This window comes from Rhizobium aouanii (genome assembly GCF_037002925.1).
GTDB lineage: Bacteria > Pseudomonadota > Alphaproteobacteria > Rhizobiales > Rhizobiaceae > Rhizobium > Rhizobium aouanii.
In genome coordinates this window covers 1-57671 of sequence record NZ_JBAMYD010000027.1, presented here as the reverse complement: position 1 = coordinate 57671, position 57671 = coordinate 1, and the positions used below count along the sequence as shown (strand labels likewise).

The following is a 57671-nucleotide window of genomic DNA, read 5'->3' as shown; positions in this document are numbered from 1 at the left end:
TCCAAAGCGCACCGGCGTTTCGGCAAAATCATCGCCGTCAAGCGGCGGGTTGTCGATCGCCGCCGATGAATGGGCGGCGGATGTCTCTGTCGTCGTTGCCTCCAGCCACGTCGTCAGCAGTGCCACGACAGCCATCGGCGTCTTGGCAAACAGCGGGTTGGTGGCGAGTTCGTCATAGCCTTCGAAAGCCTTCTGCTCGACATCGGCGCCAAGCGCCTTCAGCGCATCGGCAAAACCGGTATCCTCGGCCTTGGCAGGACGTTCGAGGATCAGATAGCGGGGGGCTGCAAGCCCCTGCGGCGAGGCGATGCTGAGCTTGCCGAGCTCGGCAGCGATCTCTTCGGGCATGACGAGCCCGGCAATCTGCACCTTGGCGGTCTGGACATGCTCCTTGCCGAGGCCGAGATCGGCATCGATGATCTTGGACCACATGTTGAGTTCGCGCAGATAGGCCCGGCCGCTCAGCACCGGCGCCAGCATGACGAGGCTGTCGACGCCTTCGATCGAGGAACCGACGCGATGGGCAAGTGTCGCACCAAGGCCTTGTGCGATGAGGATGATGCGGTCGCAGCCGCTCAGCGACTTCAGCTTGTCGGCGGCCGCACGGATTGAATCTTCCCAGGTTTCCAGCCTCGCCGGCAGTGCGTCGAAATTGAGCGCATCGCCGGTGCCACGATAGTCGAAGCGCAGGCTCGGCACGCCGATATCCGAGAAATGCTCGGCCGCGACGCGGAAGAATTTACGGCTGCACATCTCCTCGAAACCCCAGGGGCTGACGAAGAGCACCGCGGCCGAACGTTTCTTGGCGAGAGGATTCTCAGGCATGAACAGCCCGATCGTGCCGTCGAAGACGACAGGCAGGGCAGCATTGCGTCCTGCACCCTCGGCTGGTTCGAGTGAGAATTCGCCAGGCGCGACCTTGGCGCGATCGGGATCGCCTGGAAGCCGCGGCGCGATGAAATTGATCGCGTGGCGGACCGGCCGGCGCAGCAGGGACGGCATCTTCTCGAGAATGGAGCGCATGACTTCGACATCCTCGCCCGGCACGGCGCGCAGCACCCGCAGTGCTGCGAAATAGCAGAATGCGCCGGCAATGATCGCGCCGACCAATCCGGCCGGACCCTGGACGAATTCCAGCACGGAAGTCGCTCCGCAAGCGCAGAGGACGGAGGCGAGCGTCACCTTCGTCAGGCTTGCGTAGAGACCCGAAAGCTGGGATCCGAATCCTGTCTGTCTGATCATCATCACCGACATCGCAACGAATACGAGGATGCGCACGAGTGCGGCACCCTCGGCGGCAAGCCTAGGTACGATCAGTAAACAACCCGCTACCATCAGAAGGCCACCTATCACACTGATGTTCAGGCGGGAGCGGGCCCTGTCCATAGACAGCAGGTAGAGGCTGAGGATCTGCATGAAGGTATAGGCGGGAGCAACAAGCGCAAGCAGCGCCACCACCGTCCCGCTGCGGCGGAATGCTTCACCGAACACCACGAGCACCAGTTCGCTGGAGATCGCGGCAAGCCCGAGGCTCATCGGCAGCACGATATAGGCCATGCTGCGGGTGACGGCGGTAAAGACCTCAACCGGCAGTGTCGAATCGTCGCTGCTGTGCCTCCGCTCGGAATAATAGGGCAGCAAGCTGCCGGTCATCTGGATCGGCAGTTGCAGCGCGATATTCGCGATCGACAGGCCGACGGCATAATAGCCGACCATCTCCACCGACCAGAACTGCTGCAGGAAGAGAAGCTCGAGCCGGTTGAGGAAAATGGAATCGATGATGAACTGGATCGACAGGATGACTGAGGAGGAGGCGAGATATTTCAGCGAGACCCCGCACCAGTCGCGCTTCGCAAGCAGGATCGGCAGCGTAGCGAAAAACAGCACGAGCTGGCCGAGGGCATAGCCGACGAGAACGCCCTCGACGCCGTAGAAAACGGCGCCGACGGCAACACCGGCAAGCTGCACGATCGAGACGGCGACCGTCAGCTTAAAGAAGGCGCCCAGCTTCTTTTCGCCGATCAGGTAGAATTTGACGAAGGATCCGATCGCCTGGATGAAGAACAGCACGCCCGTGACCAGAGCGACGGATGGCGCGGTGTCGGCCCAGTGCATCTTTTCGGAGGTCAGGAAGAACAGCGCGTAGAGCGCCAGCAGCACGACGGTCGAGAACATCATGAAGCTGACGAGGATGGCGGCGAAACCGCGCCGGCGGCGCGCGTCGAAGCCGTCCGCCGAAAGTTGCGGCAAGGTCTTCAGCAGCGTGATGCTGGAGCCGAGCTCGGCGATCGAGGCGCCGGTCACCACCAGCCAGAGCGAAAAGGCGACGATGCCGTTGGCTTCCGGCCCGAGCAGCCGCGCGGTTATGATCGAGGAAACGAAGCCCGTCAGAAGCAGCAGCATGCCTGCCGCGCCATTCATCACCGAGTTTGCGATAATACCCTTCGACATCTGTCCATCCGTCAGGATCGGCCTAAAGCGCGTCGCGATCTTCAGATCGCTCCCCGCATTTTAGGTTTTGTTTTTACGCATGTCGTTATCGCAAAACCGCTGCACACTTTTGCGCGACATGCTCTAAAGCCGCATACCCGCCATCTCTAATGCGAAAATGTTAAAATAAAGCGGAGTGGCACCTTAGCTGGCCTGCATCGCCGCCAGCGTCTGGAGCGCCTTCTCGTAGCTGTTTTCCGCGAGGTAACGCAGCAGGAACTCCCGCGCCTTCTCGGCCTTCTCTCGTGCACGCTCGGGTGTGCGGAAGATGTCCCGCAGGTGCGCGGCCGCCGCCTCGGGTGAGGGATCGGCCCAGACCGCGCCTTCGAGCCCGGCAAATTCGGGATGGGCATCGACCACCGGAATGAGGGGAGAGGCAACCAGCCAGCTATTGTCGGGATCGCAGAAATCCACCGTGCCCGACCAGGCCGTGGAAATGACGGGCGTACGCTGCATGATCGCCTCGGCCACCGTCAGCCCGAAACCCTCGGAACGATGCAGCGAAAGATAGGCGTCTGAACAGCGGATGAGGCCGTTGATATCGGAGTCCGACATCCTGTCGGTGACGATCCTGATCCGGGTATTGCCCGCGACCGAGCTTATCAGTTCGCGCAGGCCCTCATCCTTGTTGATATCGCCGCTGGCCTTCATCAACAGGAAGGCGCTGGGGCATTCGGCGGCAAATATCCTGAAGGCCTCGATGATGGCCTGCGGATTCTTCCGGTTGATCGAGGAGCCGGCGCTGAAGATGAAGCTGACGAGAAAGGCGTCCTCCTCGATGCCGAATTTCTGGCGCATGCCTTCCGTCGCCGGCTTCTCTGTGACGGGATGCGGAACGACGATGACCGGTGCCGCAGTGAGGGGCGCAATCGCCCGCCTGGTGAATTCCGACGGCACGAAGACGGCATTCATGTAATGCATCGCATTGCGCCACTCGGCCGGCACGACTTCGAGCTCCCAGGCGAAATAGCCGATGTTGAACGCGCGGGTGAAATTGGCAACGCCCTTCTTCAGGATGGCGCGCGGCAGCATCGGCGGATTGAGATGCCAGATCCGGCTCCCCGCGGCTTCGGTGGAGAGATGCGACGGCATCCATCCGGCAAAGGAATTCTCGTCAGGATGCGTGCTGACGTCGGAGAGTGAAATCGCCCGCCCAGCCTCCGATAAAGCGCCGGCGCAGAGCCTTGCCGATTCGCCGACGCCGACCGCCATCGACAGATAGCCGACGATTTCCACCGGTCTGCGCGGATTGAAGGCAAGACGCGACCGCGGGATAAGCCGCTGCAGGACATGGGCGCGCAGAAAGCGGTATATCGTTCTCAAATCACGGTCTTTCCTAATGGATCGGCATCATCCTTCGCAGGGGGCGTCAGCCCTCGATGGCGACGCGATGCGAACTGCCTAGACTTCTGATCTCGCCCGCAGGCGGAATATCGCTTTCCGCGCCGGACAGCGCGTGGAGCTTCACGCGCCGCATCGCGCCGGGGGCAAGGTGGAACCAGTCGTCGTCGGCCCGATAGCTTTCGACGCCGATATGCACAGATTGCGCCAGCCGGTCGGTCCTGAGGTCAACAAACCAGTCGTCGCCGTCTCTGGTGAATGATGCTTCGATCCTTGCATCATGCAGCGCCTTCCCCCGTCCGCACGGGAAGTGGAAGCTCTCGGCGAGAATGGCGCCGTCCGCCAGCGAGCGCAGGCGCGCCACACTGGCATCATGCGCCGGCGGTCCGAAACGGAAGGCATAGGTCGTATCGAAGAAGGCGCCGAACAGCGCTGTGCAGGAAAGGCGCTCCGTGTCCCTTGCCGCCAGCTTGAAGGCCCTGCTGCCGCTGACGACCTGCTGTTTTCCATCGCGCAGACAGACGACATCGAGCTCGACATCGAGCGCTGCATCCGTCTCGTTGATGACATGCACGTCGAGACCGTTCGTTCCCTCGTCGGTGAAGACCACTTGCACCGGCCGGAATGCACGGCGCATCGCATACCAGACCGGCTTCGGCTCTCGGGTCGAATCGATCACCCCCCAGCCGGGGCCGGGCAGCAGGTCCTGCAGCGTCCAGACGAGCGCGCCATTGCAGGCGGAGCCCTTGCGCCGCCATTCGGCAAAAGTCTCCTCGATCACCTCGCCGGTAACGGCGCGGGAGAGATCGAGATAGCGTTCCGGATCTTCGCGGCGCAGCTCAGCCGGATCGAAACCGTAGAGAAGCTGCAGGTAGAAATCGCGAACATCCTCGAAATCCCACGATGCGCTGCGGTCGCGGGGCACGCGGGCCTTCCATAACGGGCTGTGGACGGCGGGCACATCGAGATGACGCTGCAGCGTCCTTTGCTGGGGGACATGCGCGAAGGCGAGGCTTTCGGAAGCAAAACGCACATCGGCGCGGCGTGCATCGGCAATCGGCCGCATATAGGCACCGACGCCGTAATAATGCGCGATACCGGCATTGGGCGAAAAGGGCATCGCTCCGCCATAGGGCGAGTTCGGCACGTAGGGCACGTCGGGGCGCATGCGGGCGACGACCGCCGGGATGATTTCATCGGTGACCGGCCCGCTCCAGAATTCCGCCGGCAGGCCGAGCATTGCCGCCTGCTGGTGGACTTCGCTGCCGCCGCAGAGCACCGCGAGGGAAGGCGACGCCTGCACGCCGTGGAGAAATTCCTCGACCTCCGCATGCACGTGGCCAAGAAAAGCCTTGTCGTTGCGCGGATAATCAAAATTGGCGAACATGAAATCCTGCCAGACGAGCAGACCGAGTTCGTCGCAGAGCGCGAAGAAATCAGGCGTTTCGTAGGCCATGGTGCCGCCGATGCGGATCATGTTCATGCCGGCTGCAGCGGCAAGCCGCAGGAACGGCTCATAATCCGCCCGCCCGCCCGGCAATCGCGCGATATCTGCTGTCGTCCACACCGCGCCGCGGCAGAAGATGCGTTCGCCGTTGACGAGGAGCGCGAAGTCGTCGCCATCGGCACCGCGGTCGACATCGATCCGCCGGAAGCCGGTCCTGCCGAGCGGAAATTCCACGCCATCCGACACCAGCGTCAGCTCGTGGAGACGCGGAGCGCCATGCGTATGCGGCCACCAGGCCTCGATCTCGGAAAGCTTGAGGATAGCCGAGTAATGACTGTCGCCGACCTTCTCGAAGGGCTGCTCCATCCCGCCGCAGCGCAGCAGCATTGCCGGATCCTCGGCATTGCTATGCAGGGAAACGCTGAGGCGGCCGACACCACTCTCCTCCAATACGGCGCGGATGGAGACATTGTCGATCGAGACGGGATGACGCCGCACCATCGAAATCGGCCGCCATGGCCCGACGGCATGGATATCGGGGCACCAGCCCGGCATATGGCCGAGCAGCGTCGTGCGGAAATTCTTCAAGCCCGCCGGCGTGATCATCTGCGGCCGCCAGCGCGCGCGCGGGCCTGGCTCCGACAGGCGGGGGCCTAGCGCCCGGAAGCACAGTGCCAATTCGTCGCCGCCCGAAAGCGTCACCGGAATCTCATGCGCCGTGAACATGCTCTCGGAAAACAGGATTTCCTGGCCGTTCAGGAAGACGTGGCAGAGCGTCGCCAGCCCTGCGAAAAGCAGGATCGCGTCGCCGGGCTCGGCATCGAAAAGCCGGCAGAGATACCAGGCATCCCGCGTGTTCAGCGGCTCGGGATTTTCCCGGTCGAAGAGCCCGGCTTTTTCGAGCGCGGCGGCGACGGTGCCGGGAACGGGTGCTGGAATGAATTGTGCGGACAGCGGGATGTCGTGCGGCACGGCGCAGGCGCCCGGCTCCGTCAGGATCAGGTTCCAGCCTTCGGAAAGTAGACTTTCCTCGGCACCGATGCTCGCCAAACGCCCCCGCATGGTCAGATCTCCGGCCTCAGATTCGCCCCGCAAGCGACGCCATCATGGAATCCCATGCATCGGCGGCCGGATCAAGTGCTGCCTGCAACGGCTCGAACTTCCTGCGGGTGACGGCGCGGGCAAGCTGGAACTGCACCGATTTCGCCAAATCCGAAATACGCCCGGCATGCTCGGCGGCAGCCGCGAATTCACCAGGGGAAAGCCAGGCGAGGTAATCGGCCGCCAGCTCGAAATTGGCGCCCACCTGGCGAAGCGTGTTGAAGGCGTATTTATGGAAGAAGCCGAACGGCCGTTCCGCCACCGCTTCGACCTGTTGCGGAAAGACGCTTGCAAAGGCGCGGATCGGGTTTTCGCGGGGACGCCGAGCGAAGTGAAAGCCGGCAAGCCGCCGCGCGGTCGCGCGCAGATGCGCTTCGTCTGCCGGCCTTTCCGGGAATCGTGCAAATTCCGTATAGGGCAGGAACGGCGGGTCGTTTTCCGTCAGATGCAGCTGGAACAGCCCGTCGAAATCCTCGCCTTCGAGACGGAAATAACCGGCATTGTGGAAATAATCGACGCGCTTGGCCGCAACGTCCAGCCGGTTGATCGCAACCGTCGTCTTGCCGTGCTCCTGCCGGTAGGCGGTACCGCCCGTATCCGGCATGTAGAAGGAATCCATTTCGATCAGGCAGAGACGGGCCCGCGCAATCTGAACCTCGACATGGCGTTCGACACGGTCGTAGATGGCAAGCTCGGTCGCACGAATGTCGTAGAGCGCTTCGAGATCCTCGAGCGGCACCTTGAAGAAGGTGAACTGGTCGCCCTCGAAATCCTGCGTCAGGGTAAAACCCAGCATCGCCTCCGGCGCAACGCCTGATGTTGCCAGAACCTCGATCCAGAGATCGACATAACAATTGGTCTCCGGCCAGGCGCGCTCGCCGGAATGCAGCGCATGCGGCCGGTAGGTTTCCGGGTCGATTCCCGAAAATACCCCCGAAAATACCGGCGTCATCGATTTGCTCAGCCCCACAGCGCTTTCCGGACGCTGGCCGGCCATTGCTTCACATCGAGTCCGTGATGATGGAAGAGGGCAAGGGCGATGCGTTCCAGTCCGAAGCCGACGCAGGCGGTGTGCGCGACACTGCCGTCCTCGAGATTGAGACCCCATTTCGTGCCGAAGGCATCCTGATGGTAGTTGAAGCTCATGCAGGCGGTCGGATTGGCAGCCGAGGTGATCGGGATCAGCAGCTCGAACTTCAGGTTCTGGTCGCGCTGATTATTGGCGAGCATCTTGCCGGCGCGGCCGAAGAACGGATCATTGGCGACATCGATCGTCACCTCGAGGCCGACGGCCTTCATCATCTCGACGCCGCGATCCATCCAGCGCTGGCGGAAATCGGTGACGTGCAGCTCTGTGCCCATGCAGACATATTCACGCATGCGGAACAGCTGCTGGCGGGCCGGATCTTTCGACGGCTCATGGCGGAAGCAATAGGATTGCAGGTCGAAGAGGCCGCCCGTCGCCGGCAGGTTGCCGCGCTTGGCGATCGTCGGATAGAGCGGATAGCAGGCCGCCGGCGTCAGCACGATATCGGTCGCCTCCTGCCCCTTGGTCCAGTCTTCGCCGACTTCCATGCATTGCAGCAGGCTGACATGATCGAGCTCGCTGCCGCAGAAGCTGTGGACCGTGCCGGCGAGCTGCGGAAAGCTCTTCATGTAGCCGCTCTTTTCGAAGAAGGCGCGGTTCATGCCGGGCGGAAAGCGCATGGCTTCGGCACCATCGGCGCCGCCGAACGTGTCGATCAGGCGCTCGAAGGCAGCGATCACGTCTTCGAACTGGCCGCTGCGGCCGTAGAGCCCGTCGATGCCGGTATCGATCAGCAGACCGGATTCGAAAAGCCGGTCCAGAAACGAGGTCTGCATATCCATGACTGTCACCCCAGTAGGCTAGTGTCCTGCTTATGGACAAGAAGCATGCTCGACGTGTTGCCGAGGATGCGGTCATTCGAAATCATGAGCTGTGCGGAATGCGCGTCGCGCAGATGGCGTCCGAGGCTGAAGGGCGTGCCATTCTTGTAGCCCATGATGCCGCAGATCAGCATGGCATGGTTGACGATCTCCAGGATCGTCTCGGACGAAGCGATCTTGACGTTGTTCATCGCCACCGCAAATCCCATCGAAGACAGCCTGTCGGCATCGGCCTTGGCATCTTCATAGGCCTTGAGGCCGGCAACCACGTTCGATTTCACCATCTGCAGCAGGTTCGAAACCTCGGCGAGGCGCAGCGCGCCCGGCGGCTGGGCATCCGGCGCCTTACGGGCTGCGGCGCGCACGAAAGCCTGGGCGCGCACAACGGCGTCGACGGCGATGCCGTACCAGACGCCACTCCACAAGAGGTGCGAGGAGGCAAGCATGGACTGCGCCGCGATCTCCGCGAAAGGCTTCGGCAGGATCTGGCAAGCCGGCGCTTCGCCCTTGAACAGGAAACCGTCGGAACAGGTGCCGCGCATGCCGAGCGTATTCCAGACATGCGTTTTCTCGAGCGTGTACTGGTCCTTGAGGAAGGCCGTCAGCACCTGATCGGAGGAAGCCGCCTGCGCGTGGGCACGCGAGGTGATGAGAATGGCGTCGGCGTGCGAGCCGTAGGAAATGACGGTCGCATCCTTTTCGAGGCGGCACGTGTCGCCATCGACCTCGACGGCACAGATGCTGTTGCGCAGATTTCCGCCGATACCACCTTCCGTGGTCGCGGATGCGATCAGCAACTGTGCGGCGGCGATGCGGCGCATGAAGCTGCGATGCCATTCGCTGTCGGCGCCGTGTTCAACGAGGCTCGACAGCTTGATGTGGTGCATGGCGAAAACCATGGCGCTTGCGGCGCAGGCCTGGCCGAGCATCGAGCACAATTCGGCGATCTCGGTGATCGAGGCGGATTCGCCGCCGAGATGGCGCGGCACCTGGATGCCGAGCAGCCTTTCGGCCTTCATCGCATCGACGGCTTCCCGGGGGAAGCGGGCCTCGGCATCAACGGTATCCGCGTGTTTCGCCGCGATTTCGGCGACACGGGCCACCCTTGTGACAAGACCGTCCTGCATGATCTTGACGGGGAAATTCATCAGGCGACCTTCCGGCTGTCCCGGATGAGATCGACGGTCCTGGCGATGGCCGAGATGCTCGCGAAGGATTTGCGGTTCAGGAGATTGTCGGGAAATTCGATGTCGAAGGCCTCTTCGAGGCCAAGCATCAACTGCACGGAAGCAAAGGACGTCAAACCTGCCGCATAAAGATCGGCGTCGTCGGCGACCTGGTCGATAGACCCAGGAAGCTTGCCGAATTTGGCTACGAGGTCGCGGATTGCCTTATTCATCCCATCACTCCAAGATTCTCATGATCCCGAACCGGCGTTCATCGCCTTGTCATGAGCGTTCTTTTAGTGCGGAAAACAGAACATTCCGCTAATTTATTGAGTTAAATATGACTGAGGCTCACAGTTAGGATTTTAGCGATCATTCCCGCACCGTCGTCAACAACCAGCTTCTATCAATGACTTAAGGTAATTTCGATACTGCGACACACTCTGGTTTCCGGCGTGGAAAGTACAGAAATGACACGCAAACGCCGCGTTTTGTCTCAATCGGCGGGCGGATAGGAATGCTCGTTGCCGCGATAATCGGTAACGGAATAACATCCGTCGCCTGTCGCCCGGATCGCGCTTCCGCTGACGACGGCCTTGCCGTGACCGCCTGGGATATCGAGGATGTAAGCCGGCTGGCAGAGACCGGAAATCCGCCCGCGCAACGCCGCGACGATCTCCTGCCCCTCCTCGATCGTCACTCTGAAATGACTGGTGCCGGGCGCCAGATCCGGATGATGGAGGTAATAGGGTTTGACGCGAATTTCGACGAAGGCCTTCATCAGCTTCGCGAGCACGTCGGGATCGTCGTTGACACCCTTGAGCAGCACCGACTGACTGACCATGGCGATGCCGGTATCGACGAGGCGGCCGCAGGCGGCCCGCGCTTCCGGCGTCAGTTCGCGCGGATGATTGGCGTGCAGCGCCACATAGACCGTCTTGCCGCTCGCCTTCAGCGCGGCGATCAGTGCCGCATCGATCTTCTCGGGATCGACGACCGGAACACGCGTATGGAACCTGATGATCTTCACATGCGCGATACCGGCAAGCGCCTCCATGATCTCGCCGAGACGCCGCGGAGAAAGCACCAGCGGATCGCCGCCGGTGAGGATGACCTCCCAGATTTCCTCATGACCGCGGATATAATCGAAAGCGGCCTGCATCGCCGCCGCATTGAGCGTGCCGAGGCCCTGCGGCCCCACCATTTCGCGGCGGAAGCAGAAGCGGCAATAGACCGGGCAGACATGCACGGCCTTGAGCAAGACACGATCGGGATAGCGGTGAACGATGCCTTCGACGGGGCTGTGGGCATGATCGCCGATCGGATCGGCACGTTCTTCCGGGGCGATCGTAAGTTCGGCTGCATCGGGCACGAATTGCCGAGCGATCGGATCATCGGGATCGGCTCGATCAATGAGCTTGCTGATCGCAGGCGTCAGTGCAACGGCGTAACGCGCTGCCACCTCCTCGAGCGCTATGCGATCGGGAAGCGCGACCAGCCCCGCCTTCACAAGATCGTCGACGCTCTTGATCGGTTTGACGACATTCATCTTCCAACCTCCGCCACCGGCGCCCAGAGCACCTGGTCGATGCGCGATGCTCCCGTCGCCAGCATCACCAGCCGGTCGAAGCCGAGCGCGATACCGCTTGCCTCAGGCATCAGCGACAGCGCGGCGAGGAAATCCTCGTCGATCGGATAGGTCTCGCCGTAGACCCGCGCCTTCTCGGCCATCTCGATCTCGAACCGTCGCCGCTGTTCGGCAGCGTTGGTGAGTTCGCCGAAGCCGTTCGCAAGCTCGACGCCGCAGGCATAGAGCTCGAAACGCTCAGCAACCCTGGGGTCGCGTGCCGAAGGACGCGCAAGGGCTGCCTCCGAGATCGGATATTCGTCGAGGATGGTGATGCGGCCGAAACCGAGACGCGGCTCGATCTTTTCGACCAGCACGCGGCTGAAGAGATCGGCCCAGCCGTCATCATCGGCAACACGCATGCCGACGCGCTTCGTCTCGACCGCCAGATGGTCGCGGTCGGTCGAACCGTCGGCTGCGACCGAGGCGAGAAGATCGATGCCAGCGTGACGCTCGAAGGCTTCGGCAACGCTGATCCGCTCCGGTCCGGCGAAGGGATCGCTCTCGGCGCCGCGATAGGCAAGCTTCCCTGTCTTCACCGTCTCAGCCGCCAGCGCCAGGATCCGCACGCAATCCATCATCAGGCTCTCGTAGCTTTCACCGGCCCGATACCATTCGAGCATGGTGAACTCAGGATGATGCAGCGGGCCGCGCTCGCGGTTGCGATAGACATGGGCAAAACACGAGATGCGCTCCTCGCCCGCCGCAAGCAGCTTCTTGCAGGCAAATTCCGGCGAGGTATGCAGGTAGAACGGCGCCTTTTGCCCATCCGTCGTCAGCGCTTCCGTGGCAAAGGCATGCAGATGCGCCTCGTTACCGGGAGAGATCTGCAATACCGCCGTATCCACCTCGATGAAATCCTCGCGCGCGAAAAACCCACGCAACGCCGCCTGGATCGCATTACGCCCGATCAGGAACGGACGGCGGTCGGCATGCACGGACGGGGTCCACCAGGGGGACGCTTTCGCCGAAGAGTTCATTCCAAGCTTTCTTCGCCGGAGAGGCCGGTATGGGGGGTGGCTATTTCCCGGATTTTAGGTTAGTTGCGCCCCAAAGAAAAACATTTGCGTCTTCGGAGCGTCTCGCCAGTCATCTACGACGCCGAAAGCCGAGTTACAAGGAAGTCTTATGGTCAAGGTCATCGCCTCTTCGGTCCGCAAGGGCAACGTTCTCGATGTCGACGGCAAGCTCTACGTCGTTCTCACCGCCCAGAACTTTCATCCGGGCAAGGGCACGCCGGTCACCCAGGTCGACATGCGCCGCATCGTCGACGGCGTGAAGGTTTCCGAACGCTGGCGCACCACCGAACAGGTCGAGCGCGCCTTCGTCGAGGACGTGAACCATCAATTCCTCTACGAGGACGGCGAAGGCTTTCACTTCATGAACCCTGAAAACTACGATCAGGTCGTCGTCGATGTCGCCACGATGGGGGACGACAAGGCCTATCTGCAGGAAGGCATGACCTGCGTTCTGTCAATGCATGAAGGCATTGCGCTGGCGATCCAGATGCCGCGCCACGTCACGCTCGAAATCATGGAGACGGAACCGGTCGTCAAGGGCCAGACGGCTTCGTCTTCTTACAAGCCGGCCATACTGTCGAACGGCGTGCGCGCCATGGTGCCGCCGCACATCAATGCCGGCACCCGCGTCGTCATCGCCACCGAAGACAATTCCTACGTCGAACGCGCCAAGGACTGATCCTGGTTTCAGCCTATCGAAGAGGCCGGCTCACGCCGGCCTTTTTTGTATCCGCCGTCTCAACTAAATAATCAGAGCATGATGTCGTCCGAAAACCGCACACACTTTTGCGCGACATGCTTTAGAGATGCGGGTTGCGCGGCCGGTATTTCTTGACGAGTTTCTGGTTGATCTCAGCGGCACCCGGCATGTTGGCGCTGAGATAAATTGGCGCATCGCCGGATTTCGAAAGCTCCGAGGCGACCTCGGCGAAGATCGCATTGATGACCGTCACCCCGACCGCCGTCGAGACTGGCCCAACCCGAAGCCCGGTGCCTTCGAGATCGAGAACGGCGTCACCCGGTGGCAGCCCGTTGTCGAGCACCACATCGGCCACGTCGGCGAGCCGTCGGCGGCCATTGGCGATCGCTGAGGAATAGGCAATCGAGGTGATGGCAATCACCTTTGCGCCGATTTCGCGCGCATAGTCGGCGGCCTCGATCGGCGCGGCGTTCACCCCCGAATTGGAGGCGATGATGATGACATCGCCCGGCTGCATGCCGTAACGCTCCAGCATCGGCCGCACCAGGCCCTGCGTGCGCTCATAGACCGAACTGATGACCGCACCCTCGTGCAGCATGGCCGAGCCGACGAGTACCGGCACGGTGAAGGCGAGTCCGCCGGCACGATAGTGCACCTCTTCCGCCAGCATATGCGAATGGCCGGTGCCGAAGACATAGACACGCTTGTCGCCGCGGGCAGCATCGAGGATGACGGCTGCTGCCTGCGCCATCGGCTGGGCAAGCGTCTGCTTCAGTTCTTCCAGCCGACCGATGAGGTTGGAGAAATAGGCATCAGTGATATCAGTCATCCGGCTTATCCTTGATTTCAGGCCGCTTCGCCGCTGAGCCAGGTGGCGGTGACGGCAAGCGCATCGGTGAGATGCACGAGATCGGCACGCGCGCCCGGCGAGAGATGGCCGCGATCGCCAAGCCTGAGAAACCGGGCCGGATAAAGGGTCGCCATACGCAAGGCCTCGGCGAGCGTCAGGTCGAGATAGGTGACGCCGTAACGGATCGTCGAAATCATGTCGACATCGGAACCGGCCAGCGTGCCGTCGGACAGCACCAGCTTCGAGCAGAAGCCGCCCCTTTCGCGCCGAACGGTGCGCCCGTTCAGCGTGAACGAATCCTTCTCCGAGCCGACGAGCGACATTGCGTCGGTGACGAAGAACAGCTTGCCTTCGCCTCGTTTGGCGCGTAGCGCCGTGCGCAAGGCCTTGGGATCGACATGATAGCCGTCGGCGATAATGCCGCACCAGGTCGAAGGATGATCGATCGCCGCGCCGACGAGACCAGGCGCACGGTGTCCCAACTGGCTCATGGCGTTGAAGAGATGCGTGACGCCCCGCGCGCCGGCATCGAAACGTTCTTCCGCCGCCTCGCTCGAACAATCGGAATGCCCGATGCTGACGGTGACGTCGGCTTCCGCAAGCGCGCGCACCTGGGCAACCGTCACCTGCTCGGCGGCCATGGTGACCAGCAGCGTGCCGATCGCCTCGCGCGCCCGGATGAAGGCTTTGACATCGCGATCCTCCACCGGCCGCATCAGTTCGGCCAGATGCGCGCCCTTGCGCGCAGGCGCCAGATGCGGGCCTTCGAGATGCAGGCCGGCGACGCCGCGGTTCATTTTCACTGCCTCCTTGGCGGCCTCGATGGCGGCAATGGAGACCTCTGATGTGTCGGTGATCAGCGTCGGCAGCAGCGACGTCGTGCCATAGGGCCGGTGCCCGCCGGCAATAATGTCCATCGAGGCAACGGAAGGCTCGTCGTTCAGCATCCGCCCGGCGCCGCCATTGACCTGCGCATCGATAAAGCCGGCCGACAGAACACCGCCGGCAAGCGTCACCACCTCGCCGTGCGGCAGATCATTTCTTGCGACGATCGCTTCGATGCGGCCGTCGGCAACGATGAGGGCTTTGTCGTCATGGAAGCGCTCGCCGTCGAAGATGCGGGCGCCGAGGAAGATCTTGCGCGCCATCAGACCGTCTCCGTCACCTTGAGCAGGTTTGCCGGCTTGTCGGGATCGAAGCCCTTGCGGCGCGTCACCGACTCGATCAGCCGGTAATAGACAAGCAGCGACACCAGCGGATCGACGAGGCCGTTGCCCGTCGTCGGTACGCGCAGATGGACGCCGGAAAGCGGCTGCGCCGAGAAGCCGACGGTGGTGGCGCCGAGCTTCTGCAGGCGTTCCAGCGCCTGCACATTGTTGGCGAAGGCCGCGTCGTCAGGCGCAAAGGCGACGATCGGAAAGCCCGGCTGCACCAGGCGCATCGGACCATGCATCAGTTCCGCTAGCGAGAAGGCCTCGGCATGCAGGCCGGAGGTTTCCTTGGCCTTCAGCGCCGCTTCGAGAGCGATCGCGAAGGCCGGGCCGCGGCCGGCCGTATAGAGCGAACTCGCGTTGAAGAGCACCTCCTCGGCCGCCGCCGTGTCGATCCCGGCGGTCGCCGACAATGCCCCCGGCAGCTTGCCGAGCGCGGCCTGCAGATCGGACGCGCCGCCGATCGCAGCCGTCACGCCGGCAAGGGCGGCGACCGAGGCGATGAAGGATTTCGTCGCCGCGACACTCCTTTCCGCGCCGGCATTGAGGCCGAGAACGATATCGGCCTGTTTCGCAAGCGGGCTGTCGGTGACGTTGACGACGGCGATTGTCGTCGCTCCGCCCTTCTTAGCTGCGTCCTGCAGCGCGACGATGTCGGGGCTGGCACCCGACTGCGAGACGGTGAAATGGACACCGCCCTTCAGATGCAGCGCCGCGCCATAGACCGAAGCGATCGACGGGCCGACCGAGGCGACCGGCACGCCACAGGTGATCTCGAACAGATATTTGAAAAAGGTGGCGGCGTGGTCCGAGGAGCCGCGCGCCGCCGTCGTCACCACGCTCGGGCGAGCGGACGAAAACAGCCGGGCGATCTCGGCAAAGACCGGTTTTTCCTTTTCGAGCAGCGTGGCGACCACCTCGGGCGATTGGCCGGCTTCCTGCAGCATCAGTGACTGGTTGTCATTCATAGGTCATCTCCGATTCTCAATTCGGCAACGAAATCATAGGCATCGCCGCGATAATGCGAGCGGGTGTATTCGACGACGCGTTGGTCTTCCAGGCGCGACACACGTTCGATCAGAAGCGCCGGCGCGCCTGATTTGACGTTCAGGATCGCGGCGGAGGACGGGTCGAGCGTGACCGCGGTCAGCCGCTGCAGCGCGCGCACGGGCCTGTGGCCGCTGGCCGTCAGCGCATCATAGAGCGATCCCTCGCCGCCGGCATCGTGCCCCAGGAACTTGATCGGCACCACGGCGCGTTCGATCGCCAGCGGCAGGCCGTCGGCAAGGCGCAAGCGGTCGAGTCTCAGCACCGGCTCGTCGCCGCCGAGACCGAGCAGGAAGGATTCCTCCGGCGACGGCGTGTTGACCGCCCGCGACAATATCCGTGCGGCCGGCAGACGCCCGCGCGAGCGCATGTCGGCGGAGAAGGAGGAAAGCCGCCAGAGCGACTGTTCCATGCGTTCCACCCGGCTCGATACGAAAGTACCGCTTCCGTGGCGTGATTCCAGTGCGCCTGACGCCATCAGATCGCGATAGGCGGTGCGCACGGTGACACGGCCGAGCTTCAGAGCCTCGGCAAGGTCGCGCTCACCCGGGAGTGCGGTGCCCGGCTTCAGCAGCCCTTCCTGAATGAGGCCGGTCAGCGTCTGCGCCAGCCGCTTGTAGAGCGGCCCGGTCAACGCCTCGTCACGCAGGCCGCGGCTGTTCAGTTCCGCTATCAGATTGGTTCTATCCATGGGCACACAATAGAGCCTATATAGAACCAATCGGCAAGGCAGAATCGAGCGCGGAACGAAAAAACCCTCGCCGGCGGACCAGCAAGGGTTTCATAACGCTCAAATTTGACAGCCGTGCGTCGACAGCGCGGCGCGTTTAGAAACGCGCGGCGCTGGAGGGCCTCAGTTCTTGGTGAAGATATAATCCGTCTCCTGGCGCAGCACTTCGCCGGGGCGCAGGACCGCATTCGGAAAACCTTGGTGATTGATGGCATCCGGCCAGACCTGCGTCTCCAGGCAGAAGCCGGCGAATGGGCCGTATTTGCGCCCGCCGATGCCGGGCGCCCCGACATCGAGCTTGAAGCCGGCATAGAACTGCACGCCTGGCTCCGTGCTGCGCACTTCCAGCGACACACCGGAATAAAGGCTGCGGGCAAGCGCGACGCTCCGCTTGGCAGTGCGTTCGCCGGACAGGCAGAAATTGTGGTCGTAAAACGCTTGCTCACTGCCGACGAAACGCTTCATCGGCGCCATCTCGCGGAAATCGAATTCCGTGCCCTCGACGGGACGGATCTCACCGGTCGGCACCTGCTTCTCATCGGTCGGCAGATAGTGATCGGCGGCGATCATGATGTCATGGCCAAGCGCGTCTTCGCGGCCGTCGAGATTGAAATAGGCGTGCTGGCAGACATTGGCGAGCGTCGGCTGGTCGCTGGTCGATTCGTAGGTGATCGACAGTTCACCATTGCCATGCACCCAGAACGTCGCCTGGATGGTACAATTGCCGGGATAGCCGGCGCGGCCATCGGGATCGACGATCTTCAGCACCACGCGGTCGACGTCATGCTCGACGATCGTCCAATTGCGTTTGGCGATATTGTCGCTGCCGCCATGCAGATGCGTGACGCCGTTCTCATTCGGCTCGAGCTGATAGTCCCTGCCGTCAAGCGTGAACCTGCCGCCGCCGACGCGGTTGGCGCAGCGGCCGGGCGTCGCGCCGAAGTAGGACGAATAGAGGGGGTAGCTGTCGAAATCGTCGAAGCCGAGCTGCAGCGGCGCATCATGTCCCTCGAGACGCAGATCCTGGATGACCGCGCCCCAGCTGATGATCTTGGCCGTCAGCCCGCCGCCCTTGATCACGACGCGATAGACGGTCTCGCCCGCCTGCGTCTGCCCGAAAACGTCCCGCTCCAACTTATCCGACATGATCGACCGTCCATTCTGTCCCTGCTGCAAATTCCTCAATTCGGAATCGATTTGAGGAATGTGCAGCGATTGAAAGTGTGCATTGCACGTCCGGCGAAGACGCGCGGTGTGGTAGGCTTCAGGACAGGAACCTGCCCGGATTTGCTTCGATCCGCAACCGGCGGATCAGAAAGAAAAGCCGCAGCAGTGATGCGGCGGCATCGGCTCGCGGCGTGATCGGCAACGATCAGAGATCGGTGCCGATCTCTTCCACATCAAAGGGCGTCGTCTGGTAGATTTCGTTGATCCAGTTGCCGAACAAGAGATGCGCATGGCTGCGCCAGCGGTTCTGCGGCGCAAGCGCCGGATCGTTATGCGGGAAGTAATTGTGTGGCATCTTGATCGGCACGCCGGCATCGACGTCGCGGAAATACTCGTCGGAAAGTGAGGTGGAATCATATTCGACATGGTTGAACATGTAGAGCCGCCGGCCTCTCTTCTCGTGCACGAGGCAGACGCCCATTTCGCTAGACTCCATCAGGATCTCCAGGCTTTCGGATTTCTCGATATCGGCGCGGCGCACTTCGGTCCAGCGCGACACCGGCACTTCGAAATTGTCGGAAAAGCCGTTGAGATAGATCGAGGAAGGTTTCAGGTTCCGGTGGCGGTAGACGCCGAAGGCCTTCTCTTTCAGCTCGTATTTCGGAACGCCGTGAAAATGATAGACCGCCGCCATCGCGCCCCAGCAGACGTTCATCGTCGAATGGACATTCGTTTCCGTCCAGTCGAGAATCTCCTGCATCTCCGGCCAATAGGTGACGTCCTCATAGGGCAAAAGCTCGATCGGCGCCCCGGTGATGATAAAGCCGTCGAACTTGCGGTGCTTTACCTCCTCCCAGGTCTGGTAGAAGGCTAGAAGATGATCCTCGGACGTATTCTTCGCCTTGTGGCCGCCGATGCGAATGAGCGACAGCTCCACCTGCAGCGGCGAGGCGCCGACGAGGCGGGCCATCTGCAGCTCGGTCTTGATCTTGTTCGGCATGAGATTGAGCAGCCCGATCTGCAACGGTCGGATATCCTGACGGATCGCCAACGTCTCGGTCATCACCCGCACACCCTCCTGAACCAGGGTTTCGAAGGCGGGCAGCGTATCGGGGATCTTGATGGGCATTGCGGTCACTCGATCAAAAACAAAAAACCGGCGGCGACAAAAATCGCTACCGGTCCGCACGCGGCCCTTTAGCGACTTTTTTAACGTGGCTGCAAGCCGGCCGGCCAAATCACCACGGAGGCCTTAATTAGACCCAGTCGGATTGCGAATCAACTGGCGAATGCATGCAGGAGAGACTCATGCAAGCATCATCACACTTTAATGACTGATAGAATCTGTTGATAGACCGGTAACGCCACCATGTTATTTATAAGGGTATGGGCGATTTGGAAAAGCGTAATGGCAGATAAAATCGAGGGGAGGCCGGGCATCCGGAGGCAGGATAGGGTAGGGTATGATTTAAGCCTGACATATCGCCTCGGCGTCATGTTCTCAGCATTCTGGAATTCGGAAGTGCGTGGCAAGGTGCTGTTTCTGGCGACCGTGCTGATCCTCGTCATCCTGGCGACATCCTACGGCCAGGTCATCCTGAACGAGTGGAATGCTCCTTTCTACGACTCGCTGGAGCGCCGCGACCTCGGCGAATTCTTCCACCAACTCGAAATCTTCGCGATGATCGCCGGCACGCTGCTGCTGCTCAACGTGCTGCAGGCCTGGCTGAACCAGATGACGGCGCTCTATATGCGCGAAGGCTTATCACGCGATCTCGTCGACCAGTGGCTGAAGCGCAAGCGGGCGCTGCGGCTTGCCTCCAGCGGACTGATCGGCGTCAATCCGGACCAGCGGCTGCACGAGGATTCCCGCAACCTCGCCGAAAGCACGACAGGACTGGTTCTCGGCCTGCTGCAGTCGACCATTCTCCTGGTGAGCTTCATCGGCGTGCTCTGGGAGCTTTCGAGCGGGTTCATCTTCCGCATTAGCGGCCATAGCTTCTCCATTCCGGGTTACATGGTCTGGGCGGCGATTTTCTATGCCGCTTCCGCCTCGGTGCTGAGCCAGGTCGTCGGTCGCAAGCTGGTGAAGCTCAATGCCGACCGTTTCTCGAAAGAAGCCGAGCTTCGCTTCACGCTGATGCACGCCAACGAAAACATGCCGGCAATTACTGTTGCCCGCGGCGAGGAGAACGAGCGTCGGCGCATCAACACCGATATCAGCTCGGTCCTGACAGTCGTCAAGCGGCTTGCCATGGCCAATACCAATCTCACCTGGGTTTCGGCCGGCTATGGCTGGCTGGTGATCGTCATCCCGATCATCGTTGCCGCCCCCGCCTATTTCTCCGGCGGCCTCACCCTCGGCCAGCTGATGATGTCGGTCGGTGCCTTCAACCAGGTCAACACGGCGCTGCGCTGGTATGTCTCCAATTTCGGTCCGATCGCCGAATGGCGCGCCACGCTGATGCGCGTCACCGATTTCCGCCAGGCGCTGGTCGAGATGGAAGAGGACTTCGACCTGAAGGACAGCATCGCCTATGAAAACACCGCGCCAGACACGCTGACATTGAAGGCTGTGGTGATCGTCGCCAAGGTCGGCGAAGACATCGAGGAATGCGGCGGTTTCCGCCTGCGTGAAACCAATGTCGTGATCAAGGCCGGCGAAAAGATCATGATCAACGGCGATCACAGCGTCAATCGCAAGCTGCTCTTCCAGGCTATGGCCGGCCTCTGGCCGTGCGGCAGCGGCACGATAGGCCTGCCGCCGATCGACGACATGCTCTTCGTTCCGCAGGTTGCCTATGTTCCCGGCGGCACGCTGCGCGAGGCGCTGGCCTTCCCCGAACGTCCCGAAACCTACGAGAAAGCCGACGTCGAGGCGGCCCTCGACAAGGTTGGTCTCCATTCGCTGATCGCAAGGCTCGAAACCCGCGCCCGCTGGGACAAGCTGCTCGACAGCGACCAGCAGAAAGCGATCGGATTTGCCCGGCTGCTTCTCGTGCGCCCGCGCTGGGTCATCTTCGATGAAGTGCTGGAAGGCATGGAGCCGGAATTACAGGAAACGATGGCCAAACTGCTCACCTCGATGCCCGAAAGCGGCATGATCTATATCGGCCGCTCCGAGGCCTATCTCGAGGCGCTGAGGCCGCGCGTGCTGCATCTGCAGGCGCTGCCGTCAGTATCCGAGGAGCCGCCTGCCGTCCAGACCGGCGCCAGCGCCAGTGCAGGCGCTGCCGCCGTGCCCGCGCCGGCGCTTTAATGCATGCCGTCCAAAAGTGTGGAGCGGTTTTGGGATGACGGCATGCATAAGACGAGGATTTGAGCCGCTGGTCACATGGGCGGTATGACGCCGTTGAGACCGACGGCTGAGAAAATCTCAGCCTTCCAGCTCTTCCCGCAGCATTTCGAGCTCCAGCCACTCCTCTTCCATGTCAGTCAGGCTGGCGCGCAGTTTTTCCATCTCGCCGGCAAGCCGGTTGAAGGCTGCGGGATCGCGCGTGAAAAGATTGGGATCTGCCATCACCTGTTCGCGCTTGGCGATTTCGGCTTCGGCCTTCGCCATTTCCTTCGGCAGATTTTCCAGTGCGAATTTCTGCTTGAAGGAGAGCTTGGCCTTCGAGTTGCCTGAAGCTGTTGATTGCTGCGTCTTCGGCTTCTCCGCCGCCTTCTCGGCCCTCTTGCGCTCCTCGAGCGCGCCCTTGCGCTGTACAAGCATGTCCGAGTAGCCGCCGGCATATTCGATCCAGCGACCATCAGGCGCATCCGGCACGGCGGGTGCGATCGTCGAGGTTACGGTGCGGTCGAGGAAATCGCGGTCGTGGCTGACGAGAATGACGGTGCCGGGAAAACCGGCGACAATCTCCTGCAGGAGATCGAGCGTTTCGATATCGAGATCGTTGGTCGGCTCGTCGAGGATCAAGAGGTTCGTCGGGCGCGAAAGGATGCGCGCCAGCATCAGCCGGGCGCGTTCGCCGCCGGAGAGGTTTCTGATCGGCGTACGCGCCTGTTCCGGCTGGAACAGAAATTCCTTCATGTAGCCGGTGACATGGCGCTGCTCGCCGTTGACGAGCAGGTTTTCGCCACGCCCATCCGTCAGATAGTTGGCAAGCGTATCCTCGGGGTCGAGATCCTCGCGTTTCTGGTCGAGCGTCGCAATCTCCAGATTGGTGCCGAGCTTGACGATGCCGCTATCGGGTGAAAGCTGCCCGGTCAGCATCTTCAACAGCGTCGTCTTGCCGGCGCCGTTCGGCCCGACCAGACCAATGCAGTCGCCGCGATGCACGCGGATCGAAAACGGCGTGACGATTGCCCGCTCGCCGAAGCTCTTGGTGATCTTGTCGGCCTCGATCACCAGCTTGCCGGATTCCTGCGCGTCAGAAACCGTCGCCTGCACCGTGCCCTGCGGCCCCTTGTGGCCGCGATAGTTCGAGCGCATCGTCTGCAGCTCGCCAAGACGGCGCATGTTACGCTTGCGCCGCGCCGTGACGCCGTAGCGCAGCCAGTGCTCCTCGCGCTCGATCGACTTGCCGAGCTTGTGCTGCTCCAACTCCTCGGCCTCCAGCACCTGATCGCGCCAGGCTTCGAAATGCGCAAAACCTCTGTCGAGCCGGCGCGAGGTGCCGCGGTCGAGCCAGACGGTTGCCGTCGAGACTTTTTCGAGGAAACGCCGGTCGTGCGAGATCAGCACCAAGGCGCTGCGCGTCTTTTGCAGCTCGCCTTCCAGCCATTCGATGGTCGGCAGGTCGAGATGGTTGGTCGGTTCGTCGAGCAGAAGAATGTCCGGCTCCGGTGCCATAACCCGGGCAAGGGCTGCGCGCCGCGATTCGCCACCGGACAGCATTCTGGGGTCTTCATCGCCGCTCAGACCGAGATGCGACAGCAGATAGGTGACGCGATAGGGGTCATCGCCCGGCCCGAGGCCCGCCTCGGCATAGGCCTGCACCGTGTTGAAGCCGGCAAAATCCGGCGCCTGTTCGAGATAACGCACCGTCGAGGACGGATGGCGGAAGACCTCGCCGGACTGCGCCTCGACCAGGCCGGCAGCAATCTTCAGCAGCGTCGATTTTCCCGACCCGTTGCGCCCAACGAGACAGATTTTGTCACCGGGCTCGATCTGCAGGCCAGCACCCGCCAGAAGCGGTGCGCCGCCAAAGCTCAGGAAGATGTCGTCGAGTTTCAGAATGGGAGGGGCCAAAAATCAGACTCCGGAAAGATCATAGGGCCGGGCGAGCACGATTGCCCGGCCGCTGCGGAGCGAAAAGCGAACCTTGCCTTCCGCAACATTGGAAATGGTGCGCGACGAGCCGAAAGGCAGATGGAAATCCGTGAGCGGATAACGCGCATTTTCGAGGGAAAGCCCTCTCAGCTCGCTGAATCCGGGCACGGAAAACAGGCTGCCTTTGGGAAGGTCCAGTTCGATCGTACCGGCCACCAGCGGCACGGCCTCTTCCTTGCCCGAGGTCAGCAGCAGGTCGAAACCCTCTTCTGCCAGGCTGACGGCCGACAGCAGATGCTGAAGCGCGTGGTCGGAACGTTCACCGCCGAGCGCACCGGCGAGGATGAGCCGCCGCGCGCCCCGCGCGATTGCCTCCGCCACGGCGATTTCACCGTCCGTCGCCGCCTTCGCAGCCGGATAAGGCTGTTTCGGCACATCGGGAAATGCGCCCGCGAGATCATCAGGCGTCGAATCGAAATCGCCGACCCAGAGCTCCGGCGTAATACCGAGTGCTGCCGCATGCCGCATGCCGCCATCGGCCGCAATAAAGCGGCTGTTTTCGATGGCATCGCGCAGGCGCTCCGTCAGGCTGAGTTCGCCGCCAAGGAGAATGGTGAAGGTGGATTGGCTCATGGGCACTGCCCTTAGCGCAAACGAGGGGTCGAGGGGAAGGGCCGGCGAACGCCGGCGTCTGCCTCAGCCCGGCGTATCCTTGTCGCGCGACAGGAAAACCGCCTCGTAGCCGCCGATGAAGCGCTCGAAAAGCGCTGCGAAGCGCTCGACATCTTCCTGCGGCCAGTCGGAAACGATCTCGGAAATGATCGCAAGCTTCTGCGCGACGATCTCGGCAAGCAGGTCCTGGCCGACCTCGGTCATGACAACGACGATCCGCCGCGCATCGGCCTGCGAGGCCTCGCGGCGCAGCACGTTGCGCCCGACCATGTCGGCCACCACCCGGCTTGCCCGTGACGGATCGATGCGCAGCATCTCCGCGATCATGCCGACCGTGACCTCGCCGGCAGGCTGCGCCCTGCGCACGGCATCGAGCACGTCGAGATGCGAAAGCTCAAGGCCTGGTGCAGCACTCTGGATCGCCAGCCGGCCGATAAGCCGCCGCCCGGTCATCAGCCGCATGCGCGCCATGCTCCGGCCGATACGCGGCACGTTTTCACGATCCGGCTCGGCCGGCTCCACAGAAGGGGTCTTGGTCAGAACGTCGCTCATCACAGGACCTTAACAGAGCCGATTCAAAATTTGAATATGCCGATGTCATTAATGTGCCATTGACAACTATATGCTGTTAGCACATAAAAGTACATCAACCCGGAACGACGCCTCCCATGGACATGCAACTCGCGCCTGCGCCGCTCGTGACGGATCCTCGTCGCCGGCTTATTCTCTTCTTCTTCCTGATGACCGCCATGTTCATGGCGACGCTTGATAATCAGATCGTCTCCACGGCGCTGCCGACGATCGTCGGCGAATTCGGCCATCTCGAGCGCTTCGGCTGGATCGGCTCGGCCTATCTCCTGTCGCTGAGCGCCGTCATGCCGGTCTACGGCAAGCTCGGCGACCTGTTCGGCCGCAAATACGTGATGATGACGGCGATCATGATCTTCACTGTCGGCTCAGCGGTCTGCGGCCTTGCGGTCTCGATGAATACGCTGATCGCCGCCCGTGTGCTGCAGGGCCTTGGCGGCGGCGGCATCATGGTATCGATCTTCGCCGTCAACGCCGACCTGTTCGAGCCGCGCGAGCGGGCGCGCTACCAAAGCTATTCCAGCCTCGTGCTGATGGCATCGGGCGCGATCGGCCCGGTGCTCGGCGGTACGATGAGCGATCTCTTCGGCTGGCGCTCGATCTTCCTCGTCAACGTGCCGATCGGTTTCATCGTGCTCACCGGCCTTGCCTTCATGCTGCCGTACCGCAAACCGCATCGCCGCCCCAAGATCGATTATGCCGGAGCGCTTCTGCTTGCCATGACGACGACAAGCATCGTGCTTGCCACCGACAGCAGCGAACTGTTCGGTGCATTGATTTCACCTGAGAGCATCGGGATCGTCGTCTTCGGCGTCGTCTGCGCCGTCACCTGGGTGTTCGTCGAGCGCCGCGCGCCCGAACCGATCGTTCCCCTGCAGCTGTTTCGCAATTCGACCTTCAGCCTGCTCCTGGTGATCTCGATCATGGGCGGCGCCATCGCCATCGGCATGGTCAATTATCTCGCCCTCTTTCTGCAGACAACGACCGGCCTTTCGCCGTCTGCCGCCGGCCTGCTCTTCATCCTTCTGACCGGCGGCCTCGTCTGCGGGTCGCTTTCCGCAGGCCGCATCATCTCGAAGACGGGGCGCTACAAGCCCTTCGCCATCGCAAGCCTCACCTGCAGCGCCATCGCCTTTGCGCTGATGTCGCAGATCCACGCCGGAACGCCGATCGCCTTCATCGGCGCGGTCATGATGCTGCACGGCATCGGCATCGGCCTTGCCCAGCAGGTTCCCGTCATCGGCGTACAGAATGCAGCACCCGCCCGCGACGTCGGCGCCGCCACCGGCTCGGTGACGCTGTCGCGCATGGGCGGCGCCTCGATCGCCATTTCCATCTACGGCGCCATCATCGCCTCTCAACTCGGCAAGGTCGGCGTCTCCATTCCCGGCGTCGCCGATATCAAGCAGCTGACGCCGAAAATGATGGCCGCACTTCCCGAAGCGAGCCGCCAGGCCGTCGCCGATACCTATGCCGCCGCTTTCTCGCCGCTCTTCATGACTTCCTGCGCCATTGCGCTGATCGGCCTTGCCGCCGCCATCATGCTGAAACCCGTGCAGCTGCCCCGCGCCGGCGAGACGACGAAGCCGCAACCGGCGACGGCGGAAGCCGCCGAATAGTCGAATCGTTACCTGCGAGAGAATGCTTCATCAGGAGGCGTTCCCTCTCGATGCCTATATCAAGGGTTGCAATTTTCTCGCAGGACTGTCGCTGTTGAGCCGGTTGCTTCAATCGGGCCGTTCTTTTTCCGCGCCGTCGACGAATCTCGGCTTTGTGACGGAACTTTCGCCATAATTTCATCCGAGCGAAAGGAAGCCTTAATGCCTGAGGCTTGCTAAAATGCAACGGCGCCACATTTAAACAGAGTCTCGCTATGCAACCGATGCGTAAATCAGCTACAGCAACGACTTGTATCGGCCGATTGTGCAGCGCGAGATCAGGGGTGCGCACCTGTTGAGTTCCCCTTGCCACGGTCGGTCCGAATCTGCGGCAAACCGGCAAAACAGCGACATGATGCGGAGAATCAGACTGGACAGCTTGACGACGTGGAAATCGCCTGCGCTTTCCAGTGATGCCATCTCCGCGCCGCGGCGCTTCGCGCGTCGCATGATGCTGCTTTCGGCCCTCGCAATGGCGCTGAATGGCTGTCAATCGCTGATCGACCAGTCCTATCAGCCCAGTGTTTCGCCTTCGTCCAATCCGCAGATCGTCGACGAGGTGCAGAAGAACGATCCGCGCGCGGCGATGGGTGCTCGTGAGCATCCGCGCATCGTGGCCAGTTACGGTGGCGAATACAAGGACGCCAAAACCGAGCGCCTCGTCGCCCGCATCGCCGGCGCGCTGACGGCGGTGTCGGAAAATCCGAGCCAGTCCTACCGCATCACCATTCTGAATTCGCCGGCGATCAACGCCTTCGCGCTGCCGGGCGGTTATCTCTACGTCACCCGCGGCCTGCTCGCCCTTGCCAAAGACGCCTCGGAAGTCGCTGCCGTACTGTCGCACGAAATGGGCCATGTGACGGCAAACCACGGCATCGAGCGGCAGAAGCGCGAAGAGGCCGAGGTCATCGCCAGCCGCGTCGTCGCCGAGGTCCTCTCCAGCGACATCGCCGGCAAGCAGGCGCTTGCCCGCGGCAAGCTGCGGCTCGCCGCCTTCTCCCGCCAGCAGGAGCTGCAGGCCGATGTCATCGGCGTGCGTATGCTCGGCGAAGCCGGCTACGACCCCTATGCCGCCGCCCGGTTCCTCGATTCGATGGCCGCTTACAGTCGCTTCATGTCGGTTGATCCCGAAGCCGACCAGAGCCTCGACTTCCTGTCGAGCCATCCGAATTCGGCCCAGCGCATCGAACTTGCCCGCACCCACGCCCGCGCCTTCGGCCAGGAAGGCTCGGTCGGCGACAAGGGTCGCAATTATTATCTCGACGGCATAGACGGACTGCTCTACGGCGACAGCCCGGAAGAAGGCTATGTGCGCGGCCAGACCTTCCTGCATGGCGGTCTCGGCATCCGTTTCGACGTGCCGCCCGACTTCCACATCGACAACAAGGTCGAAGCGGTGATGGCCACCGGCCCGAACGACATTGCCGTCCGCTTCGACGGCGTCGCCGACAACCAGAACCAGAGCCTCACCAACTATATCTCCAGCGGCTGGGTGACCGGCCTCGACCCGTCGACCATCCAGCCGATCACCGTCAACGGCATGGAAGCAGCCATCGCGCGCGCCAGCGCCGACCGCTGGGATTTCGATGTGACCGTGATCCGTAACAATTCGCAGATCTTCCGTTTCCTGACCGCCGTGCCGAAAGGCAGCGGCGCCCTTGAGCCAACGGCGAATGTGCTGCGGGCGAGTTTCCGCCGCATGACGCCGGCTGAGGCCGCCTCGCTGAAGCCGCTGCGCATCCGCGTCGTCACCGTCCGGCCGGGCGAGAACATCTCGACACTCGCCGCCCGCATGATGGGCACAGACCGCAAGCTCGATCTCTTCAAGCTCATCAACGCCCTGCCCACGGGTGCAGCCGTTGCAACAGGCGATCGCGTCAAGATCATCGCCGAATAAAAAAGGCCCGGCTTGCGCCGGGCCAGTCTGTGCTGCTGGAGGAGATAAGGTTCAGGCGTAGGCCGCCATATGCGGATCGGCGCTGACGAGCGCGCTGCGAAGCTTCTCCATTGCCCGGCTTTCGATCTGACGCACGCGCTCCTTGGAAATGCCGAGATCGGCACCGAGCTCTTCGAGCGTGGCACCGTCTTCCGCCAGACGCCGGGCGCTGATGATCTTCATCTCGCGTTCGTTGAGATGTTTCAGCGCCGAGGCGAGCCAGACGCGGCGGCGCTCGCCGTCGATCATGTTGGACACCTGCTCGTCCGGCAGGGGATCGTCGCTGACGAGGAAGTCCATCTTTTCCGCGCTCTCGGCATCGCCGGAAACTGAAGGCGCCTGCAGCGAAGCGTCGTTGCCGGAAAGCCTGGCATCCATCGTCTGCACATCCGAGAGGCTGACGCCGAGGGCCGCTGCGATTTCCTGGTGAATGGATTGCAGCGTCAGCTGCGTGTCACCCTTGGCGAGCTTGGCGCGCAGACGGCGCAGATTGAAGAACAGCGCTTTTTGCGCCGAACTGGTGCCGCCGCGCACGATCGACCAGTTGCGCAGGATATAATCCTGGATCGACGCCCTGATCCACCAGCTTGCATAGGTCGAAAAGCGCACGTCGCGTTCCGGCTCGAAGCGGGCGGCGGCCTCGAGCAGACCGACATAACCCTCCTGCACCAGATCGCTCATCGGCAGACCGAAATTGCGGAACTTGCCGGCCATGGATATCACGAGGCGCATATGAGCCATGGCGATCTGGTTGCGCGCACCGCGGTCGTCATGATCCTTCCAACGGGTGGCGAGATCGTGCTCTTCCTGGCGGGCGAGATAAGGCGCGGCCATCGCGATTTTGATCATGCGCCGATCTGCAGACATGTTCTTCATTTCAATCTCCCGAAACAGGCCTCTCGCCCCGAAATGAACAATAAAACTCACCTTCCGGAACATCGCTGTCCGGATTAATAGGGTTCTGAATGCATAAAAGCCTCGCCCCTGGACTTTTCAGGGGGAGGCCCTATCTCTCATCATGTGCCGGTAAGACGGCTGGGCAGGATCTGTTTCTTCACCTTGCCGGATGGGCAATACAGAAAAGGCATGATCCGCTCCTCATCGAACATTGAATAGCAGTTCGCCCGTGAGGCCATTGCCCGACGAGCAGTCCGCAATTACGTGTGATAAACGCGGCAATCGGGAAAAAGTTCCAATAAAAAAACCCGGCTCGAAGGCCGGGTTTTTTGACAGAAAAACAGGGTCGCTTTATGCGGCTTCGTCCTGTGAATCGTCTTCTTCGATGGCCTTGCCGCGCTTCGGACCCTTATTGAGATTGGTCTCGACAAGGCGGACGGCTTCGGTTTCCGACATCTTGTTGACCGCGGCGATTTCGCGCGCCATGCGGTCGAGCGCAGCCTCATAAAGCTGACGCTCGGAATAGGACTGTTCAGGCTGGTTCTCGGCACGATAGAGATCGCGCACGACTTCAGCGATGGAAATCAAGTCGCCGGAATTGATCTTGGCATCATATTCCTGGGCGCGGCGGGACCACATGGTGCGCTTGACGCGCGCCTTGCCCTGCACAACCTTCAAAGCACGCTCGACGAAATCCGTTTCCGAAAGCTTGCGCATACCAATGCTCATGGCCTTCGCGACCGGAACCTTCAGACGCATTTTGTCCTTTTCGAAATCGATAACGAAAAGTTCGAGCTTCATGCCGGCAACTTCTTGCTCTTCGATAGCGGTGATGGTACCGACGCCATGAGCGGGGTAGACGATCGATTCACCGGTCTTGAAGCCGTGACGTGCTGTAGAAGGCTTTTTCTGCTGAGTCGTCATTCTATTCAAAAACTCCCTGTTACGCTTCCGGCGGCGGCCGGAGCCGGGTCAGTCAGGCCCGGGTGAGACGGTAGTATCCGTCGGGTGACTTCACTCTGGTCCCATCGGGCAAAAGCAAAGACTTCTTGCGCACGATCTTGGGACCCGGCGCTCAAAGCGTTGATATGTCACGGAAACCGTGTACGGATTTGTTTTGCTTTCGTGATGGTTTTGGGCATGCATTATGCCACAAATGGAACAGTAGACGAAACCTATCACAAAAATATGAGGAAATCAATAATTTGCTTCGCTTGAGTCATGCGGGCAACACATGTCACCCATATCACTCACGCAGCTTTTAAAACGTTTTGCCCCGCGGTCGCCCAAATCCGGGGACCGGATGTGGGTGCTGTCTCAATCGCCGGAACCGGGCTTCTCCGAAAAATACTTCTCGAATTTTCCAGTCTCGCCATCCATGTCCTTGGCCTCGGGCAACGGGTCCTTCTTGACCGTGATATTCGGCCAGATCGTGGCATATTCGGTATTGATCTTCAGCCATTTGTCGAGGCCCGGTTCAGTATCGGGCTTGATCGCCTCGGCGGGACATTCAGGTTCGCAGACGCCGCAATCGATGCATTCGTCCGGATGGATGACGAGGAAATTCTCGCCCTCGTAGAAGCAGTCGACAGGGCAGACTTCCACGCAATCGGTGTATTTGCACTTGATGCAATTGTCGGTCACGACATAGGTCATGAAGAACTCCAGGATTTCCATGCGGATGGGGCCGGGCAACCTGGAACGTCGCGCCTATCCCCGTGCCGGAGGAAAAGCGTGAGCAGGCTTGGGAGGCAAGCACGCTTCCGGCAGGTTGTCAGTGACCTATCGGCTTTATCGCCGGATTTCAAGGATAAACGATCTGCAAAAGCCGTCGCCACAGACAGAGTTTTCTAATCCTCGTCCGACATCAGCCTGTCGATTGCACGTCTTTCCTTTTTGGTCGGACGGCCGGTGCCGGTCGCCCGGATCGCCTGCTCGTAGGGCGTGAGACGTTTTGCCTCATCAGGCGGCGGGGATTGGTCGTCGTAGAGCAGGCGCGCCTCCTCGTAAGGTCCCCGCCGTTCGCCGGCAAGGCGCATGACGAGAACGACATCGCGCCGTTCCAGCGTCAGCTCGATACGGTCGCCCGGCTTGACCATCTGGCTTGGATGGCGGCAACGCTCGCCGTTGATGCGCACATGGCCCGATTGGATATGGCTCTGCGCCAGCGAGCGCGACTTCACCATGCGCGCGAAGAACAGCCACTTGTCGATGCGCTGGTGCGAACCGCTTGTCGGCTGTGTCTCCCCGCTCATGATTACTTCTTCATCTGCTCCTTGAGAGCTGCGAGCTTGGCGAAAGGCGAATCCGGATCAATCGGCTTCTCTTTGCGCGGCGGCTTGGCCTCGAAGCGCAACGGCTGCGAGCCGCCACGATTGCTGTTGCGGTCGTTGCGATCGTTACGATCGTTACGCTCGCCGCGATCCTTGCGATCGCCACGATCCTGCCGGTCGCCACGCGGCTGGTCGCCCCGTGGTTGGTTGTTGCGGTCGCCTCTTGCCTGCTGCGGTCGGCCACCATCGCGACCGCCGCCTTCCTTGCCGCGGTTCTGGCGATTGTTGTCGCGGCCGTCGCCGCCGCGATTGCCCTCGCCGCCTTCACCGCCGCCCGGCCGGCGATTGCGGTCGCCGCGCTCCTGGTTTTGACCGCGCTCCTGGCCCTGGCCGCCACGGCGTTCGCCATGCCCGCCGCGCCCCTGGCGCTGATTGTCGTTGCGACCGCCAAGACGCCACAGAAGAACCGGCTTCGGTTCCGTCGGCTCGCCGGCTTCCCCAGGAGCAGGTCCTGCTTCCTCGGAAGCCGATACCGCTTCCGGAGGAGCGGAGGTTTCTTCGGCGGCTGAGGCTTCCGCCGGAGCGGCTGCCTCGATCGCTTCGGCCGGAGCGGTGCTTTCGACGGCTTCCGTCACCGGCGCGTCGGCGACCGCCGAAGCCGCCTCGGTTGTGGCTGGCTCGGCAGCAGTCTCTTCCGCGGCGCCATCGGCATCGTCGTGATCGGCCTTCTCGGCCGTCTCTTCCGCAGGCGTTTGCGCGCTGGCGGCAGGCATGGAGGCCGCATCCTGCGCCGCAAGATGGACTGATGCCTCTTCCGCCTTCACGGCATCGGCGCGATAGCCGAGACCCTTGAGGATTTCTTCCATGTCCTCGAGCGTCGCACCGAGGATCGACAGCATCGCCGTCGTCGTCGTGAAGCGGCGGCCATCATAGGCGCCCTCCGGACGGTTGTTCTGACCGGGCTTCCATTGCAGCAGCGGACGGATGATATCGGCAAGCCGTTCCAGGATGTCGATGCGCACGGCGCGCTTGCCGAGGAAACGGAAGCCGGCGAGCTTGTAGAACATCCGCTCATAGCTCGGATCGGTGACGACGGAGGTGCGACCGGCGGCAAGCACCGGAATCAGATCGCCGTAGCCCGGCTTGTCGAGACCGTCGTTCTTCAGCGCCCAGAGCAGCGTGATGAGTTCAGCCGGCGCCGGCTTCAGAAGTGCCGGAACGAAGATATGATAGGCGCCGAAACGCACGCCGTAGCGGCGCATGGAGGCGCGGGCCTCCTGATCCAGCGACTTCACCTCCTCGGTCACATCGCGGCGGAAGAGCACCCCGAGATTCTCGACGAGCTGGAAGGCAAGCCCCTTGGCGAGACCCTGCAGGTCCTCGGCGCGCGACAGATCATCGAGCGGCTTCAGCACCGTGCTGATATGATGATTGACGAAGCGCTCGATGCGGGCGGCAACGTGATCGCGGGCATTGCCCGTCAGTTGCTCGTCGGCCAGCAGAATCACGCGCGGACGCATGATGTGATCGCTGCCCGAAAGCCGCGCCACCGGGTCGCCCAGCCAACGGATCAACCCATCCGAACCGATCACCAGATCGCTGTTGCCGGCGGCATGCATCCGGGCCGCGCGGGCTTCGAACTCGAGCCCGAGCGCCTTCTGCGACGCAGCCTGAACCGCCTTGGCATCCGGTCCGTCCGTTCCCGCCACCGGCGTGAAACGGAATCCGCTCAACTGCCCTACATGATGTCCTTCAACGAAGACATCGCCATTCACACTGATTTCAGCTTCCAGCATCGCATTCTCTCTCAGGCGCTTCATGAGCACAGATGTCCTGCGATCAACAAAGCGTTTCGTCAACCTTTCATGTAACGCGTCGGACAATCGATCTTCGATTTCCCGCGTCTTTTCCTGCCAGTGTGTCGGATCGGCAAGCCAACCGGGCCGATTCGAAACGTAGGTCCAGGTTCTTATCTGCGCGATTCGCGCCGAAAGCGTGTCAATTTCGCCATCTGTTCGATCGGAGCGATGAACCTGCTCCGCAAGAAACTGCTCGTTCACCGTGCCATAGCGGACGAGATCGGAAAAGAGGGTCGAGATAAGATCGGCATGTTGTGCTGGGGTGATACGCCGATAGTCGGGAAGCGCGCAAGCCTCCCAGAGTTTTTCGACGCGCGCCGGCCTGTCGGCGAGATCGATGACCTCGGGATAACGCGATAGCTGTTCCAGCGCCTGCTGGTCGACCGCAGGCAGCGCCCGCGTCAGCCCCGGCACGCGCGGACCCGCCTCGAGGCTGGCGCGCAGCGACGCGATAGAGGAGAAGTCCATCTCCGTCGTCCGCCACTGCAAAACCTTGACGTTGTCGAATTCATGCCCCTCGATGCGCTGCACCAGCTCGTCGTCGAAGGGCGCGACTTGCCCGGTGACGCCGAAGGTCCCGTCCCGCACGTGCCGCCCGGCGCGCCCGGCGACCTGGCCGAGTTCACCCGGATTGAGATTGCGGAACTGGTAACCGTCGAATTTCCGGTCCTGGGCAAAGGCGACGTGATCGACATCGAGGTTGAGGCCCATGCCAATCGCATCGGTCGCCACCAGATATTCGACGTCGCCCGCCTGATAGAGCGCAACCTGCGCATTACGGGTGCGCGGGCTGAGCGCACCGAGCACCACCGCCGCGCCACCGCGCTGCCGGCGGATGAGCTCGGCGATGGCATAGACCTCGTCGGCGGAGAAGGCGACGATGGCCGAGCGCTGCGGCAGCCGGGTGATCTTCTTCTGCCCGGCATAGAAAAGATGCGAAAGCCGCGGCCGCTCGACGATAGTGATGCCGGGCAGGAGCTGCTGCAGGATCGGCCGCATCGTCGCCGCGCCGAGCAGCAGAGTTTCCTCGCGGCCGCGCAGATGCAGGATGCGGTCGGTGAAGATATGGCCGCGCTCGAGATCGCCGGCGAGCTGCACCTCGTCGATCGCGACGAAGGCGGCCTTGGTCTCGCGCGGCATCGCCTCGACCGTGCAGACGGAAAAACGGGCATTGGGCGGCGAAATCTTTTCCTCGCCGGTCACCAGCGCCACATTCTGCGCGCCAACCTTCTCGACCACCCGCGTATAGACCTCGCGCGCCAGCAGCCGGAGCGGCAGGCCGATCACGCCCGTCCCGTGCGCGACCATGCGCTCGATGGCATAATGGGTCTTGCCGGTATTGGTCGGCCCGAGCACCGCGGTCACACCGCGCCCACTCAGAATCATCGGCTGCGAAGTCAGAGTCATGGGTCCATGCAAATGAGGCGGGGTGGCCCCAGGAAAATCTTGGCTCCCGATGGAAGCTGGACAACACATGGACAGCTGCCGCCGCAAACGCAAGGGCAGATTTCAAAATGCCTCGGGGATTACGACCTTTGCGAGTCGTCCGAAACGCGCGAATTTCCGATTCGGAACAGCGTGAGAACGAATCAGCGACGAATCGACGACTCCCGCTGATTCAGCTTTTGTTCACGGCTAAGTATTGATTTTGAATCACTTTTTCCCACTACATGCTGAATCGCAAGACTCCCTCCTGTTCCTATCTTCGTCGTCGTGAGTGACGATCTTCGCCCGATCCTCGAACGGGCGAAAATCCGACTGAATTAACCTCTCGACCAAAGCCGGAACGAATCGGAGACGAATCGCTGACGCCGCCATTTTCGCCTTTCGTTCACGGCCAGATATGGTAGCGCTATCAGGTCCAGGCCCTAGATGCGCATTGGCAGCAGATCGCCTCGCTCCGCCTCGTCGTATCAGTATTAATCTTTCAAGCGCCGGATTCAGATAGCGTTAAGTCAGGGCGGCCAATCTCGGCTCGCCGATCAAAAACGGAACGAATCGCTGACGAATCGGCGACATCGCGATTTTCCCGCTTTGTTCACCGCAACATATTGTATTTAAATGTCTTTTTAACCATAGCGGCATTTTTACGAGAAGACGGAAATTAAACCGTGAATCAGGCTTCGTCACATTTCCAGAGCTCAACCGGGAACAAAAATCGCCAATGCGTGTTTCTCGTCCATCCAAATTGCGGATGAAATGAAGGAAACACACCATGCTTGGCACGATACTTCTTATTATCCTCATTCTGCTCTTGATCGGAGCCTTGCCGAATTGGGGTTATAGCCGTGGCTGGGGCTATGGACCTTCCGGCGGTTTGGGGCTAGTTCTCGTGATTATCATTATCCTTGTACTAATGGGCCGCATCTAAAGCCCAACTAACCTGGGGAGTTACGACATGATGAAGAAGATTGTTCTTATTGGTGCCCTCGTCGGCGCCTTGGCGTCCTGCACAGCGACCGAGCAAGGTACGGCGATCGGTGCCGGCACCGGTGCGGTCATCGGCGGTGCCGTCACCAACAGCTGGGGTGGCGCCGCCGTCGGCGCCGTTGCCGGCGGTCTGACCGGCGCTCTCATCGGCCAGTCGGTCGAACGACGCGGCTACTGCGTCTATCGTGACCGCTACGGCCGCCGCTACGAGGCCCGTTGCCGCTACTGATCGGCAAGCATATCGGACTCCCGACGGGCGCCTTGGCGCCCGTTTTTTTTGGCCTGCCGCATCCGTCAATGTGACGTTGACAAACGGTTGCGAAAGTCAAACCTACCACCGCCCAACGGGCAGATACATATTTCCTTCACGAGTGCAACGGACAGGCAGAGCCGCCCGGCGCAGCTGAAAGGAACGCCTCCAATGACCCAGATTTTGCTTAATTCTCTCGTCGCGGTTCTGATTACATCGGCTTTCCTGACGACCGCGACATCAGCCCTCAGCGGCGAAAATCGCTCGCTGCGCAAAGTGCCGGCCAAAGTTCGGACACAGAGACATCCGAACACAGACCGCCGCTCTTGATCTTCCCGAAAACGCACCACTACACCGGCCACAAACCGGCATCACGAGAGACGTTCAAAAACAGCGATAGCGCGTCCTGCCGGACGCGCTATCGCTTTGAATCTAATCTCTACTGTCGACTCGAAGACAGAAATGCCTAGGCGAAGAACTGTCCGCCATTGGCCGTCAGCGTCGAACCGGTGATGAAGCCGGCATCGTCGGAGACGAGGAAGGTGACGCAACGCGCGATCTCTTCCGGTTCGCCGAGACGGCCGACGGGGATCTGCGGAATGATGCGTTCGTTCAGCACCTTCTCCGGCACGGCAAGCACCATTTCCGTTCCGATGTAACCGGGGCAAATAGCGTTGACGGTGATATTCTTGTTCGCCCCTTCCTGGGCCAGCGCCTTGGTGAAGCCGAGATCGCCCGCCTTGGCCGCCGAATAGTTCACCTGGCCCATCTGGCCCTTCTGCCCGTTGATCGACGAGATATTGACGATACGGCCGAAGCTGCGGTCACGCATGCCGGTCCAGACCTGATGCGTCATGTTGAACAGGCCGGTGAGGTTGGTATTGATCACCTCGTGCCATTGCTGCTGCGTCATCTTGTGGAACATCGCGTCGCGGGTGATGCCGGCATTGTTGACGAGGATTTCGACCGGGCCGATCTCGCTTTCGACCCTGGCAATTCCTTCGCCGCAGGCGAGGTAATCCGAAACATCCCATTTGAACACCGGAACGCCGGTAACGTCGTGGAAGGCTTTGGCCTTCTCGTCGTTGCCGGCATAGCTGGCGGCGACCCTGTATCCGGCATTTTTCAGTGCCATGGATATTGCCGCGCCGATGCCGCGTGTACCCCCGGTGACCAAAGCCACTCTGCTCATGTTCCGCTCCCTTTTGTTTTTTTGCCCCGCCGCTTGGCGGGATCTTCAAATATGGATCGCATGCTATTTAAAGCGCTTCAAAGCACATGGCCACACCCATGCCACCGCCGATGCAAAGCGTGGCAAGACCCTTCTTCGCGCCGCGGCGCTTCATTTCGAACAGCAGCGTGTTGAGAATGCGCGCACCCGAGGCGCCGATCGGATGGCCGATCGCGATCGCTCCGCCATTGACGTTGACGATCGACGGATCCCATCCGAGATCTTTGGTGACGGCGCAGGCTTGCGCCGCGAAAGCCTCGTTGGCTTCGACGAGATCGAGATCGTTGACCGACCAGCCGGCCTTCTCGAGCGCCTTGCGCGAAGCCGGGATCGGTCCGGTGCCCATGATCTGCGGATCGACACCCGCCGTTGCCCAGGAAACGATGCGGGCGAGCGGCTGGATGCCGCGCCGGACTGCCTCAGCTTCGCTCATCAGCACGGCTGCCGCGGCACCGTCGTTGAGGCCGGACGCGTTCGCGGCCGTGACCGTGCCGTCCTTGTCGAAGGCCGGGCGCAGCTTCCCCATCGCCTCTATCGTCGCGCCGTGACGGATATATTCGTCGGTATCGACCGTAACGTCGCCCTTACGTGTCTTGATGACGTAGGGGATGATCTCGTCGGTAAAGCGGCCGGCCTTCTGCGCCGCCTCCGCCTTGTTCTGAGAGCTGACCGCGAACTGATCCTGGTCGTCGCGCGAAAGCTGCCACTGGCGCGCAATATTCTCGGCGGTGATGCCCATGTGGTAGCCATGGAAGGCGTCGGTCAAGCCGTCCTTGATCATCGTGTCGATCATCTTCATGTCGCCCATCTTGACGCCGCCGCGTAAGTGCGCGGCATGCGGGGCCATCGACATGGATTCCTGGCCGCCGGCAACGATGATCTTGGCATCGCCGGTGGCGATCTGCTGCATGCCGAGCGCAACGGCGCGCAGGCCCGAGCCGCAGAGCTGGTTGACACCCCAAGCCGTCGCTTCCTGCGGAATGCCGGCCTTCATCGCCGCCTGCCGAGCCGGGTTCTGGCCCTCGCCGGCGGCAAGCACCTGGCCGAGGATCACCTCATCCACCTCGCCGGCATCGACGCCGGCGCGCTCGAGCGCGCCCTTGATGACGGCCGCCCCGAGCTCATGCGCGAGAACCGTCGCGAAAGCGCCGTTGAAGGCGCCGACTGCTGTTCGCCCTGCGCTGGCGATGACGATGGATGGATTGCTCATGGGGACGCTCCTCGTTTTCGTCTCACTTACATAAGTGGAAACTGGCAAAGCTTGGAGCACAAGTCAAACGCGAAGACCGGCCGCCGTCATTTTTAGGCAAAGCCCGTGAAAGCCCGATTCATCTGCTCTGTTAAAGGTTTGCCGCATCGCACAAAGAGATTGTCACCGGGCTTCTTTTGCGTTTACAGTCTCAAATGGAGGAATATCCATAAATCAGACGGGGGTTCAGGAGACTGATATGGCGAAGCATGAGGGTCAGATCGTTATCAAGAAGTACGCCAATCGCCGCCTATACAACACGGGCACCAGCACCTATGTGACGCTGGAAGACCTGGCGGAGATGGTGAAGAAGGGCGAGGAATTTACCGTACAGGATGCAAAAAGCGGAGATGACATCACCCATTCGGTGCTGACCCAGATCATCTTCGAACAGGAATCGAAGACCGGCAACACGTTGCTCCCGATCTCCTTCCTGCGCCAGCTCATCACCTATTACGGCGACCAGATGCAGATGGTCGTGCCGAGCTTTCTCGAACATTCGATGCGCTCCTTCACCGAACAACAGGCCCAGATGCGCGAGCAGGTGAACCGCGCCTTCGGTGAAACGCCGCTCGGCAAGAATCTGCAGTTGCCGATGCAGATGGTCGAGGACCATGTTCGCCGCAACACCGAGCTGTTTCAGCAGGCGATGCAGATGTTTTCGCCCTTCATGACGCCGCCCGCCAAGGAAAGCCGCAAGGCCGAGGCCAAGGATATCGACGAGCTGAAGGAACAGCTCCGCGCCCTTCAGAACAAGCTCGACAACCTATAATCCGATCGAGACATCCCGCCCGGCGCTCCGGATCGACACGGCAAAACCGCCGATGACATCGATCAGAGCGATCGTCATCAAAATGAAGAAGACCTGCGTCGCTGCATCCCGGACGAGCAGAAACTCGACCAGGAAAGCGATGAACACCAGCATCGACAGCATGTGGTTGACGAGATTGCCGGGACCGGTTCTGGTCGCTTTGAGGATTTCGAAGAACAGCACGACAAGTGCGATGACGATGAAAAGATCGCCGAGCGCCATGCTCCAGATCGCGCCCGAGATCATCGACAGCACGATGATATCATGTTGCAGTGCCGGAATGCCGCCATCGCCCATCAGGCCCAGCATCGCAAGATTGTAAAGAATAAACGGGATAATCATTAGGGGCATGGCGGCTATCATCGGCAATCTCCCAGCGCATCATGGAAGAATACTGCCGCAAACCCTTGCCCCACCGCAAGTCATTGCAAATATTATATTGTCGAAATGCAAAAGGCCGGCATGACGCCGGCCTTGAAACATCGATCGGACAAGCCGGATCGGGAAATTATGCGCTTTCCTTCGGCGTCAGAACCTGGCGGCCGCGATACATACCGGTCTTCAGGTCGATATGATGCGGGCGGCGCAGTTCGCCGGAGTTCTTGTCTTCGACATAGGTCGGAGCCTTCAGGGCGTCTGCCGAACGGCGCATACCGCGCTTGGACGGGCTTGTTTTTCTCTTCGGTACAGCCATTTCTCTTACTCCACTTGCGGGCAAAACATTCCCACGGCCACACCGGCGGCCGAAACGGACATGTCGCGATTTCGGAATTTGGCGCGCTTATACATGCAAGGGGTGACCTTGACCAGTCCCCATGCGTATTTTTTGCAAAGCCGATGATTCCAGGCTCAGACTTCGTCTTCCGGCACGATCCAAGGCTCGGCGCGGGCCGCCTCTTCCCATTTCCGCCAGGCCGGATGCGCCTTCATGGTCACCATATAGGCCAGCGTATCGCTTCGGCTGACGAGATCATAAATGTCGAACCGGTTGACGACAGGCGCAAACATCGCATCCGCCCCGCTGAACGTGCCAAACAGAAACGGTCCGCCGGATTGCTGCAGGAGGTCGCGCCAGATCGTCTCGATGCGGCTGATATCGGCGTCGATGCCATCCGGCAATGCGATCCTGCCCTTCGGCCGGCGGATATTCATCGGGCAGGCACTGCGCAGCGCCCGGAAGCTCGACAGCATTTCCATCGAAACCGAACGGGCGAGCGCCCGCTCAGTGCGATCCCTCGGCAGAAGGCCGGCGTCCGGATAAAGCTCGGCGACATATTCGATGATCGCCAGCGACTCCCAGATCGTCAACGCGCCGTGCTTGAGAAGCGGCACCCGTCCGGTCGGCGAAACCGCCTTGATATCGGGATTGCCACCAGAATAGTCGAAGGGGATCAGGACTTCCTCGAAATCGATTCCGGCGGCCGTCAGCGCCATCCACGGCCGGAACGACCAGGAGGAGTAGTTCTTGTTGGCGATGTAAAGCGTCGGTCTATCCATAGGCCTCTCCCGTTCAGGCTTGAAAATCGAAAATCAGCAATTCGTGGAAATGGTTCATATCCTCGAACACGCAGAATGCCGGCGGGGTCAGCTCGAGAATAGGGGCTTTGCGGCGGATATCGTCGGCCACGTCATCGAGCATCGCCTGCCAGCGCGGCAAGGCTTCGTCCTCCAACCGTTCGATCGCATAGGCGAAGGTCATGTGGAACTTATAGTCGTCATGGTTCGGCTGGCGATAGCCCAGAAGCTCGGCCAGCGCATTGCGCCAGGCGCGCATGACCTTGCGGTCCTTCTCGGTCGCCCCGTCGACCAGCAGGCCCGACGGGCGAGCGTCGACGACGGCGACCTTGAAGGGATCGAACACCGAGAAACCTTCGAGCCGGGCCGCCATCAGCTCGGTCATGTCGTCGATCGGCGCATCGAGAGGGAGGTCGCCCGGCCAGCAATCCTGCCGGCGCCGGGTCTCGATGACACCTTCGAAAAGCGTCATGTGAAGGCTTGATATCGGTGTGAAGAGGAACTGCAGGGCCTCGGGCATCGCCAGATATTTCTCACGCGCCTCGATCAGCACCGCCTGCGTCTGCGAGCCCTTCTCGATATGGCAAACGATGGTGTTGCCGGCTTCCAGCAGAAAGCCGCCGACCTTGCGATATCGGCTGCCGAGATGGGCGGGCGAGGTTGGATTGTGCCTCTTCGAATAAGAGAAGCTCGGGCGAAAACGTCGTGATGGTCATGGGCGACTCGGGGGCTCTGATTGGACTGCATCGCCCATATGGCAGAACCAAGACTGTCAGATGACGCTTGCCGCTCTAACTCTATAATTTAGAACAGGATTCAGATTTTGGGCGGACCCGGCTAAAATCATCCTGTTCTAACGACAAGTTCTGATCTCAATCATAGATGCACTTGATGTAATCGCCCGAACCTTGTGCGCGTCTCTCGATCACGCCGGCGAGCCGGCGAAGACCTCGTCCGGGCTTGCCGGCATTGCGGTCTATGGGGTTCGGCAGCGAGACGGCAAGCAGCGATGCCTGGCGCCGCGTCAGCTTCGAGGCCGGCACCTTGAAATGGTGCCGGGCCGCCGCCTCGATGCCGTAGATGCCGGGACCCCATTCGGCGATATTCAGATAGATTTCCATCAGCCGCCGTTTCGACAGGACGAAATCCGTGGTCACCGCGAGCGGAAGTTCCAGCGCCTTGCGCACGAAGGAGCGGCCGTTCCAGAGGAAGAGATTTTTCGCCGTCTGCATCGGGATCGTGCTGCCGCCGCGCGTCGCCTGACCTTTCAGCGTATCCTCGACCAGCATGCGCATTTCCGCCCAGTCGACGCCGCCATGAAAGCAATATTGCCCGTCCTCCGACATCATCACCGACTGCACCACAACAGGGGCGATGTTATCAAGCGACACCCATTGCCTGTCGTAACCACGCAGCAGCACGAGATCGCGCAGCATCAGTGTCGAGACGGGATGAATGAACGGCAGCAGATAGAAAAAGATCAGCGCATAGGGAAGGATCAGCACGATCAGCACGGCAAGAACAATGCGTTTCAACACACGCCTGTCTTCGAACCATCGCCGACGAGCCGGCATGTCGACGCTGTCCTCTCTCTCCGGCGCTATATCCAATGTCCCCAGTCCGATTTCGCTCCTGTGGTTCTCATAACGCCTGTGCGGAGCTTATGCCAGAGTGCGCGGCGAATCTTGCTGCCGCCATCGACAATTCCGTTGCAAGCCCGGGGGCGCTCATGCCAAACAGCGCCCATGGACGCGAACCCGGACACTTTCGAGACGAGGCTGAAGAACAACGCCCGCGACATCGAGGCGCTGCTCGACGCATTGCTTTCACCGAGTGCCCTTTCCGATGAAATCGCCAGGCCCGAGAGGCTGCGCGATGCCATGCATTATGCCGTGCTCAACGGCGGCAAGCGGCTGCGCCCGTTTCTGGTCGTCGAAAGTGCCGCCCTTCTCGGCGGCGACGCCGAGGCGGCCCTTCGCGTCGGCGCAGCACTTGAATGCGTCCACTGCTATTCCCTCGTGCATGACGACCTGCCGGCCATGGACGATGACGACCTGCGCCGCGGCAAACCGACGGTCCACATCAAGTTCGACGAAGCGACGGCGATCCTTGCCGGCGACAGCCTGCTGACCTATGCCTTCGACATCATCGCCGCGCCGGAAACGGCCCTTGCCGATACGAGCAAGGCGTCGCTGGTGCTGGCCCTTGCCCGCGCAGCCGGTCTCGGCGGCATGGCTGGCGGCCAGGCGCTTGATCTCGCGGCGGAAAAGCAGACGCCCGACGAGGCCGGCATCATCCGCCTGCAAGCGATGAAAACGGGCGCGCTGATCCGCTTCGCCTGCGAAGCCGGCGCCGTCATCTCGGCAAGCCCGCTGGAAGATCGCCGCCGCCTGCGCGCTTTCGGCGAAAAGATCGGCCTTGCTTTCCAGCTTGCCGACGACATTCTCGACCTGACTTCGGATGCGGCGACCATGGGCAAGGCGACCGGCAAGGATGCGGCCCGCGGCAAGGGAACACTTGTCGCCCTGCATGGCATGGAATGGGCTGAAACCCAGCTACACCAGCATGTCCGCGACGCCGAGGCGCTGCTTGCCCCCTACGGTGCCCGTGCCTCGACTCTCATCGCTGCAGCGCATTTCATCGCCGACCGGAACAGCTGAACCGCAGGTCAGGCTGCCAGTATCTCCTTGAGAGCCGAAACCAGGCGGGCACACTCCTCATCCGTGCCGATGCTGATCCGCAGGAAGTCCGAAATACGCGGCTTGGCAAAATGCCGGACGAGAATGCCGCGCTCCCGCAAAGCGGCTTGGAGCGCTGGCCCCGAACGGCTTACGTGCCTCGCGAAAACGAAATTCGCCTGCGACGGCAAGACCTCGAAGGCCAGCGTTTCGAGGCTGGAGACGAGGCTTTCCCGGCTGACGATGATGTTCCTCCGGCATGTCTCGAACCACGCCTCGTCCTTGATCGCCGCCGTCGCGGCAAGCTGCGCCAGACGATCGAGCGGATAGGAATTGAAGCTGTCCTTGACCCGCTCCAGCGCCTCGATCAGCGGCCGCTGCCCCAGCGCAAAGCCGATGCGCAGACCGGCAAGCGAACGGGACTTCGACAGGGTCTGGATCACCAGTAGGTTGGGATAGGTTGAAACGAGCCCGGCGGCACTCTCGCCGCCGAAATCGATATAGGCCTCGTCTATGACGACGACCGCATCCGGATGGGCGGCAACAAGTGCCTCGATGCCTGTGAGCGGCAGGCCGATGCCGGTCGGCGCATTCGGATTGGGGATGATGATCGCGCCACAGGGCCTGTCGTAATCGGCCAGGCGGATCCGGAACCCATCGTCAACAGGCACTTCGATCACTTCGACGCCGTATAGCAGGCTATAGGTCGAATAGAAGGCGTAGGTCACATCGGGATAGAGAAGCGGCCGCTCATGTTTCAGCAGCGCCTGGAACGCATGCGCAAGAACCTCGTCGGAGCCATTGCCGACGAATACTTCCTCCGCCGTCAGGCCGAAACGAACCGCGATCGTCTCGCGCAATTCCGTGGCAGTGGGATCGGGATAGAGCCGGAGACGATCGTCCGCCGCCTCCCGGATTGCCTCGATCGCCCTAGGAGACGGCCCGTAAGGATTTTCGTTGGTATTGAGCTTGACCATGTTCGCGGTACGGGGCTGCTCGCCCGCGACATAGGGCCGAAGCCTGCTGACGATTGGCGACCAGTACTGGCTCATCCGAACTTGCCGGCGGTCATTCCGCCGCCGTCCGCTGGCCGAAACGCTTCTCGATATAGTCGACGACAAGCGCTTCGAAATCGGCGGCGATATTGGGACCGCGCAGCGTCAGCGCCTTCCGGCCGTCGATGAAGACGGGGGCGGCCGGCGTCTCGCCGGTGCCCGGAAGCGAAATGCCGATATCGGCATGTTTGCTTTCGCCCGGTCCGTTGACGATGCAGCCCATGACGGCGACGTTCAGCGCCTCGACGCCGGGATATTTCTCGCGCCAGACCGGCATGTTCTTGCGGATGTCGCTCTGGATGTTCTGGGCAAGCTCCTGGAACACGGTCGACGTTGTGCGTCCACAGCCCGGACAGGCCGCAACGACGGGAATGAACTGGCGGAAGCCCATGACCTGCAGGATTTCCTGCGCTACCTGGACTTCGCGCGTGCGGTCGCCGTTCGGTTCGGGCGTCAGCGACACGCGGATCGTATCGCCGATGCCGTGCTGCAGCACGAAGCCCATCGCCGCCGACGAGGCGACGATGCCCTTGGTGCCCATGCCGGCTTCGGTCAGGCCGAGATGCAGCGCATGATTGGAGCGTTCGGCGAGCATGGAATTGACGGCGATCAGGTCCTGCACCTGGCTGACTTTGGCCGACAGGATGATGCGGTTGCGCGGCAGGCCGATCTCTTCGGCAAGGGCTGCCGACAGCAGCGCCGACTGCACGATCGCCTCGCGCGTTACCTGCCGGGCCGAAAGCGGCGATCCGGCTTCGGCATTCTGGTCCATCAGCGCCGTCAGCAGATCCTGATCGAGCGAGCCCCAATTGACGCCGATGCGCACCGGCTTGTCATAGCGGATCGCCATCTCGATGATCTCGGCGAACTGCTTGTCCTTCTTGTCCTTGAAGCCGACATTGCCGGGGTTGATGCGGTATTTCGCCAGCGCTTCGGCACAATCCGGATGATCGGCGAGCAGCTTATGGCCGATATAATGGAAGTCGCCGATCAAGGGCACGTCCATGCCGAGGCGCAGAAGCCGCTCGCGGATCTTCGGCACGGCGGCCGCACTCTCGTCGCGGTCGACGGTAATGCGCACCAGCTCCGAACCCGCCCGGTGGAGAGCGGCGACCTGCGCGACGGTGGAATCGATATCGGCCGTATCGGTGTTCGTCATGGATTGCACGACGACCGGCGCCCCGCCGCCGACGATGACACCGCCGACATCGATGGCAACGGAAGCGCGGCGCGGTTTCGGATCAAAATCGGCAGCTGAAGACATGGAGAGTTCTTGCACCCCTAAAAACAGTGCTTTTCAGGTGGATCAAGGCCGGCTGCTTGTCAACCGCCCCTGATATCACTTTTGTTGGGAGGCGGCTCAGTGACCGCCTCCGGAGGTCTCATCGGCATAATGGGCAAGGTTGGACAGCAGCAGAACGACGATGAGCAGCACCGGCAGCGCCATGAAAACGACGGCAAAACCGATATGCTCGGCGACGAAGCCGATCAACGATGGCGCAACCAGCATGCCGGAATAGCCCATGGTGGTGACCACCGAGATGCCGATGCCGGGCTTGAGGCCGGGAATATTGCCCGCCGCCGAGAAGGCGATCGGCACCATGTTGGAAATGCCGATACCGCAAAAAGCAAAGCCCAGAATGGCAAGCTCGGCGTTGGGCGCCATGCCTGCAAGCAGCATGCCGACAATGGCAAACAAAGTGCAGATCCGCAGCGTCTTGACTCCGCCAAGACGGTCGCGCACCAGGTCGCCGCCAAAGCGCATGATTGCCATGGTCGCTGAAAAGGCTGCGAAACCAAGACCGGATAGTGCCACGGACGCATCCATTTCCTGCCGGAGATAGAGCGCGCCCCAGTCGAGAACAGCACCTTCCGGCACCATCGAGAACAGCGCCATCAATCCGAGCAGCCACGGCAGCGGCACCATCGGCAGCTTCGTCTTTTCCTTCTTGGTGTCGGGATGCGGCGGATCCGCAAGGATCATCGGCCAGGCGACGGCAACGAAGATCGCCGCCAGCACCGTCGCCAGTTGCGCATGGCCGAGAATGCCGAGCTTGGAGATCACGATGCCGCCGAGACCTGAGCCGATCAGTCCGCCAAGGCTCCAGAAAGCGTGGCAGGACGACATGATGGCGCGGCGCATCGATTTCTCGACCGACACCGCATTGGCATTCATCGCCACATCCATTGCGCCGATGAAGCCGCCGAACAGGAAGAGCGAGATCGCCCCGGTGATCACATTTGGCGCCAGCGTCAATGCCAGCAGCAACGGCAGCACACAGACGGAGAGCACCTGAACGACGACACGCGAGCCGTGTTTGGCAATCTGCGCGCCGGCGATCGGCATCATGACCAGCGAGCCAACGCCGAAGACCAGGATCATCAGCCCAAGCTCGAACTTGGTCAGCGCCAGACGCTCGGCAAAATCCGGGATCTTCGGCGCCCAGCAGCCGACGACAAAACCGTTCATGAGAAAGAGCAGGGAAACCGCCGCCCTGCTTCTGGTGATGAAGCCGCTCCGGGCTTCCGGCGGCGCACTTACATGACTGTCCATTTTTCGGTCTTTCCTCATTGCCGGGCCTGCTTGCGCCCGGTTTCCCTAAACTCTGTGACGGCGCCTCAGTTCGTTTTCTCGGCGATAACGGTCCTGCATCCGCGCTCGCGGTAACGGGCGAGAACTGCCGGATCGGCATCGTGCTCGACGACCAGGCATTCGCAATGGGCAACCGGCAGGATGCTATGGGGGGCGGCAGTGCCGAATTTCTCCGAGGTTGCAGCTACCAACACTTTTCTGCTCCTCGACGTCGCAAACCGCTTGAACTCCGCATCCTCGAAGCCGAACACCGTGATGCCGGCTTCGAGATCGACGCCGCAGGCGCCGAGAATGCAGAGATCGGGCGAAATCTGTTCCATATCCCGCAAGGCCTTGGCACCGAGCGAACCGCCCGTCTGCCGATCGACCATCCCGCCGATCAGAATGACGTTGACGGCAGGCTTGTCGATCAGCGCTGCGGCAATCGCCGGCGCATTCGTCGCAGCCGTCAGTGCAAGCTCGGCCGGCAATGCGTTGGCAATCGCCAGATTGGTGCTGCCGGCATCGAAAAACACGGTCGAGCCGGCGGCAATCTGCTTTGCCGCAGCGCGCGCCAGCGCCTGTTTCCGATCAGCGGCAAAGCCGATGCGTTGCGTCATGCTTCCGTGCGCCGGCGAGACCGGCAATGCACCGCCATAAACCCGCTCGCAGAGCCCTGCCGCCGCCATCTCGCGCAGATCCCGCCGCACCGTGTCCTCGGAGACGCCGAATTCGAGCGCCAGCTCCGTCGCCAGCACGCGGCCATTCAGCCGCAGCCTCTCGGAAATCACGCCTTGGCGCTCTCGCAACAGAAAATCCTGCATGTTCCTACCCGGTTCGAGACCTCATAAAACCAAAAACGTGCATAACCGCTTATGACCATGCAGGCAATATGCACGGTCACACGTTTTCTGACGTTCAGAAACAAAGCTGCACTACCAGCGCGGATGTGCCCTATTGACCGGCCCCAGAGGCGCGAATATCGATTGGTCGTTCCCGATTCCCGCCAGCATATCCGTGCTACCTCCCCGTGAAGAACTCCGTCAAACTGGGCGTCCTGCTCACGCCAAAGCTGCGCCGCATCAGCGTGTGATGCCTGTTTCTGCAGGATTCGTGGTTCAAAACGGCTGCTTGAGAAAAATATTTGCAGTTGCTGCTTTTATTCGCAGTTTTCTACGCTTCCGGCGCCCTAGTTTTCTGCAAAATATCCTCACCCGATGACAACCTCCCAAGGATGGATAGAACAATGAATTGGTTGAAAACCGTCGCCGCCGCTGCCCTCATTCAGGCTGCAGCCCTGCTGCCCGCCCATGCCGGCGAAAACCTCGCCGCCATCAAATCGGCCGGCGTGTTCAAGATCGGCACCGAAGGCACCTATGCGCCCTTCACCTACCATGACGAAAGCGGCAAGCTCGCCGGCTTCGACGTCGAGATCGGCGAAGCGATCGCCGCCAAGCTCGGCGTCAAAGCCGAATTCGTCGAAGGCAAGTGGGACGGCCTGATCGCCGGCCTCGACGCCAAGCGCTACGACACCGTCATCAACCAGGTCGGCATCACCGAAGCCCGCAAGCAGAAGTATGATTTCTCCGAGCCCTATATCGCCTCCAAGGCCGTGCTGATCGCCCGCGAGGGCGACGACAGCATCAAGACCTTCGCCGACCTGAAGGGCAAGAAGGCCGCCCAGTCGCTGACCAGCAACTTCGGCAAGCTCGCAACCGAAGCCGGCGCCGAGCTCGTCGGCACCGACGGTTTCGATCAGTCGATCCAGCTGGTGCTGACCAAGCGCGCCGACGCCACGATCAACGACAGCCTCTCCTTCCTCGATTTCAAGAAGCACAAGCCGGACGCGCCGGTGAAGATCGCCGCCGAGCAGGAAAATGCCGATTACTCCGGCATCATCATCCGCAAGAACGAGCCGGAGCTTCTCGCCGAAATCAACAAGGCGCTTGCCGACATCAAGGCGGACGGCACGTACAAGAAGATCGCCGACAAGTATTTCGGCCAGGACGTTTCCAAGTAAAGTTCCACTCGAGAAAAGTCCCCTCCCCAACCCCTCCCCACAAGGGGGAGGGGCTTCGGCGGCGAACCGCCTCAGTCGTTTCGGCTTGGCAGTTCGGTTGCCATTTCGCGCAGGGCGGGAGACTAGATAAGTCCCCCCCCTTGTGGGGAGGGGTTGGGGAGGGGTATTCACTTCAACGGACCCAACCGACCAGAAAGAACGCCCTTGCCGCACTGGCTCCAACTGATGGCGGAATCGCTGCCCTCGCTCCTCTGGGCGGGGCTGATCTTCACAATTCCGCTGACCCTGCTATCCTTCGCCTTCGGCCTGACGCTCGGGCTCGCCACCGCGATCGCCCGGCTCTTCGGGCCGATGCCGCTTTCGGCCATCGCGCGCTTCTACGTCTGGGTCATCCGCGGCACGCCGCTGCTCGTGCAGCTCTTCGTCATCTTCTACGGCCTGCCGAGCCTCGGCATCCTGCTCGATGCCTTTCCGGCCGCCCTCATCGGTTTCACGCTGAATATCGGCGCCTATAGCTCCGAGATCATCCGCGCCGTCATTTCCTCCGTGCCGAAGGGCCAGTGGGAAGCCGCCTATTCGATCGGCATGAGCTGGCGTCAGGCGATGAGCCGCACCATCCTGCCGCAGGCGGCCCGCGTCGCCGTACCGCCTTTGTCGAACACCTTCATCTCGCTGGTCAAAGACACCTCGCTTGCCGCCGCCATCACCGTGCCCGAGCTCTTCCAGGCGGCACAGCGCATCGTCGCCACCACCTATGAGCCGCTGATCCTCTATATCGAGGCGGCGCTGATCTATCTCGTCCTGAGCTCCGTCCTCTCGCAGCTGCAGGTGCGGCTGGAACGCCGCTTCGCGCGTTATGGCGGCATGCTGGAGGCAAATGCATGATCGAGCTTTCCCACATCGAAAAGCGCTTCGGCGACGCCGTTATCCTCAAGGATATCAGCATCCGCATCCCCGAAGGCAGCGTGACCGCGCTGGTCGGTCCTTCGGGCGGCGGCAAGAGCACGCTGCTGCGCTGCATCAACCTGCTCGAAATTCCGACCGCCGGCTCCATCCGCCTCGGCGAGGAAACGCTGGCCTTTGCGCCGGGCAAACGAACGAGCTGGCCGGCGATCCAGAAGATCCGCCGCCAGACCGGCATGGTCTTCCAAAATTTTCAGCTCTTCCCGCATCAGACCGCGATCGAGAATGTCATGGAAGGCCTGGTGACGGTGCTGAGATGGCCGAGGCCAAAAGCTCGCGAGCGTGCGATGGAATTGCTGACCAAGGTCGGCATGACCCACAAGGCCGATGCCTGGCCTTCGACATTATCGGGCGGCCAGCAGCAGCGCGTCGCGATCGCCCGCGCACTGGCGCCCTCGCCGCGCGTGCTTCTGTGCGACGAGCCGACATCCGCCCTCGATCCCGAGCTTTCGGCCGAAGTGGTCGATGTGCTGGGCAAACTTGCCAGCGAAGGCACGACGATGGTGATGGCGACCCACGATCTCCGGCTCGCCTCGAAGATCGCCAATGACGTCGTTTTCCTGGAAGCCGGCAGCGTGGTGGAAACGGGCAGCGCCAGAGCGATCTTCAGCGCACCGGAGCGCGAACGCACCAAGCGCTTCATCTCGACGATCAACGCTGCCCATACCTACGATATCTGAGCCAATACCGGGATGCGAACATCCCGGTATTGCTGGAACTCCAATCAGGAGGCCGTGACGACGGCGCGCGCCGCCTTCAGCGCATTGCCCCACCAGGTGAGCTGGTCGAGCTGGTTCTTCGCCGCTTCGTTGAGATGCGCGTAGTCGCTGAGGCTCTTGCCTTCCTTGAGGACGCCGAGATATTCGCCAAGCGCGATATGCACGCCGGTTTTCACCGAAGCCGCCCCCATTTCCACGAAGATCAGCCGGAGATGCTCGACCGCACGTGCGCCGCCGACGCCGCCGTAACCGACGAAACCAACCGGCTTGTGGATGAACTCACCGAGGTCGATAGCGTTCTTCAGAACCGCCGTCGGAGCGTGATTGTACTCGGCAACGGTGAAAATGAAGCCGTCGAACTCACGCAGCTTCTTTTTCCAGCGCTCAGCCGTCTCGCTTTCAGCGGTCGTCGCACGCTGCTCACCGAAAAAATGCATGGGGTAGTCGAGCAGGTCGAGAACCTCGACCTCGATGTCCTGCCGCTCGGCGGCGATAGCGGCAATCCACTTGGCCGGATGCTCGGCAAAACGGCCAATACGCGTGCTGCCGACGATGACGGCAATTTTCAACTTGCTCATGGATATTGTTTCCTGGACTGATCTTGGGGGCGGGTGATGGAAGGCCAAGTTTATGAGAAAGCCCCCGCGCCGGGCAAGGCGCGGAGGCTGCTAACTATCAGCTTTTTGACAGGCCGATCATACACAATCGGGTGAATGGAGCCAGGTTCGCAAAGACGCTGAAGGCGCCTTTTCAACAATGGCCACACGCGCTTCAGCCTGCGTAGACGACGAGCAGATCCTTGGCATCGATCTGATCGCCGGCCCGCACCAGTACTTCGGAAATCGTCCCATCCTTTTCCGCATGCAGCGCCGTTTCCATCTTCATCGCCTCGATCGAGACGAGCACGTCACCGGCATTGACGGCCTGGCCGGGCGAGACGAAGACACGGCTGATGACACCCGGCATCGGTGCGCCGACATGGATGCCATTGCCCGGTTCGGCCTTGCGGCGGACGGCGGCACCCGTCGCCCCATGGGCCCGGTCCGGCACCTTGATGCGGCGCGGCTGGCCGTTAAGCTCGAAGAAGATGGTCACCATGCCCTGGCTGTCGGTCGCGCTCATCGCCTGGTTGACGATGACGAGCGTCTTGCCGCGCTCGATATCGGCAAACAGCTCCTCGCCATCCTTGAGACCATAGAAATAGGCGGGCGTCGGCAGCACAGAGACCGGACCGTAGGTATCGGAGGCGAGCGCGAAGTCGGTGAAGACCTTCGGATACATCAGGTAGGAGGCAAATTCGAAGTCGCTGACCTCGCGCTCGAGTTTCGTCTCGATGACTTTGCGCTCGGCATCGAGATCGGCCTCCTTGAGCAGCGAGCCGGGGCGCACGGTATAGGGCTTGTCGCCCTTCAGCGCCTTCTTCTGCAGCGCTTCGGGCCATCCCGACGGCGGCTGGCCGAGATCGCCCTTCAGCATCGAGACCACTGATTCCGGGAAGGAGACTTCCTTGTCGGGGCTGACGACGTCGGCAACCGTCAGGTCCTGGGACACCATCATCAGCGCCATGTCGCCGACGACCTTGGAAGACGGCGTCACCTTGACGATATCGCCGAACATCTGGTTGGCGTCGGCATAGGCCTGCGCCACCTGATGCCAGCGGGTCTCAAGCCCGAGCGAGCGAGCCTGTTCCTTGAGGTTGGTGAACTGGCCACCCGGCATTTCGTGCAGATAGACTTCGGATGCCGGGCCCCTCAGATCGCTTTCGAAGGCGGCATACTGATTACGCGCCGCTTCCCAATAGAAGGAGACTCGGCGGATCCATTCCGGATCGAGGCCGGGATCGCGCTCCGTACCGCGCAGCGCCTCGACGATCGAGCCGAGACAGGGCTGCGAGGTATTGCCGGACAGTGCATCCATCGCGGCATCGACGGCATCGACGCCTGCGTCGACGGCGGCAAGAACGGTCGCGGCCGCAATACCCGATGTATCATGCGTGTGGAAATGGATCGGCAGGCTGGTCGCCTCGCGCAGCGCCTTGAACAGAACCTTCGCAGCCGCAGGCTTGAGAAGGCCCGCCATATCCTTGAGCGCGATGATATGCGCCCCGGCCTTCTCGAGCTCGACCGCAAGGTCGGTGTAGTATTTCAGATCGTATTTCGGACGGGCCGAGTTCAGGATATCGCCGGTATAGCAGATCGCCGCCTCGCAGAGCTTGTTCTCCTCGGCAATGGCATCCATCGAGACGCGCATGTTCTCCACCCAGTTCAGGCAGTCGAAGACGCGGAAGAGATCGATGCCGCCCCTGGCCGCCTGGCGGACGAAGTATTTGACGACATTGTCGGGATAATTGGTGTAGCCGACGCCGTTGGCGCCGCGTAGCAGCATCTGCAGGAGAAGGTTCGGCGCACCCTCGCGGATCAGCGCCAGGCGCTCCCACGGGTCCTCGGTCAGAAAGCGCATGGAGACGTCGAAGGTCGCGCCGCCCCAGCATTCGAGCGACAAAAGGTTCGGCAGCGCATGCGCATAGGTGTCGGCAATGCGGGCGATGTCATAGGTGCGCATGCGGGTGGCGAGCAGCGACTGGTGGCCGTCGCGCATCGTCGTGTCTGTCAAAAGCACGCGCTTCTCGTTGCGCATCCATTCGCCGAATTTCTTCGGGCCGAGTGTGTCGAGGAGCTGCTTCGTTCCGTCCTTGACCGTGTTGCCGTTGGCATAGGGAACCACCGGCTCGGCAGCGTTATCAAGCGGCCTCGGCCTGTCCTTGGCCTCTGGATGGCCATTGACGGTGACGTCGGCGAGATAGGTCAGCAGCTTCGTGGCGCGATCCTGGCGCTTCACCTGCTGGAACAGCTCCGGCGTGGTGTCGATGAAGCGCGTCGTGTAACTGTTATCCCTGAACTTCGGATGGCCGATGATCGCTTCGAGGAAGGTCAGGTTGGTTGCCACGCCGCGAATGCGGAATTCGCGCAGCGCCCGGTCCATGCGGGCGATCGCTTCGGACGGATTGGGCGCCCATGCCGTGACCTTGACGAGAAGCGGATCATAAAAGCGGGTGATGATCGCGCCCGAATAGGAGGTGCCGCCATCGAGGCGGATACCGAAACCGGACGCCGAGCGATAGGCGGTGATGCGGCCGTAATCCGGAATGAAATTATGCTCCGGATCTTCCGTGGTGATGCGGCACTGCAGCGCATGACCATTGAGACGGATATCCTCCTGGCGCGGCACGCCCGAGTCCGGCGTTCCGATCGCAAAGCCGTCGAGGATGTGGATCTGCGCCTTGACGATATCGATGCCGGTGACGACTTCGGTCACCGTATGCTCGACCTGGATGCGCGGATTGACCTCGATGAAGTAGAATTTGCCGGTGTCGGCATCCATTAGATATTCGACGGTACCGGCGCCGACATAATTGGTCGCGGCCGCGATCTTCAGCGAATAGGCGGCGAGCTCCTGGCGCTGCGCTTCCGCGAGATAGGGCGCCGGCGCGCGCTCGACGACTTTCTGGTTGCGGCGCTGGATCGAGCAGTCACGCTCGAAGAGATGCACGACATTGCCGTGCGTATCGCCGAGCACCTGGCTTTCGACATGGCGGGCGCGCTCGACGAGTTTTTCCAGATAGACCTCGTCCTTGCCGAAGGCCGCCATCGCCTCGCGCTTGGCTTCCGTCACCTCGCGGGCGAGATCCTTTGGATCGCGGATCGCGCGCATGCCGCGCCCGCCGCCGCCCCAGGAGGCCTTCAGCATGACGGGATAGCCGATCCCTTCCGCCATCTTCGCCACTTCGGCCATGTCCTCGGGCAGAGGCCCGGTGGCCGGGACCACAGGCACGCCGACCGAGATCGCCAGGTTGCGCGCTGCGACCTTATTGCCGAGCTGACGCATCGTATCGGCCTTCGGGCCGATGAAGATGATGCCGGCCTTGTTGCAGGCATCGACGAATTCGGGGCTTTCCGACAGCAGGCCATAGCCGGGATGGATGGCATCGGCGCCGGAGAGTTTGGCAACGCGGATCACCTCCTCGATCGACAGATAGCTCTCGATCGGGCCCATGTCCTTGGAAAGATGCGGGCCGCGGCCGACCTGGTAGCTCTCGTCCGCCTTGAAGCGGTGCAGCGCCAGCTTGTCCTCTTCCGCCCAGATCGCCACGGTTTTTATTCCAAGTTCGTTGGCCGCACGGAACACGCGGATGGCAATTTCAGAGCGATTGGCAACGAGAATCTTGGAAATGGGCAAAACGGTCTCCTCAGACGTTCAGACGCGGGAATGCTGCACCCGCGAAGGAAATTCTTAACTTCTTGTCACAGAAAGTTCAATTTATCTTGCGACTGCGAAATGCAATTTTTCGACATTCTAACTTATCAGGCCATGACGGAAGGCAAGCGCTACCGCCTGCTGCCTGTTTTTCGCCTTCAGCTTGTCCTGCAAGCCGTTCATATACCAGTCGACGGTGTGGTTTGAGATCTTCAGCATCTTGCTGATCTCCATCGACGTCATGCCTTCGGCGAGATAATGCAGGATTTCCATCTCGCGCCGCGTCAGCGGCGTATCGGCCGGCAGCACGGTTTCCAGTGCCTGCGCCTCGCCTTTCAGATCGAGCAACCGCCAGAAGGCCTTGCGCGCCACCGCCTCCAGCAATGCGATCTCCACCGGCGACAGCTCGATCGGCTTGCCGGCGAGACTAAGGCTGGCGAGAATGCCGTTGCGCCCGTGGATCGGAAAGATGTAGCCATCCTCCAACCCGTGCCCGAAGGCATCGACCATCATCTGCTCCATACGGCGCTGATGCGCGTCCTTGTGGAAAGCCGCCATCGCCTCCCGCCAGCGGAAGGGCCGCTGCGCATGGGCGAGATAGCGCACCATCGGATCGATCAGAGCATATTTTTTCGCGGCATATATCTGCGGCCATTGCTCCGGCCAGCGGCCGGCAAGCGCCGCAGCCCAGGGCTCCGGATTCTCCTGCACCGGGCTCTGCGGCAAATGGCGCAGCAGACCGTAATATTCGAAGCCGCAACCGCGGAGGATCTGCTGCAGTTCGGTGATGACAGCTTCAGGATTTGAGCATTCTTCCAGAATTACAAGCAATTGAATTAACGAATTAATATTCACAAAAATGCCCCTTGCCCGGACCTGATGCCCGCATGAGGCCGTCGGCGGCTGGTCAAACTGGTCGCGAAACGGTCTTCAATAAATGCAGTCTGTAATTTAATGCTGTGCTAAACATTTAATAAAATGCAAGCGCAAATTGTTGCGGGATATAACCGGACGGCAATTTCAGCGCCACGGCCATCTCGTCGCATCCTACAATAATACGAGCATGTCGATCATCCCATCGATTGAACCCTGAATACTCCGTTAATCGCCCGTTCAGGTAGCCTTTTGTAGCATCGCATCATCCCGTTTTCGCAATGCACAAGAGGTTCGATGTGACGCTATTCAAGGTCTATGCAAGGGCTCTGCGCTATCTTGGCGCCTATAAGCTGCGCGTATCCCTGGTCGTTGTCGCAAACATGGTTCTTGCGACGATCACTATCGCGGAGCCGATCCTGTTCGGTCGTATCATCGATGCGATTTCGGGCAAGGGTGAGGTCAAGCCCATCCTCTTCATGTGGGCGACTTTCGCCGTCTTCAACACCATTGCCTTCGTTCTGGTGGCCCGCGAGGCCGACCGGCTGGCCCATGGCCGGCGGGCGACGCTGTTGACGGAAGCTTTCGGCCGCATCATTTCCATGCCGCTTGGCTGGCACCATCAGCGTGGCACCTCCAACGCGCTGCATACATTGCTGCGCGCCTGCGAGACGCTGTTCGGCCTCTGGCTGGAATTCATGCGCAACCATCTGTCGACGGTCATCGCGCTTGCCCTTTTGATACCGACCGCAATGTCGATGGACCTGCGCCTTTCCGCCGTGCTCATGGTGCTCGCCATCGCCTACTGGCTGATCGGCCGCGTCGTCATGAGCCGCACCAAGGACGGCCAGGCTTCAGTCGAGAACCATTATCACACCGTCTTCTCGCATGTCAGCGACTCGATCAGCAACGTTTCGGTCCTGCACAGCTATAACCGCATCGAGGCCGAAACCAGGGCGCTGAAATCCTTTGCCGACCGTCTGCTCGAAGCCCAGTATCCGGTGCTCGACTGGTGGGCGATCGCCAGCGCACTGAACCGTATGGCGTCGACCATCGCGATGATGGTGGTCCTGATCATCGGCACCATGCTCGTCCAGGCCGGCCAGCTGCGCGTCGGCGACGTCATCGCCTTCATCGGCTTTGCCAACCTGTTGATCGGCCGTCTCGACCTGATGCGCCAGTTCGCCACGCAGATTTTCGAGGCCCGTTCCAAGCTCGAGGAATTCTATACGCTTGAAGACTCGGTGCGTGAACGTGAAGAGCCTGCCGGCAACGGCGAGATCAAGGACGTCAAGGGTGCGATCGAATTCCGCGACGTCTCCTTCGGCTTCGGCAACAGCTCACAGGGCCTGCATAACGTCTCCTTCTCGGTGAAGGCAGGCCAGACCGTCGCGATCGTCGGCCCGACCGGCGCCGGCAAGACGACGCTCGTCAACCTGCTGCAGCGCGTCTACGATGCCCAGGGCGGCAAGATCCTCGTCGACGGCACCGATATCACCAAGGTGACCCGCAAGTCGCTGCGTCGCCACATCGCCACCGTCTTCCAGGATGCGGGCCTGCTGAACCGTTCGATCAGCGACAATATCCGCCTTGGCCGCGAGGGCGCCAGTGAAGAGGAAATGCGCCGTGCGGCCGAAGCCGCCGCCGCTGCCGACTTCATCGAGACGCGTGAGGATCGCTACGATACGCATGTCGGTGAACGCGGCAACAAGCTCTCCGGCGGCGAGCGACAGCGCATCGCGATCGCCCGCGCCATTCTCAAGGACGCGCCGATCCTGGTGCTCGACGAGGCGACCTCGGCGCTCGACGTCGAAACCGAAGCCCGCGTCAAGGCCGCGATCGACAATCTGCGGGAGAATCGCACCACCTTTATCATCGCCCACCGCCTGTCGACGGTCCGCGAAGCCGATATGGTGCTCTTCCTGGATGACGGCCGCGTCGTCGAACAGGGCAGCTTCGACGAACTCAGCCACAGCAACGGCCGCTTCGCCGCCCTGCTGCGCGCCAGCGGCATCCTGACGGACGAAGAGGTCCGCAAGGCCCACACCACCGAAGCCGCCTGATCGGTTCGGGTTTCAGATAAAGGCCGGAAGGGTAACTCCTTCCGGCCTTTTTGTTTGCCTGGAACTGAGGATCGATCGGCATTCGG

Annotated in this window: 48 protein-coding genes, 1 pseudogene and 1 riboswitch (1 of these 50 running past the window's edge); of the genes and pseudogenes, 12 read left to right on the top strand and 37 right to left on the bottom strand. The window is 61.5% G+C overall.

Annotation, left to right across the window (positions count from 1 at the left end; all coding sequences use genetic code 11):
• The 9 genes from V8P77_RS32275 to epmA all read right to left on the bottom strand — a co-directional run.
• Positions 1-2451: the 5' portion of an oligosaccharide flippase family protein gene (locus V8P77_RS32275; protein ID WP_335916340.1), read on the bottom strand. It extends 861 nt beyond the left edge of the window; 2451 of the gene's 3312 nt are visible here — the first part of the coding sequence; it begins with the start codon at positions 2449-2451; its stop codon lies beyond the left edge, outside the window.
• Positions 2452-2634: 183 nt separating this feature from the next.
• Positions 2635-3813: a glycosyltransferase family 4 protein gene (locus V8P77_RS32270; RefSeq protein WP_335916338.1), complete on the bottom strand. Its 1179-nt coding sequence runs from the start codon at positions 3811-3813 to the stop codon at positions 2635-2637.
• 46 nt (positions 3814-3859) lie between these two features.
• Entirely contained in the window at positions 3860-6340 is a 2481-nt protein-coding gene (locus V8P77_RS32265; protein WP_335916337.1) for a glycoside hydrolase family 2 protein, read from the bottom strand.
• Between the two features lie 16 nt (positions 6341-6356).
• Positions 6357-7349: a DUF1839 family protein gene (locus V8P77_RS32260; protein ID WP_335916352.1), complete on the bottom strand. Its 993-nt coding sequence runs from the start codon at positions 7347-7349 to the stop codon at positions 6357-6359.
• Positions 7340-8248, bottom strand: a complete 909-nt coding sequence (locus V8P77_RS32255) for an amino acid--[acyl-carrier-protein] ligase (RefSeq protein WP_065281596.1) — start codon at positions 8246-8248, stop codon at positions 7340-7342. The genes V8P77_RS32260 and V8P77_RS32255 overlap by 10 nt, the downstream gene beginning before the upstream one ends.
• Positions 8249-8253: 5 nt before the next feature.
• On the bottom strand, positions 8254-9435 hold the full coding sequence (locus tag V8P77_RS32250) for an acyl-CoA dehydrogenase family protein (RefSeq protein ID WP_335916335.1): 1182 nt from the start codon (positions 9433-9435) through the stop codon (positions 8254-8256).
• The gene (locus V8P77_RS32245) at positions 9435-9686 is read right to left on the bottom strand and encodes an acyl carrier protein (RefSeq protein WP_003543737.1); all 252 of its coding nucleotides are present in this window, start codon (positions 9684-9686) and stop codon (positions 9435-9437) included. Before V8P77_RS32245 ends, V8P77_RS32250 begins: the two co-directional genes overlap by 1 nt.
• Before the next feature lie 263 nt (positions 9687-9949).
• On the bottom strand, positions 9950-11002 hold the full coding sequence (locus tag V8P77_RS32240; protein ID WP_335916333.1) for a lysine-2,3-aminomutase-like protein: 1053 nt from the start codon (positions 11000-11002) through the stop codon (positions 9950-9952).
• Complete coding sequence (epmA, locus tag V8P77_RS32235) at positions 10999-12060, bottom strand: EF-P lysine aminoacylase EpmA (protein WP_335916332.1); 1062 nt, start codon at positions 12058-12060, stop codon at positions 10999-11001. The genes V8P77_RS32240 and epmA overlap by 4 nt, the downstream gene beginning before the upstream one ends.
• A 148-nt stretch (positions 12061-12208) precedes the next feature.
• Between epmA and efp the strand changes: the two genes are divergently transcribed.
• Complete coding sequence (gene efp, locus V8P77_RS32230; protein WP_335916331.1) at positions 12209-12778, top strand: elongation factor P; 570 nt, start codon at positions 12209-12211, stop codon at positions 12776-12778.
• 121 nt (positions 12779-12899) lie between these two features.
• Here the strand turns inward: efp and V8P77_RS32225 are convergent, their stop codons facing one another.
• The 6 genes from V8P77_RS32225 to metA all read right to left on the bottom strand — a co-directional run bounded on the left by V8P77_RS32225 (position 12900) and on the right by metA (position 18933).
• Complete coding sequence (locus tag V8P77_RS32225) at positions 12900-13628, bottom strand: SIS domain-containing protein (protein ID WP_335916330.1); 729 nt, start codon at positions 13626-13628, stop codon at positions 12900-12902.
• Positions 13629-13645: 17 nt separating this feature from the next.
• A complete protein-coding gene (nagA, locus tag V8P77_RS32220; RefSeq protein WP_335916329.1) occupies positions 13646-14797 on the bottom strand; it encodes an N-acetylglucosamine-6-phosphate deacetylase in 1152 nt (383 codons plus the stop codon).
• A complete protein-coding gene (locus tag V8P77_RS32215) occupies positions 14797-15828 on the bottom strand; it encodes an SIS domain-containing protein (protein WP_335916328.1) in 1032 nt (343 codons plus the stop codon). The genes nagA and V8P77_RS32215 overlap by 1 nt, the downstream gene beginning before the upstream one ends.
• On the bottom strand, positions 15825-16598 hold the full coding sequence (locus V8P77_RS32210) for a GntR family transcriptional regulator (RefSeq protein ID WP_335916326.1): 774 nt from the start codon (positions 16596-16598) through the stop codon (positions 15825-15827). Before V8P77_RS32210 ends, V8P77_RS32215 begins: the two co-directional genes overlap by 4 nt.
• Positions 16599-16760: 162 nt before the next feature.
• Positions 16761-17783 carry an aldose epimerase family protein gene (locus V8P77_RS32205; protein ID WP_335916325.1) on the bottom strand — a complete coding sequence of 341 codons (1023 nt, stop codon included), beginning with the start codon at positions 17781-17783 and terminating at the stop codon, positions 16761-16763.
• A 226-nt stretch (positions 17784-18009) separates the two neighbouring features.
• Entirely contained in the window at positions 18010-18933 is a 924-nt protein-coding gene (gene metA / locus V8P77_RS32200) for a homoserine O-acetyltransferase MetA (RefSeq protein ID WP_222001066.1), read from the bottom strand.
• 48 nt (positions 18934-18981) lie between these two features.
• A riboswitch (SAM riboswitch) is annotated at positions 18982-19059 on the bottom strand.
• A 114-nt stretch (positions 19060-19173) separates the two neighbouring features.
• On the opposite strand from metA, the gene V8P77_RS32195 reads away from it, so the two are divergent.
• The gene (locus V8P77_RS32195; protein ID WP_335916323.1) at positions 19174-21063 is read left to right on the top strand and encodes an ABC transporter ATP-binding protein/permease; all 1890 of its coding nucleotides are present in this window, start codon (positions 19174-19176) and stop codon (positions 21061-21063) included.
• A gap of 117 nt (positions 21064-21180) precedes the next feature.
• Here the strand turns inward: V8P77_RS32195 and V8P77_RS32190 are convergent, their stop codons facing one another.
• From V8P77_RS32190 to V8P77_RS32180, 3 genes are all read right to left on the bottom strand, one after another.
• On the bottom strand, positions 21181-22998 hold the full coding sequence (locus V8P77_RS32190) for an ABC-F family ATP-binding cassette domain-containing protein (RefSeq protein ID WP_164026318.1): 1818 nt from the start codon (positions 22996-22998) through the stop codon (positions 21181-21183).
• Between the two features lie 3 nt (positions 22999-23001).
• Positions 23002-23652 (bottom strand): thiamine diphosphokinase, encoded by a 651-nt coding sequence (locus V8P77_RS32185; protein ID WP_012759428.1) that lies wholly within the window; start codon positions 23650-23652, stop codon positions 23002-23004.
• 63 nt (positions 23653-23715) lie between these two features.
• A complete protein-coding gene (locus V8P77_RS32180; RefSeq protein WP_027668531.1) occupies positions 23716-24243 on the bottom strand; it encodes a MarR family winged helix-turn-helix transcriptional regulator in 528 nt (175 codons plus the stop codon).
• A gap of 116 nt (positions 24244-24359) precedes the next feature.
• Between V8P77_RS32180 and V8P77_RS32175 the strand changes: the two genes are divergently transcribed.
• Entirely contained in the window at positions 24360-25898 is a 1539-nt protein-coding gene (locus V8P77_RS32175; protein WP_222379515.1) for an MDR family MFS transporter, read from the top strand.
• A 391-nt stretch (positions 25899-26289) separates the two neighbouring features.
• Positions 26290-27834, top strand: a complete 1545-nt coding sequence (locus V8P77_RS32170; RefSeq protein WP_335916317.1) for a M48 family metalloprotease — start codon at positions 26290-26292, stop codon at positions 27832-27834.
• Positions 27835-27885: 51 nt separating this feature from the next.
• On the opposite strand, the gene V8P77_RS32165 is transcribed toward V8P77_RS32170, so the two are convergent.
• The 5 genes from V8P77_RS32165 to V8P77_RS32145 form a co-directional block, all read right to left on the bottom strand.
• Positions 27886-28749: an RNA polymerase factor sigma-32 gene (locus V8P77_RS32165; RefSeq protein ID WP_012759432.1), complete on the bottom strand. Its 864-nt coding sequence runs from the start codon at positions 28747-28749 to the stop codon at positions 27886-27888.
• A 372-nt stretch (positions 28750-29121) separates the two neighbouring features.
• A complete protein-coding gene (locus V8P77_RS32160; RefSeq protein WP_003543775.1) occupies positions 29122-29694 on the bottom strand; it encodes a CarD family transcriptional regulator in 573 nt (190 codons plus the stop codon).
• A 393-nt stretch (positions 29695-30087) separates the two neighbouring features.
• Positions 30088-30426: a ferredoxin FdxA gene (fdxA, locus tag V8P77_RS32155; protein WP_003543777.1), complete on the bottom strand. Its 339-nt coding sequence runs from the start codon at positions 30424-30426 to the stop codon at positions 30088-30090.
• A 194-nt stretch (positions 30427-30620) separates the two neighbouring features.
• On the bottom strand, positions 30621-31025 hold the full coding sequence (locus V8P77_RS32150) for an RNA-binding S4 domain-containing protein (protein ID WP_335916315.1): 405 nt from the start codon (positions 31023-31025) through the stop codon (positions 30621-30623).
• A 2-nt stretch (positions 31026-31027) separates the two neighbouring features.
• A complete protein-coding gene (locus V8P77_RS32145) occupies positions 31028-34309 on the bottom strand; it encodes a helicase-related protein (protein ID WP_335916314.1) in 3282 nt (1093 codons plus the stop codon).
• Between the two features lie 808 nt (positions 34310-35117).
• Here V8P77_RS32145 and V8P77_RS32140 point away from each other — a divergent pair.
• Together V8P77_RS32140 and V8P77_RS32135 are read left to right on the top strand one after the other, a co-directional pair.
• Positions 35118-35273: a DUF3309 family protein gene (locus V8P77_RS32140; protein ID WP_017962528.1), complete on the top strand. Its 156-nt coding sequence runs from the start codon at positions 35118-35120 to the stop codon at positions 35271-35273.
• A gap of 27 nt (positions 35274-35300) precedes the next feature.
• Positions 35301-35561 (top strand): YMGG-like glycine zipper-containing protein, encoded by a 261-nt coding sequence (locus tag V8P77_RS32135; RefSeq protein WP_003543792.1) that lies wholly within the window; start codon positions 35301-35303, stop codon positions 35559-35561.
• 487 nt (positions 35562-36048) lie between these two features.
• Here V8P77_RS32135 and V8P77_RS32130 read toward each other — a convergent pair whose 3' ends face one another.
• Both V8P77_RS32130 and V8P77_RS32125 read right to left on the bottom strand, forming a co-directional pair.
• Positions 36049-36774 carry a beta-ketoacyl-ACP reductase gene (locus V8P77_RS32130; RefSeq protein WP_017962530.1) on the bottom strand — a complete coding sequence of 242 codons (726 nt, stop codon included), beginning with the start codon at positions 36772-36774 and terminating at the stop codon, positions 36049-36051.
• A 67-nt stretch (positions 36775-36841) separates the two neighbouring features.
• Positions 36842-38023, bottom strand: a complete 1182-nt coding sequence (locus V8P77_RS32125; RefSeq protein WP_335916312.1) for an acetyl-CoA C-acetyltransferase — start codon at positions 38021-38023, stop codon at positions 36842-36844.
• A gap of 238 nt (positions 38024-38261) precedes the next feature.
• Between V8P77_RS32125 and phaR the strand changes: the two genes are divergently transcribed.
• Entirely contained in the window at positions 38262-38834 is a 573-nt protein-coding gene (phaR, locus tag V8P77_RS32120; protein ID WP_017962532.1) for a polyhydroxyalkanoate synthesis repressor PhaR, read from the top strand.
• Here phaR and V8P77_RS32115 read toward each other — a convergent pair.
• The 5 genes and pseudogenes from V8P77_RS32115 to mtgA all read right to left on the bottom strand — a co-directional run bounded on the left by V8P77_RS32115 (position 38829) and on the right by mtgA (position 41998).
• The gene (locus tag V8P77_RS32115) at positions 38829-39236 is read right to left on the bottom strand and encodes a hypothetical protein (RefSeq protein ID WP_003543801.1); all 408 of its coding nucleotides are present in this window, start codon (positions 39234-39236) and stop codon (positions 38829-38831) included. The two genes, phaR and V8P77_RS32115, sit on opposite strands and share 6 nt — an antisense overlap.
• Before the next feature lie 145 nt (positions 39237-39381).
• Complete coding sequence (rpmF, locus tag V8P77_RS32110; protein ID WP_003543812.1) at positions 39382-39567, bottom strand: 50S ribosomal protein L32; 186 nt, start codon at positions 39565-39567, stop codon at positions 39382-39384.
• Positions 39568-39722: 155 nt separating this feature from the next.
• A complete protein-coding gene (locus V8P77_RS32105; RefSeq protein ID WP_335916256.1) occupies positions 39723-40370 on the bottom strand; it encodes a glutathione S-transferase family protein in 648 nt (215 codons plus the stop codon).
• Between the two features lie 13 nt (positions 40371-40383).
• A pseudogene (locus V8P77_RS32100) lies at positions 40384-41104 on the bottom strand (DUF1868 domain-containing protein).
• Between the two features lie 156 nt (positions 41105-41260).
• The gene (mtgA, locus tag V8P77_RS32095) at positions 41261-41998 is read right to left on the bottom strand and encodes a monofunctional biosynthetic peptidoglycan transglycosylase (RefSeq protein ID WP_017989804.1); all 738 of its coding nucleotides are present in this window, start codon (positions 41996-41998) and stop codon (positions 41261-41263) included.
• A gap of 135 nt (positions 41999-42133) precedes the next feature.
• On the opposite strand from mtgA, the gene V8P77_RS32090 reads away from it, so the two are divergent.
• Positions 42134-43048, top strand: a complete 915-nt coding sequence (locus V8P77_RS32090) for a polyprenyl synthetase family protein (protein ID WP_335916255.1) — start codon at positions 42134-42136, stop codon at positions 43046-43048.
• A gap of 8 nt (positions 43049-43056) precedes the next feature.
• On the opposite strand, the gene hisC is transcribed toward V8P77_RS32090, so the two are convergent.
• The 4 genes from hisC to V8P77_RS32070 all read right to left on the bottom strand — a co-directional run bounded on the left by hisC (position 43057) and on the right by V8P77_RS32070 (position 47517).
• Complete coding sequence (gene hisC, locus V8P77_RS32085; protein WP_335916254.1) at positions 43057-44118, bottom strand: histidinol-phosphate transaminase; 1062 nt, start codon at positions 44116-44118, stop codon at positions 43057-43059.
• Between the two features lie 16 nt (positions 44119-44134).
• Positions 44135-45385, bottom strand: a complete 1251-nt coding sequence (ispG, locus tag V8P77_RS32080) for a flavodoxin-dependent (E)-4-hydroxy-3-methylbut-2-enyl-diphosphate synthase (protein ID WP_335916253.1) — start codon at positions 45383-45385, stop codon at positions 44135-44137.
• A gap of 96 nt (positions 45386-45481) precedes the next feature.
• The gene (locus V8P77_RS32075; protein WP_335916252.1) at positions 45482-46675 is read right to left on the bottom strand and encodes an MFS transporter; all 1194 of its coding nucleotides are present in this window, start codon (positions 46673-46675) and stop codon (positions 45482-45484) included.
• Positions 46676-46740: 65 nt separating this feature from the next.
• Positions 46741-47517 carry a DeoR/GlpR family DNA-binding transcription regulator gene (locus tag V8P77_RS32070; protein ID WP_335916250.1) on the bottom strand — a complete coding sequence of 259 codons (777 nt, stop codon included), beginning with the start codon at positions 47515-47517 and terminating at the stop codon, positions 46741-46743.
• 422 nt (positions 47518-47939) lie between these two features.
• Here V8P77_RS32070 and V8P77_RS32065 point away from each other — a divergent pair, with 422 nt between their 5' ends.
• The 3 genes from V8P77_RS32065 to V8P77_RS32055 all read left to right on the top strand — a co-directional run bounded on the left by V8P77_RS32065 (position 47940) and on the right by V8P77_RS32055 (position 50356).
• Positions 47940-48713 (top strand): amino acid ABC transporter substrate-binding protein, encoded by a 774-nt coding sequence (locus V8P77_RS32065; protein WP_025396422.1) that lies wholly within the window; start codon positions 47940-47942, stop codon positions 48711-48713.
• 204 nt (positions 48714-48917) lie between these two features.
• Positions 48918-49598, top strand: a complete 681-nt coding sequence (locus V8P77_RS32060; RefSeq protein ID WP_025396423.1) for an amino acid ABC transporter permease — start codon at positions 48918-48920, stop codon at positions 49596-49598.
• The gene (locus V8P77_RS32055; RefSeq protein WP_335916249.1) at positions 49595-50356 is read left to right on the top strand and encodes an amino acid ABC transporter ATP-binding protein; all 762 of its coding nucleotides are present in this window, start codon (positions 49595-49597) and stop codon (positions 50354-50356) included. Before V8P77_RS32060 ends, V8P77_RS32055 begins: the two co-directional genes overlap by 4 nt.
• Positions 50357-50400: 44 nt before the next feature.
• Here the strand turns inward: V8P77_RS32055 and V8P77_RS32050 are convergent, their stop codons facing one another.
• From V8P77_RS32050 to V8P77_RS32040, 3 genes are all read right to left on the bottom strand, one after another.
• A complete protein-coding gene (locus V8P77_RS32050) occupies positions 50401-50973 on the bottom strand; it encodes an NADPH-dependent FMN reductase (protein WP_041936515.1) in 573 nt (190 codons plus the stop codon).
• 193 nt (positions 50974-51166) lie between these two features.
• On the bottom strand, positions 51167-54631 hold the full coding sequence (pyc, locus tag V8P77_RS32045) for a pyruvate carboxylase (protein WP_335916248.1): 3465 nt from the start codon (positions 54629-54631) through the stop codon (positions 51167-51169).
• A gap of 117 nt (positions 54632-54748) precedes the next feature.
• Positions 54749-55504: a helix-turn-helix transcriptional regulator gene (locus V8P77_RS32040; RefSeq protein WP_335916247.1), complete on the bottom strand. Its 756-nt coding sequence runs from the start codon at positions 55502-55504 to the stop codon at positions 54749-54751.
• A 317-nt stretch (positions 55505-55821) separates the two neighbouring features.
• Here V8P77_RS32040 and V8P77_RS32035 point away from each other — a divergent pair, with 317 nt between their 5' ends.
• A complete protein-coding gene (locus V8P77_RS32035; RefSeq protein WP_335916246.1) occupies positions 55822-57585 on the top strand; it encodes a glucan ABC transporter ATP-binding protein/ permease in 1764 nt (587 codons plus the stop codon).
• Positions 57586-57671 lie beyond the last annotated feature (86 nt).

Bases quoted from the DNA above. Each gene is read 5' to 3' on its own strand.
- V8P77_RS32170 (WP_335916317.1), top strand. From the start codon at position 26,290: ATGATGCGGAGAATCAGACTGGACAGCTTGACGACGTGGAAATCGCCT.
- V8P77_RS32145 (WP_335916314.1), bottom strand. From the start codon at position 34,309: ATGACTCTGACTTCGCAGCCGATGATTCTGAGTGGGCGCGGTGTGACC.
- V8P77_RS32215 (WP_335916328.1), bottom strand. From the start codon at position 15,828: ATGAATGACAACCAGTCACTGATGCTGCAGGAAGCCGGCCAATCGCCC.
- V8P77_RS32255 (WP_065281596.1), bottom strand. From the start codon at position 8,248: ATGGATATGCAGACCTCGTTTCTGGACCGGCTTTTCGAATCCGGTCTG.
- V8P77_RS32175 (WP_222379515.1), top strand. From the start codon at position 24,360: ATGGACATGCAACTCGCGCCTGCGCCGCTCGTGACGGATCCTCGTCGC.
- V8P77_RS32105 (WP_335916256.1), bottom strand. From the start codon at position 40,370: ATGGATAGACCGACGCTTTACATCGCCAACAAGAACTACTCCTCCTGG.
- V8P77_RS32135 (WP_003543792.1), top strand. From the start codon at position 35,301: ATGATGAAGAAGATTGTTCTTATTGGTGCCCTCGTCGGCGCCTTGGCG.
- V8P77_RS32245 (WP_003543737.1), bottom strand. From the start codon at position 9,686: ATGAATAAGGCAATCCGCGACCTCGTAGCCAAATTCGGCAAGCTTCCT.
- efp (WP_335916331.1), top strand. From the start codon at position 12,209: ATGGTCAAGGTCATCGCCTCTTCGGTCCGCAAGGGCAACGTTCTCGAT.
- nagA (WP_335916329.1), bottom strand. From the start codon at position 14,797: ATGGCGCGCAAGATCTTCCTCGGCGCCCGCATCTTCGACGGCGAGCGC.
- V8P77_RS32250 (WP_335916335.1), bottom strand. From the start codon at position 9,435: ATGAATTTCCCCGTCAAGATCATGCAGGACGGTCTTGTCACAAGGGTG.
- V8P77_RS32075 (WP_335916252.1), bottom strand. From the start codon at position 46,675: ATGGACAGTCATGTAAGTGCGCCGCCGGAAGCCCGGAGCGGCTTCATC.
- ispG (WP_335916253.1), bottom strand. From the start codon at position 45,385: ATGTCTTCAGCTGCCGATTTTGATCCGAAACCGCGCCGCGCTTCCGTT.
- V8P77_RS32240 (WP_335916333.1), bottom strand. From the start codon at position 11,002: ATGAATGTCGTCAAACCGATCAAGAGCGTCGACGATCTTGTGAAGGCG.
- V8P77_RS32265 (WP_335916337.1), bottom strand. From the start codon at position 6,340: ATGCGGGGGCGTTTGGCGAGCATCGGTGCCGAGGAAAGTCTACTTTCC.
- V8P77_RS32210 (WP_335916326.1), bottom strand. From the start codon at position 16,598: ATGGATAGAACCAATCTGATAGCGGAACTGAACAGCCGCGGCCTGCGT.
- V8P77_RS32150 (WP_335916315.1), bottom strand. From the start codon at position 31,025: ATGAGCGGGGAGACACAGCCGACAAGCGGTTCGCACCAGCGCATCGAC.
- V8P77_RS32065 (WP_025396422.1), top strand. From the start codon at position 47,940: ATGAATTGGTTGAAAACCGTCGCCGCCGCTGCCCTCATTCAGGCTGCA.
- V8P77_RS32160 (WP_003543775.1), bottom strand. From the start codon at position 29,694: ATGACGACTCAGCAGAAAAAGCCTTCTACAGCACGTCACGGCTTCAAG.
- V8P77_RS32090 (WP_335916255.1), top strand. From the start codon at position 42,134: ATGGACGCGAACCCGGACACTTTCGAGACGAGGCTGAAGAACAACGCC.
- V8P77_RS32115 (WP_003543801.1), bottom strand. From the start codon at position 39,236: ATGATAGCCGCCATGCCCCTAATGATTATCCCGTTTATTCTTTACAAT.
- V8P77_RS32125 (WP_335916312.1), bottom strand. From the start codon at position 38,023: ATGAGCAATCCATCCATCGTCATCGCCAGCGCAGGGCGAACAGCAGTC.
- V8P77_RS32165 (WP_012759432.1), bottom strand. From the start codon at position 28,749: ATGAAGAACATGTCTGCAGATCGGCGCATGATCAAAATCGCGATGGCC.
- hisC (WP_335916254.1), bottom strand. From the start codon at position 44,118: ATGAGCCAGTACTGGTCGCCAATCGTCAGCAGGCTTCGGCCCTATGTC.
- V8P77_RS32195 (WP_335916323.1), top strand. From the start codon at position 19,174: ATGTTATTTATAAGGGTATGGGCGATTTGGAAAAGCGTAATGGCAGAT.
- V8P77_RS32050 (WP_041936515.1), bottom strand. From the start codon at position 50,973: ATGAGCAAGTTGAAAATTGCCGTCATCGTCGGCAGCACGCGTATTGGC.
- V8P77_RS32140 (WP_017962528.1), top strand. From the start codon at position 35,118: ATGCTTGGCACGATACTTCTTATTATCCTCATTCTGCTCTTGATCGGA.
- fdxA (WP_003543777.1), bottom strand. From the start codon at position 30,426: ATGACCTATGTCGTGACCGACAATTGCATCAAGTGCAAATACACCGAT.
- phaR (WP_017962532.1), top strand. From the start codon at position 38,262: ATGGCGAAGCATGAGGGTCAGATCGTTATCAAGAAGTACGCCAATCGC.
- epmA (WP_335916332.1), bottom strand. From the start codon at position 12,060: ATGAACTCTTCGGCGAAAGCGTCCCCCTGGTGGACCCCGTCCGTGCAT.
- V8P77_RS32055 (WP_335916249.1), top strand. From the start codon at position 49,595: ATGATCGAGCTTTCCCACATCGAAAAGCGCTTCGGCGACGCCGTTATC.
- V8P77_RS32180 (WP_027668531.1), bottom strand. From the start codon at position 24,243: ATGAGCGACGTTCTGACCAAGACCCCTTCTGTGGAGCCGGCCGAGCCG.
- rpmF (WP_003543812.1), bottom strand. From the start codon at position 39,567: ATGGCTGTACCGAAGAGAAAAACAAGCCCGTCCAAGCGCGGTATGCGC.
- V8P77_RS32130 (WP_017962530.1), bottom strand. From the start codon at position 36,774: ATGAGCAGAGTGGCTTTGGTCACCGGGGGTACACGCGGCATCGGCGCG.
- V8P77_RS32185 (WP_012759428.1), bottom strand. From the start codon at position 23,652: ATGAGCCAATCCACCTTCACCATTCTCCTTGGCGGCGAACTCAGCCTG.
- V8P77_RS32225 (WP_335916330.1), bottom strand. From the start codon at position 13,628: ATGACTGATATCACTGATGCCTATTTCTCCAACCTCATCGGTCGGCTG.
- V8P77_RS32205 (WP_335916325.1), bottom strand. From the start codon at position 17,783: ATGTCGGATAAGTTGGAGCGGGACGTTTTCGGGCAGACGCAGGCGGGC.
- metA (WP_222001066.1), bottom strand. From the start codon at position 18,933: ATGCCCATCAAGATCCCCGATACGCTGCCCGCCTTCGAAACCCTGGTT.
- V8P77_RS32070 (WP_335916250.1), bottom strand. From the start codon at position 47,517: ATGCAGGATTTTCTGTTGCGAGAGCGCCAAGGCGTGATTTCCGAGAGG.